This window comes from Arthrobacter sp. MYb23 (assembly GCF_002979775.1).
Taxonomy (GTDB): domain Bacteria; phylum Actinomycetota; class Actinomycetes; order Actinomycetales; family Micrococcaceae; genus Arthrobacter.
Genome location: NZ_PCPR01000028.1, coordinates 1 through 56644 on the forward strand (window position 1 = coordinate 1; position 56644 = coordinate 56644).

The window sequence follows — 56644 nt, forward strand, 5'->3', positions numbered from 1 at the left end:
CCCGCCCGCACCCACCACACCCCCAGCTGTCGCCTCGGCGCCAGTGGTGCCACCCGTGCAGGCGCCGACCGCCCAGACCTACACCTTCCCGGACGGGCATTTGTCCTTCACCTATCCGGTCGGCTGGAGTATCCGGGCGGACCAAGGACCATTCGATCCTCCCGGGACTGCGGAAGCCTCGCGCATTGTGACTGTCTTCGACGCCGCTGGGGCAGAGGTAGCCCGTGTGTTCAATGGAAACTATGCGGATGGTACGGGCGGCATTGTGGACCGAACCATTCTGGACCGTGCCGTGGTTCCTGGGGTGAGAGATACAGCAGGAAACCAGGTGGAATTCGGTTTCTCCGTGAATTACGCCATGAATTACGACTACAACTCCGAAAACGGGGGCATGCCCACGGCTAGTGGGCGTTCCGACTCGCCTCCGTTTTACGTCATGGATGTCCGGCTCCCTTCGGAGCTCCAGGCTGGAGTCAGTTCTTCCGGGATCAACCAGGTTCGTGTTCCTAACGGCATCATGAGTGCTTACGCGGTTTTCGATCCCGCCAAGCAGCCCGCCTTCGCCACCCCTGAAGCAGCCAAGGCCTGGATGGGCAGCACGCAGTACGCCCAGCTGAAGTCCATGCTCCTGAGCCTGAGCTACAAGTAACCCCATCTGAGTCGCAGTTGATGCCGTTCTGAGCGCTCAGAACGGCATCAACTGCGACCTACTTGGGTCAGCGGGGGATGCCCACTGTGCTTTTGCATGGACACATCCACAAACGCTATGCATTTGTCCATAACGATCGTCGCGTGACTTTCATAAGGTTGAGGAGATCTGCTTCACATAACGCCCCGATCTACCCAAGGATGAGTTTCAACGATGAAGAGCATCGCCCTCCTGCGCGAACGAGCCACCCGCGTCATGCCTACCGGTTCCCACTGCCCGGCGTCGGGCCTGTGGAGCCCGGACACCGATCCTGATGCCGTCCAGGTTTTCGCTGAAGGACATGTCCTGCCGGCCCACGAGGGCGTGCCCACCGTCTGGCGCCGCCGCACTGCCGCTGAAGTGTCGGCATGACCAGCACCATCCTGAACAGGCCCGCCGATTACCGCCACGTTCCGGCAGCGGAGTGGACGGAGCTCAACTCAGGTGATCCGGTGTGGATCTACGACGTCGCATGGGGCGCCGGCACTGGCCGCGTTGATGACGTTTCCAAGCACCAGGAACTGCTCTGGGTGGTCCTTGAACCCACAGGCCGCCGACTGATCTGCGGAACGGACGACGTCGAGGTCTGGACCGCCTGAAAAGACTCGCCGAGGTGGCATTTAATACCAATGTCTGAGCGGATCATACGTATTAAATGCCATCTCGGCGGTAGTTAAAGGGCGGGAACCAGCATGCTGGGGGATCCCGTCTCCACCCTGCTCACAGGACCGTCCGGGAGCCCGGTGGCTGGGTCCAATTTGAAGCTCACGACGTCGTCCGAGCCTTCGTTGGCGACGTACAGCCAGCCTTCGCGGACCAAGTGGTGGCGCGGCCAATCGCCGCCGCACGGCACCTCCGCGACGGGCTCCAGCTCAGCCCCGCCGTTGGATACCTTCAGCACACATATGCGGTTGGATCCCCGCACGCCCACATACGCGAAACCCCCGTCCGGGGACAACGCAATCTCGGCGCCGGAGTCGCCGTCTTTGGCCCCTGTGGCACTCGCCGGAACCACGGAAGTCAGCACATAAGCACCGTCCGGTTCCATCCGGAGCGAAGCTACTTCCACCGAGTATTCGGTGTTCACCAAGACTGTCCCGCTGTGATGCCGGGCCATGTGCCGTGGGCCGGAGCCCTTGGGGAGGATCACCTGGTGATCCGGCTTCAGTCCCTCACCCGGCGCGTACTGCCACACCCGGACAAGATCATGCCCCAGGTCCGTGGTCATGACTCGGCCGTCCGGCAACATAAGGCTTGAGTGCGCGCGGCTTGGCCGCTGCTCGTCCGGGGACGTCGCAGTGTGGGGGTCGACGGCGGCTGCCGCACTGGTGCGCGAGGTGATGGCGCCGTCGTCGTCCAGTTCATACAAAATCACTTGGCCGTCGCCCCAACACGTGGCCACCAGGAAGCGTCCGTGCGGATCGGCGGCCACGTGGCAGGTCGCGTCGCCCGCCGGCCAAGGATCGCCGAAGGCGTCCAGTTCAGTGTCGCCCGTCCGGCGATACGCCCGCACGGTCTTCCCTTCTTCTGCAACGGCGTAGACCACCGGGAGTGTCGGATGCAGTGCAAGGAATGATGGCGAGTTGGCGGTGGTCGCCAGGCCCAGGTTCGTCAGCTGGCCGTCGTTATCAGCAGAAAGTGCGACGATGCCCTCGCCGTGGCCGTTCCTGTCTGCAGTGTAGGAACCAACCCAGATCAATGTTGCTTGGTCACCCACGGTCAGTGCCCCTGAACGTCTGAGTCCACGCCGGCGTCCGGTCCGGCGTCGAGGGTTTGCAGTTTGGTGAGGTCGTCGGGGTCCAGTTCGAAGTCGAAGACGTCCAGGTTCTCCTTCATGCGCTGCGGATTGGAGGTCTTGGGGATGGCCACCAAACCCTGCTGGACGTGCCAGCGGAGCACCACTTGGCCCGGCGTCTTCCCGTACTTGCCGCCGATGCCGGCCAGCACGGGAGCATTCAAAAGATCGCTGCTGGCACCCAGCGGGCTGTAGGACTCGGTAATGATGCCGTTTCTTTCGTTGAAAGCCCGGGCAGCAGGCCGCGGAATGGAGGGGCTGATCTGGATCTGGTTGACGGCAGGCACAACATTCGTTTCACGGAACAGTTGGTCCAGGTGGGCGGGCTTGAAGTTGGAGACCCCGATTGAGCGCGCTTTGCCCGACGCCTGCAGTTCCTCGAAGGTTTTCCATGTCGAGACGAACTCGCCGCGGCGCGGGAGCGGCCAGTGGATCAGCAACAGGTCAACGTAGTCCAGCCCCAAGCGTTCCAAGGATCCGTCCAGCCCGGCAATGGCCTTGCCTGAACCCTGGAATTCCCCGTCCAGCTTGGTGGTGATGAAGAGCTCTTCGCGATTCACCCCGCAGGCACGGATGCCGTTGCCCACACCCGTCTCATTGCCGTATTTCTTTGCAGTGTCCACGTGCCGGTAACCATGCGACACAGCCTCCACCATGGCATCGGCAACCTGGGCATCATTCAACGGCCACGTACCAAGTCCCAGTTGCGGGATCTTATGGCCGTCGTTGAGTTCAATGAGCGGGGCAAATGTCATGGGCATGATCTCCTTCTTGGTCTGTTGCTGTTCTACGCTTGCCACTTGCTGCTTGGCAACAGCTACCGCCGCGACCAGTCATAGAGCCGATCGCTCAACTCCATATAATCCTCGCTCACTATCTGCAGCTCAGGATGGGTGTCATGCCACGCCACGATCTCCCTGGCACCGTCCGCGAACGGAATCGTGGCCCTGTAATCAGGAACGAGCGCTTTGATTTTGGAGTTGTCGAACACCACGGAGTGCGAGCGATCGCCCAGCAGATTGGGGCCGAGCTCAGAGCTGTGGGCGGCGATGGTCTCCGAGGAGACGTGGAACAATTCCGGCTCGTCCACCCCGGCCGCCCGGGCAAACAGGCGGTAGATCTGGTTCCAGGGAAGGAACTCGTCCGAGGTGATGGTGTAGCTCTCACCCACAGCCTGCGGCCTGCCCAGGAGTCCCACAAAGGCCTTGGCGAAATCGCGGCTATGCGTCAGCGTCCACAGCGAGGTGCCATCGCCATGCACCATGATGGGCATCCCCGCGCGCATCCGGTGAATGTCGGTCCATCCGCCCACCATCGCGATCTTGGTGCGGTCATACGTGTGGGACGGCCGGATTACCGTCAGCGGGAAGTCCTGGTCACGATAGGCCTCGAACAGCAGCTCCTCGCAGGCAATCTTGTCCCTCGAGTACTGCCAGAACGGGTTCTTTAGCGGCGTCGACTCCCGGATAGGAAGTGTGGTGGGCGGCTTCTGGTACGCCGAAGCGGAACTGATGAAGACGTACTGACCTGTCCGCCCACGGAACATGTCCAAGCCGGCCCGCGCCTGATCCGGGGTGTAGGAGATAAAGTCCGCAACGGCGTCGAACTCTCTTCCTTGAAGTACCTCCCGCACGGCAGCGGCGTCACGGATGTCCGCATGCAAGACCTCGGCGCCATCCGGGACGGGCCGCCCGGCTGACCGTCCCCTGTTGAGGATGGTCAGCCGGTGGCCCAGTGCGACGGCGCGTTCAGCCGCCGCCGAGCTGATGACCCCGGTCCCGCCGATGAACAGGATGCTCCGTGGCGAGACGGTGTCCGCCTGCGGTAAGAGGTTGCTCACCAGGCGTAGTCTTCGGGGGCAGGGCGGTGGCCTGGGAAGATGTCGTCGAGCCGCTTGAGGGCGTCCTCATTAAGGGAAACGTCCAATGCGCGGATGGCTGCGTCCAACTGCTCCTGGGTGCGCGGCCCAACAATCGGAGCCGTCACTGCAGGCTGGTGGAGCAACCAAGCAAGCGCCACATCGCCGGGCTTGTGGCCAAGTTCGTCCGCGAAATCCTCATACTGACGGATCTGGTCCTCATGCTTGCGGAGCGTCTCCAAGGCGCGGCCCTCAGCGCGCCGGACTCCCTGTTCTTCCTTCTTCAGGACGCCACCCAACAGCCCGCCCTGAAGCGGAGACCAAGGAATCAGGCCCAGGCCGTAGTTCTGCGCAGCCGGGATAACCTCCAGCTCCACTTCACGCCGGAACAGGTTGTAGATGGACTGCTCGCTGACCAGCCCGGTGTAGTTGCGCTTGCGGGCAGCTTCCTGCGCTTGGGCGATGTGCCAGCCGGCAAAGTTGCTGCTGCCCGAGTAGAGGATCTTCCCCTGCTGGACGCCCACCTCGATTGCCTGCCAAATCTCATCCCACGGCGTATCGCGGTCGATGTGGTGGAACTGGTAGACGTCAATGTAGTCCGTCTGCAGCCGCTTCAGGCTGGCATCGAGCGCCCGGCGGATATTGAGTGCCGACAACTTGGACTCGTTGGGACGGTCTGTCATGGTCCCGTACAACTTGGTGGCAAGGACCGTACGCTCGCGGCGCTCGCCGCCCTTCGCGAACCAGCGGCCGATGATTTCCTCGGTCCAGCCGCGGTGCTCGGTGCCGCCATAAACGTTGGCGGTGTCAAAGAAATTGATGCCGGATTCCAATGCGGAATCCATGATGGAGTGTGCCGTTGCCTCGTCGGTTTGTGGGCCGAAGTTCATGGTGCCCAGGCACAGACGGGAAACTTTCAGGCCTGAACGGCCCAGGTGGGTGTACTGCATGCGGTTGAGTCCTTTGCTGTTTTCGTGGGGCTTTAGAGCTGGGTAAAAGCTGCGACGGCGGGATCGGAGCCGATGCGGGCACCCGCCTCGAGTGCCGTAATGGCCGCCAGCTCGGATTCGGTGAGGGTGAGATCAGCTGCGCCGAAGTTCTCGCGCATCCTCTTGGAGTCCGCGGACTTGGGGATCACGATGGTCCCCTGGGCGAGGTGCCAGGCCAGGATCACCTGTGCAGGAGTACTGCCGTGGGCGGCGGCCACAAGGGCCACTTGCTCCGCGTTCAGGTCCTTACCCTGCCCCAACGGGCTGTACGCCTCCACGGCGATGCCGAGGTCACGGCATTTGTTGGCCAGCTCGCCCTGTTGGAAGGTGGGGTGGACTTCGATCTGGTTGACGGCCGGTACCACCTCTGCTTCTTTGAGCAGTGTGTCCACGTGGTCAGAGAGGAAGTTGGAGATGCCAATGGCCCGGATTTGCTGGTCCTGGTGCAGTTTCTCCATCTCCTTCCACGCCTGTGTGAAGAGGCCCTGCGAAGGGACAGGCCAGTGGATCAGGTACAGATCAATGACCTCAAGGTCCAAGGCGTCGCGGCTGCGTTGGAAGGCGTCGTACGCTTCGCCCTGCTCGCCGTTGCGGAGCTTGGTGGTGATGAACAGTTGTTCCCGCGGAATGCCTGAGGCCGCGATCGCAGCGCCGACTCCGGCCTCGTTGCGGTAAGCAGCCGCGGTGTCGATGTGGCGGTAGCCAGCTTCCAGAGCGTCTTCCACTACCTTCTGCGTTTCCTCGGCAGGTACTTGGAAGACACCGAACCCAAGCTGGGGGATGGTGACGCCGTTGTTCAATGTCAGCTCTGGCATGACGGTCTCCTTCGACGGGTGGTTATGGCGGTGACGCTCCGTCTTCCCGTTTCCAGAAAGCGTTTTCGGAGGCTCTGTACCGAGCCTATTCACTTTTGGCGGCAGAGTCAGCAATCCAGCGTGATCCTGTTTTTCCTAGGTCTGGCAGTCCTACCCACAATGGTGGCCTTTCACACGCAGCGAGCGGCAGAATGGACAGATGGGTCAAAGCGCCGAATTCGGTAAATTCCTCAAAATCATGCGTGCCCGCCTCTCACCCGAGGACGCCGGATCGCAGGAGTACAGCGGTGCCCGCAGGGTGCCCGGACTTCGCCGTGAAGAGGTTGCCCGACTCTCCGGAGTGAGCACCGACTACTACACGCGCCTGGAACAAGGCCGCAACATCCACCCGTCCAAAGCGGTCCTCGACTCTGTGGCACGGGCACTGCGCCTGGACGCGGGGGAGCAGGCACACATGATGGACCTGCTGGAGCACTGCGCCAGTTCCGCAGGCTTGGCACAAAACCCGGTTCAAAAGGTGAGGCCGGCACTCCGGCAGTTGCTGGACGCCGTGGGTGATGTTCCAGCCATGGTGTTGGGGCGGCGTGCGGATGTGCTGGCCGGAAACCGGATGGCTCACTTGCTCTTCACCGATTTCGCATCCCTCCCAGCCCCGGAGCGCAACCTGACGCGATGGATCATCCTGGACCCCTCGGCCGGGGCGCTGTTCAGGGATTGGAAGACCGTGGCCGCTGAAGCTGTGGGTGCCCTGCGCATGGACGTGGGCCGGCACCCCAACGATCCTCAGACCAACCAACTGGTGGGTGAACTCGCCGTACACAGCGAGCACTTTCGGCAATGGTGGGCCGGGCACAGGGTAGCCACCCGATCCGCGGGCACCGTCCGGTTGCACCACCCGGTGGTGGGGGACCTCGAACTGAACTTTGAAACGCTGAGTCTCCCGGACGACCCTGACCAGCTGCTGAGGGTGTATTCCGCGAAGGCCGGCTCGCCGTCGTCGGACGCTTTGACGCTGTTGAACTTTGGCGACGTGGGCGCCCCAGCCCAGGTCACCGCACCCGAACCCTCACGCCGAGATGGCACTTAGTGACAATCCGGAGTTCCGGAACTGTCACTAAGTGCCATCTCGTGGGGTGAATAGGGGGTAAGCGCGAGGAGTTAGCGCTCCAGGCGGAAACCGAGTTTGATGGTGACCTGCCAGTCGGCAACTGCGCCGTCCTCGAGGTGGCCGCGGATTTCCTTGACCTCAAACCAGTCCAGGTTCCGCAGGGTCTCGGAGGCCGTTGCGATGCCGTTCTTGATCGCGTCGTCAACGCCTTCGGTGGAAGTTCCTACAATTTCGGAAACGCTATATGTGTGGCCGGCCATGGTGCTCCTCATCAACGTCATACGAATCTCTGGAAAAGAAAATCAGGCCCGCCAGGCAGGCCGTCCATGCAGACTAGCCCACGGATCACCGTGCGGCCAGAGGCTGCGGGAGCTTAGCTTTCGCGCCAGTCATTGCTGGTGATGTGCGAGCCGGCCTGCGGCCCCATCTGCAGCATTCCGCCATCCACGGGCCACGAAGCGCCGTTCACATAGCTGGAAGCCGGTGACGCAAGGAAGGCGATGACGGCGGCGATTTCCCGGGCATCTCCGGGGCGACCCAGCGGAACACCGGGCCGTTCCTGCTGCCTGGGATCCTCGTCTTCCTGCCCCGTCATGGGGGTGGCGATCTCACCCGGAGCCACGTTGTTGGCAGTGATGCCGTGTTCAGCAAGTTCCAAGGCCATGGTTTTGATGAGGCCACCCAGACCATGCTTGGACGCGTCATATGCCGAGGCGCCCACCCTTGGTTGGAACTCATGGACGCTGGTGACCGCGATGATGCGACCGCCGCGGCCGGCTTTCACCATGCGCTTGGCTGCCGTCTGCATTGCCACAAAGGCGCCGTTGAGGTTGGTATTCAAGGTGGACATCCACGTGTCGTAGTCCAACTCCAGGAATTTGGTGCCGTCGCCGGTTCCGGAGTTGTTGACGAAGACGTCCACACCGCCAAGTTCCTCAGCCAGGTTGTCGATGGCCGCAACCGTGCCCCGGACATCCGTGGTGTCCAGTTGGTGGACCACCGCTTTCCGCCCCAGACTGCGGACCTCCTCCGCTGTTTCCTCAGCGCCCTGCTGGTCCGAGTGCCAGGTGATCCCCACGTCCATGCCGGCCTTGGCCAAGGCCACCGCGGTGGCCTTTCCAATACCTGAATCCGATCCCGTGACGATGGCGGTCTGCGGTGAAAATGGTGCGTCGCTCATTGTCTTGCCTTTCGGTGGTGTGATGGTTCCGATGATTATCCCTACCCCCTGATTTCCGGCCGTAAACACTCCCGGCCCAAATGGGTCATCCCGGCGCAGGGTGATGGAGTGTAGATTTCTTGCAGCAGCACCCAGTGAATCCCCACAACCAGGAGTACTCATGTCAGAAGTTATTGTGGTCGGCGTTGACAGCAGCGAGACCGCCAAGCGCGCAGCAGTGGCAGCAGCGAAGCTCGCCACCGCACTCGGCGCGGAACTGCACGTGATCAGCGGCTTCTCCGATGACCGCATCGAAGAATTCGGCAGCGGCAGCGACCGCATCACCGTCTCCTCGGCGGACTCCGCTGAATATGTGGCCCGCAAGGTTTCCGAAGAGCTGGACGTCCCCGCCGGCAACATCAAATACTTCGCAGCCCGCGGCACCCCGGCAAACGCCCTCATCAACTACGCCGAGACCAACAACGCCTCGCTGATTGTGGTGGGCAACAAGCGCATGAAGGGCCTGGGCCGCGTCCTGGGCAGCATCGCCAACAGTGTTGCCCACGGCGCTCCCTGCGATGTCTACATCGTGAACACCGACGTCGACGCGTAACCAACCCATGTAGGTAGCAGCAGATGCCGTTCTGAGAGCTCAAAACGGCATCTGCTGCTACTCAGTTGGGTGAGCCCGACGTGCCGTTCAGCACCACCACGTTGGAACGGCTCACTCCGCCGCCCGTGACCAGCAGGACATGCCCTGGCTGAGGGGTGTCGGACGTGACGGTGAGGTCCCGCAGGGTGGAACCGTCCGCAGCCACCAGCAAGGTAACGCCTTCGCTATTGCTCAGGACCACATCCCCCGCATTTCCCGTTGCCCCGGCCAGGGTGATGTTCCGGCGGTCACCCCAGATAACCGAGGGCTCGTGGTAAATGCCCGGTTGAAGCAGCACTGTGACAGCTCGTGGGTTATTCGCTGGGATTGCGCCGACGGCCGCCCGGATACTGGCAAAATCGCCCGTTCCGTCCAATGCCACGGTGATGACGTCCCGAAGCGCCGGCTCGGTCCCGCCCAAAGGTCCTCCGAAAGCACGTACCAGCGCCGGAACTGCCTTGGTGGGGGTCAGCTCATAGGAGTAGGGGACGTCGAACGCCATGCCCTGATCCTGGCCGGTGTTCCCGGTGCACTCCTCGAATACGTTGTTGCGGGCCACCAGCGCACCGCCGGGCCCCTGGTGGTGAAGGGGGTTCCGGACATCCCGGAAGTAATTTCCTTCCACCAGCAGCAAGGCAGCGTTCCGCCCGAGCATGCCGTAGCTGGAGATGTCCTCCAGGTAATTGTTGTAGACATGCGAGGCCGCCGTATTGTCCAGGCTGGCGTTGCGCTGGTGCGTGTTCCGGATCCAATTGTGATGCAGCGTCACCCGGGTGACCACGTTCTGCGTCCAGCCCTCTCCGAGGGCCTTGTTATGGTCTGAAAAGACGTTCCAGGACAGCGTGACGTTGTCGCAGTCCTTGCGGATATCCACCAGGCCATCGCCCAGCCGGGTGAAATGCATATGGTCCACCCAGACGTGTGTGGAGGTGTCCACCTGGATCCCGTCCCTGTCATTGTCAGGCCGTTTCCCCACAAAGTCCCCGGGGATGTAGGAGTCCCGGACCGTGAAGTTTCGGAACACGACGTTGGCGACATTGACCAGTTTGAATCCCGCATTGACTACTGCGGCCGCTTCACCTGCGCCGAGGAAGGACTTGTTGGAGGTCACCGTTAGTTTCTCGTACTCCGCGAACACCAGTTCGCCGTGCAGGATCACCACCAGCGGCTCGGCACTTTTCGCGAAAACGCGGAGTTGTTCCGGCGTTCTGGCGTGGACCAGTGTGCCGCCCGCACCACCAGTAGTGCCGTCGTGGCCGTGGGATGCGACGCCGGCGAAACCCTCGGGTGCCGACGTCCAGGAACCGCCGTTCCCGCGGTTTACCGGCAACTTGGCTTCGCCCCAACCGTGGGGATCGACGCCGGTTGGGCCACCATCAGTGGCTGGCGCCGCCATTGCCGGGCTTAAGAGGCCGGTGGAGGCCAGGGTGCCAGCTGCGAGTCCAGCGGATAGGAGGGTCCGGCGTCGAATGATTGGTTGTTGTGCGTCCGCCATCTCAAGCACCTGCCGCTGAGGTCCAGTCACCGAGGAACGTGTCCTTAGTGAATTTCAGGGCCTCTTCCGGAGTGAGTTGGGGGTGGAACTCGTTGGTGTATGCGCCGGGCCCGGTGTTGTTGTACTCAGCGAAGCGCCCTTCGGTCCAAGCATGCCCACTCATGTCTGACCAGCCCTGCTCAGCGATGTGACTGCCCAGGTTCGAGTCCCGGATGACGGCCATGGGGTGCGCGTTGGGGTCGCTGCTGGCAAACCAAGGGCGTCCCAAGCTGACGGTCCCGGGTGCAGCGTCAGAGGTCAGGGTGCTGTCCACGATCAGGAAGCCGTAAGGGTTGGAGTCCTTGGTGCTGGGTGCCACGATGTAACCGTTGTTCGTGTCGCTGCCGCGGTCCAGCGAATGGATGGTGCAGCCGTCAAACACCGCCGTGCCCCGGCCGTAGAGGAAGTCCACGTCACCTTCGATGTAGCAGTTTTTCAGGTAGGTGCGGGCAGTCGCATCCCGGCCGGTGGTGTCTGCAAGGTAGGTGTCCTGGTTGCCGAGGAACCTGGTGGTGTCGAAGGTGATTTTGTCTGCCACCGTCCGCACCGCGAGGGCCTGGCTACCGCCGAGAACGGCCTCGTCATAAGCGTTTTCCACTGTGAGGTTCCGGACCGTGGTGTTTTCCGCCAGAACGTTGAGCGTGGCACTGCCCGCAGCGCCCCAGGTTCCACCGAAGAACTTTGCCCCGTTTGCAGGGGTGTCGTAGGAAATGACGACGTCGGCCGGGTTGGCTGTTGCTCCCTGCAACGTCACGTTGGGCCGGTCGGCCCAGACATTCACCGATTCCCGGTAGAAGCCGGGCTTGATGGTGATGGTCCGGGGTTGTGTGTTCCCCACAGGAATCAAGCCAATGGCCGCCTGTACGCTGCCGAAATCGCCGGTGCCGTCCAGCGCGACCGTGACCTCCGTCGTCGTGCTTGGTGCTTTGTTTTCGCGAGGTCCGGCGCTGGTGGAGACCAAACCAGGTACCGTGGCGGCATTGTCCTTGGAATAGGCGTAGAACTGTGTGGGGTCGAAGGCGCTGCCGACGTTATCCTTGCGGCCGCGGGTGGACTCGAAAATGTTGTCACGGTTGACGATTTCCGTGGCAGGGTCCTTTGCCACCACGGGATCGGCAACCGCGGTGAAGTAGTTGCCCTCCAGGACCACCTTGGCGGCGTTGCGGCCCATCATTCCGTAGTGTCCGATGTCCTGCAGGTAGTTGTTGTAGACGTGCGCAGCCGCTGTGTTGTCCAGGCTGAAGTTCCGCTGGACAGTGTTGCGGATCCAGTTGTGATGGATGGTCATCTTGGTGACTGCGTTGCTGGTCCAGCCAACGCCCAGGGCTTTGTTGTTGTCCGCGAACACGTTCCACGAGTAGGTCAGGTAGTCCGAGTCCTTGCGGGTATCGATCATGCCGTCGCCCATGCGCTCGAACTTCATGTGGTCCACCCAGACATGGTGCGAAGTATCCAGTTGGATCCCGTCACGATCGTTGTCCGGGCGTTTGCCGTCCCAGTCGCCGGGAATGTAGGAATCACGGACTGTGAAGTTCCGGAAGATCACGTTGGACACGTTGATGAGCTTGAAGCCGGCGTTCACCAGCTCCACACCCGCGCCGGTACCGATGAAGCTCTTGTTCGATGCGACGGGAATCTTGACGTAGTCCCGGGCAGTGATGCTGCCCTTGAGGAAGATCACCAGCGGCTCCTCGGTCGCGGCGTAGGCTTTGAGCTCCTCCAGCGAGGACACGCTCACGTGCCTCCCCGCCTGGCCTCCGGTGGTCCCCTCAAGCCCGTTGCCGGGAAGGGCCGCGAAACCATCGGGACGTTGCTTCCACAGGGCCGCCGCTTCCGGCGGTGATTCGGTGCCGCTGTGGATGGGCTCCGCCCTGGCAGGCACAGCAGTAAGGCTTCCAAGAATGACGACGGCGGTGGCCGCGCCGAGTAGGCGTCGCAGGCGCATGCAAAACTCCTTTGTCTTGTCTGGATTGGTGTGGCTCTGGGGTGAGGGGGCTACTTAAGGCCGGTGGTGGCAATTCCGTTGATCAGGTACTTCTGCCCTGCAATGAAGAAGCCGATGATGGGGGCGATGGACACCACTGACATGGCGAACATGGGGCCCCACATGCTTTGTCCTTCCGAGTCCATAAAGGCGCGAAGGGCCAAGGGAACGGTGTAGAGGTCCTGGTTCTGGATGTAGAGCAGCGGACCAAAGAACTCGTTCCATGTGGAGATGAACGTGAAAATAGCCGTGGTGGCCATGGCCGGCACGCAGAGGGGCAGAATGACCCGGATGAAAGTACGGAACGGGCCGCACCCGTCAATCTGGGCGGCGTCGTCCAATTCCTTGGGCAGCGACTTCATGAACTGCACCATGAGGAAGATAAAGAAGGCATTGGTGGCCATGAAGTTGGGAACGATCAGCGGCAGGTAGGTGTCCAGCCAGCCGAGCTGGGAGAAGATGATGTACTGCGGAACCAGGAGAACGTGGCCCGGCAGCATGAGTGTTCCCAGCATGAGGGCGAAGAACAGCTTCCGCCCGGTGAATTCCATCCGCGCGAAGGCGTACGCGGCCAAGGCGCAGGAGAAAATGTTGCCGATGATGGAGAAAATCACCACGATCATGGAGTTGATCAGGTAAACGTGGAACGGCTGGTCCAGCGCGGTCCAGCCTTGGGCGTAGTTGGAGAAGTCCCAGTTTTCGGGCCAGAGCCCCAGCTGCCTAAAAATATCGTTGCTGGGCTTCATCGAGCTGGAGATCAGCCACATCAACGGGTAGAGCATCACCAGCCCCACCAGGCAGAGAATCAGATGCCGTGAGAAGCGGGAAACCGGGGTTCCCGTCAGGGCGTCTTCAGGTTGATCCTGCTTGGCCAGCTTGCGCTTGAGAGGTAAATCAAGGAGTGCCATGGGGTTGCCTTAATTGTCGTAGAAGACCCAGAACTTGGATGCGATGAAATTGATGGCCGTGAAAATCGCGATGATCATCAACAGCAGCCAGGCCATGGCCGAGGCATACCCCATCTCGAACTCGGTGAAGCCCTTCTGGTACAGGTACAGGTTGTAAAACAGCGTGGAATCCGCCGGGCCCCCGGTACCTCCGCTCATCACATAGCCCTGGGTGAACGTCTGGAACGAGCCGATGAGCTGCATGATCAGGTTGAAGAAAATGATGGGGCTGATCAGGGGCAGTGTGATGCTGCGGAACTGCCGCCACTTGGAGGCCCCGTCAATTGAGGCAGCTTCGTAGTACATCCCGGGGACCTGCCGTAGTCCGGCAAGGAAGATCACCATGGGGGAGCCGAACGTCCAGACGTTCAGCACAATGAGGGTGCTGAGGGAGAACTGGGGGTCAGTGACCCATGCGGGGCCCTGGATTCCGAAGATGCCCAGGAACCCGTTGACGATTCCGTCGTTGCCGAAGATGTAGCGCCACAGCATCACGATTGCCACGCTGCCACCCAGCAGGGAGGGCAGGTAATAAACAGAGCGGTAGATCGATAGGCCCTGAAGCCCTCGGTTCAGCACCAGGGCAACCAGCAGGGCAACAGCCAGGGAGATAGGCACCGACACGAAGGTGTAAATGAAGGTGACCTTCAGAGACTGAATGAGCCGTGGGTCCTCGAACATGGCCTGGAAGTTGGCCAGCCCCACAAAGTTGGGCTCAGTAAAGAGGTTGTAGTCCGTAAAAGCCAGGTACAGCGAGGCAAAGAACGGAATGACGGTGAACAACATCCCCAGGAACCACGGGAGAAGGAAAAGATATCCAGATCGCTGCTTCCTGCGCCGGGACGGGCGGATGCGCGGTGTGCCGCCTGCCGCGGCTGACGTCGGAGCTCCGGGCGGCTGCTTGGTCAAAACTGTCATGGCGCCAAGACCCCCTTGGAAGTAGCTGCAGGCTTACTTGTTGATTGCTGCATTGCTCTTCTCCATGAAGGTCTTAGCCGCATCCGCGGGGCTGATCCGGCCGAACTCCACTTCAGTGGTGAGCTGCTTGAGGGTATCGGCTACAACACTGGCGCCTTTCGGATATACGTAGGCGGGCGGCAAGTCCTCTTCCTGGATGGCGGCCATCAGGTCCACGAACGTCTTGTCATCCGCGCTCAGCTTGGGGGTGATGGAATCGGCCACCTCCGGGTTGATGGGGACACCGCGCTGGGTGAGGACCTCGGCGGCACCTTCAGCATCGTTCGTCAGGAAGTCCACCAGTTTGGCTGCTTCCTTGGGGTGCTTGGACTTGGCCGCGATTGACCACAGCATGGTGGGGTCGGCGGAGTAGCCGCGGCGCTCGCCGCTGGTTTCGCCTGGAATGCGCAGCAGGACAACCTCACCCTCAACGGCCTCGTTGTAACCACGGAAGTTGTTGATGGGGATGATCTGCGAAGCGACCGTGCCCTTCGCGAGGTAGGACTGCGCCGGCGAGCCGCCAATTTGCTCGAAGAATCCTGCGGGCGGATATCCGCCGGCTTTACGGAGGTCCACGCTGTACTGGAACCAGTCCTCGATGGTCTTCTCGCTGACGCCGAGCTTGTTGTCCTTGGTGTAGAAATCCTCACCGCGTTGGCGCGCGAGCATGATAGGTCCTGTTTCCGTGGCGACGTCGTAGCCAGCTCCGTAGACTTTTCCGCCGGTTTTCTGCGTGACTTCGGTGGCGAACTTGGCGTAGTCCTCCCAGCTCCAGGTCTTGTCGTCCGGGATGGTGACGCCAGCCTGGTCCGTGATGGTCTTGTTGACCACCATGCCGATGGTGGTCACGCCGGTAGCGAGGCCATAGAGCTTGCCGTCAACCTCGCCACGGCTGAGGGTGGTTTCCGGAACCTTGTCCAAGTTCAGCTCCGGGAATGACTTGAGGTCCGCGAGGGTGCCACGCTGTGCGTACTCCAGGAGGCTGCGGTTGGCCATGGCCAGGACGTCCGGCGGGTTGCCGCCGGCAAAGCGGGTAGCGAGCTTATCGGCGTAGGGTGCGCTGTCCTGGTACTCGGTTTTGACGGTGATGCCCGGGTTCTTCTTCTCAAAGATCCGCAGAGCAGCTTCGGTCATTTTGGCCCGGTTGGCGTCGCCCCAGAAGACGAAGTTCAGTTCCACGTTGCCGCCGCTGCCGCTGCCGGAGGACGTTGCGCCTCCTCCTCCACAGGCGCTGATCGTCAGTCCTGCCGCCACCATCGCGGCTCCCAGGACAAGCCTGCGCGAGATGGGAGTGTTTGCTGTCTTCTTCATTGAATGACGCCTTTCTGGTGCCCGATCTAGGGACGTAAGTACGGAGTTTCCGAGCTTTCCCGGCAGAAACTTTCTGAGGGTATGCGGATTTGCAGCGAGACAAGGGTCCTCACTGAGACCAAAATGAGGAGCAAAAATACTGAGTAAACGATTTCTAGCAACAATCCACTGTGACTGTCAACACATCATCGCCGTTATACGGAAACTTCTTGAAAGAAACTTTCGTCAAGAGTTGCCGAGTTCTTTCTGTTCTGTTTATGCTGAACCCACGCAACCGCGCTGCCATCACCAGAGCACTCACCGCAAGGAGGTCCAATGGGCAGTTTCCAGCTCCACGGCGCAACCGTGGCGCGGGTGAACAACGGAGTTGACCTGGCAACGGTGCTGGCCCCCAGGCCTTACCTGCACCCCCTCCGCACTTTGGCCGGCGCGCCCCTCACGGAAGCCGGTCCAGACGACCACCCGCACCACCTGGGCCTCTCGCTCGCGTTCTCGGATGTGAACGGAAGCAACTTCTGGGGCGGATCCACCTACACCGGGCACGGCCCTGCTCTTCTGGCCAATCACGGCCGTCAGGTCACCTCTAGGTGGAGTTACCAACCCGGAAAGGCGGGCGGGACTGTCACGTGGATGGACATGAAAGGGCAGGAACTAGCCAGGGAACAGCGGAGCTACACCTGCCAGGACCACCCGGACCCCAACTCCTGGAGCCTTGCGTTTGAATCCTTGATCCAGCCCGCAGGTGACGTGGAGCAATTGTGGGTGTCGTCGTCGGCGGTTAAGGGGCGCGAAGGCGCCGGTTACGGCGGAATCTTCTGGCGCTTCCTCGCGGGTGACGGCCCGGCGGGCGTGCTGTGTTCGCAGGGCGCCGGAACGGAAACGGCGCACGGCTCGCTCTCCCCGTGGCTCGTGGTGACAACCCGGCAGCACGGCCGCGAAGTTAGCGTCGTCCTCGCGCAAAACCCCGCCGAACTCCGTCCTTGGTTTGTCCGCACAGAGGGATACGTCGGTGCCGGACCCGCGGTTGCGTGGAGCGAGGCTGCCCGGGTGGACCGCAACAGGCCACTCAACCTCAGCCTCCACGCCGTCATCCACGACGGCCACATATCCAGCCGCCACCACGTGGAAGAACTCCTTCTCCAGCACTTCAGCAGCTCTCCGGACAGGACACCATGACAAATATGGGAAATCGACACCGCATCCCCGTCTACAACAACCCCATCCTCAACGGCGACTGGCCGGACCCGGATGCAGTCCAGGTTGAGGGCATCTACTACCTCATCGCCTCCAGCTTCAACCGGGTGCCCGGGCTGCCTGTGCTTCGCTCCAAGAACCTGGTGGATTGGGAGCACGCCGGCCACGCACTCCCGGAACTGCCTCAGACGAACCACTATTCGCTGGTGAGGCACGGAAGTGGCGTGTGGGCTCCGGCGCTGCGTCACCACGACGGCAAGTTCTGGATTTTCTATCCGGATCCGGACCACGGCATTTTCGTGCTCTGCGCAGAGAAGGCGGAAGGACCGTGGAGCGCACCCCATCTCCTCTATCCCGGCCGCGGACTCATCGACCCCTGCCCCCTGTGGGATGACGACGGCACCGCATACTTGGTCCACGGGTGGGCCAAGAGCCGGATCGGGGTCAAGAACCGGCTCACGTTACATCGGATGAGCCCGGACGCCTCCCGGCTTCTGGACCACGGCACCCACGTCATCAACGGCGAGGAGCTTCCGGGGTTCACCACCCTGGAGGGGCCCAAGTTCTACAAGCGCGACGGCTGGTACTGGATCTTTGCTCCGGCAGGCGGTGTTGCCACCGGATGGCAGTCGGTCTTCCGCTCGCGTTCGCCCTTTGGACCCTATGAGGAACGCCGCGTCCTGGAGCAGGGTGATTCGCCGGTGAACGGCCCGCATCAAGGTGCATGGGTAACTACTCCCCAAGGCGAAGACTGGTTCCTGCACTTCCAGGACCGGGGGGCTTACGGCCGCGTAGTCCACCTCCAGCCCATGGGTTGGGGCACGGACGGCTGGCCTTGGATGGGCACACCAGCGGACGACGACGGACCGGGAACCCCCGTCTTGAGCCACCCTTACCCGGTGGGCACCTCGCCCGAAGACACCGCGCCTCCGTCCAGCGACGGTTTCACGTCCCCTGGCCTGGGCCCGCAGTGGCATTGGCAGGCCAACCCCCGGGACGAATGGCTTTCCACCTGCGGAGGAGGGCACCTGATTCTGCGTCCGCAGGCCAACGATCCCATCAACCTCCGGGAACTTCCCAACGTCCTGGCCCAAATCCTCCCCGGCGAACCGTCCACCTTCACCACCACCCTGGAACTGGACGATGTGCCCGTGGGTACCCGGGCCGGCGTCGTGGTTTTGGGACAGCGATACGCCTGGTTGGGGATGGTGCGCACCCAAACCGGCTACGTCCTGGGGAGCGGCACTGGTAGCGAAGGTCCGCACGAGCAACCGATCGGACGCGCAGTCACACTTCCGGGCCCGCGCATTGAGCTTCAAATTCGAATCGATGAGACTCCTCAGGCCACGTTCGCCTGGCGTGTAGGCCCCACGGATCCGTGGCAGATTCCCATCTGGGATTTTGACGTGGTGGAGGGTCGGTGGATTGGTGCCGAACTGGGCATTTTCGCTGCCTCACCCCTGGGCTCGCGTGAACACGGCAGTGTTAGGGTTGGACCCGTGCGGGTGGACACTGCGCCGGTCCGCCGGGCAACCACCCAGCGCATTGCCGCTCCCGTATCCCCATGAGTTCAAGGACCGCCCCGTTGACCGCCACACCGCGCCCCAAGATCGCAGATGTGGCCGCAGCTGCGGGCGTTTCCGTGCCTACCGTTTCCAAGGTGCTGAACGGGCGTTCGCACGTTTCGGAAGCAACGCGCGCCCGCGTCCAGCAGGCCTTGGAGGAGCTCGACTACACCAAGCGGAACTCGCCCAGCGAACCCGGGCTGCTTCAACTGGTAGTGAACAACTTTGATTCTCCGTGGGTCCTGGAAACCATGGAGGGCGTGGAAGCTGCGGCCACACGCCTTGGCTACACCGTGGCCTACACGCGAGCCGTGAACGCCACCGCGGAGAACTGGCAGAAACTGCGGGAGCCCTCCGGCAACCGCCTCGACGGCGTGATGCTGTTGGCTCCGCGGCAGGGATCACCCTTGGTAGAGCTGGCGCGGACGCTGAACATCCCCGCCGTCGCCATCGACCCCGAAGGCTCCCAAGGCCTGCAGATACCCAGCGTCAGCCCGGCGTCGTTCTCGGGAGCACTGCGTGCGGTGTCCCATCTCCTGGAACTGGGGCACGAGCGCATTGGCATCATTACCGGCCGCGTCCACAGCCCGGGTCATGGGCGTGCCCGTTATGCCGCCTACGCGGCAGCCCTTCACGAAGCCGGGCTCCCGGTACTTCCCGAGTTTGTGCGCGACGGCGATTTCAGTATCGAGTCCGGGCTTCGCTTGGGCGGGGAGCTTCTGGACCTGCCGGACCGGCCTACAGCGATTTTCACGGGCAGCGACCTGCAGGCTCTCGGGGTGATGAACGCTGCGGGGCAGCGGTCCTTGAAAATCCCTGGCGACCTTAGCATTGTGGGATTCGACGACATCGCCCAGGCAGCTCTCACGTCACCGCCGCTCACCACGGTCCGGCAGCCACTCGCGCAGTTGGCGTCCATGGCCGTGGGCATGCTCACAGAGAAGATCGAACAGGGGAAGGGTTCCACGGCTGCGCTCGAAGTCGCCACCGAGCTTGTTATCCGCGGAAGCACCGCTCCGCCCAAGTAGCCACCGCACCCAAGTAACCGCCGCACCCATGTAAGTAGCAGCAGAGCGCGTTCTGAGAGCTCAAAACGGCATCTGCTGCTACTCAGTTGGGAGAGCCCGGCAGTTAGTGGCCTTGGAATGCTTCGGCGAGCCACCACGAGCCGCCGTCTGAGGCGATCTTCGCGTCGATGACGAGGGGACGGTCCTGCGTTCCGGCTTCGTAAGCCGCGATCCACGGGCGCACAGCATCGAGGTCGGCTACGGACCGGACGGTCACACCCTCAGCCCCGAATCCGCGGGCGATCGCGGCGATGTCGGTGTCCGGGAACACCACGCTGGCGAGCTCGGCTTCTGTGTGTTCGGAGGCGAAGTGGTGCACCTCGGCCCCGTAGGCGGCGTCGTTGTAGACGATGCACACCAAGGGCAGTTTCAGCCTGGCAGCGGTCTCCAGTTCGCTGATGCCCATCAGGAATCCGCCGTCTCCGGCACCCAGGACGGGCAGCCGGTGAGGCTGGGCGAGAGCGGCCCCGATAGCCGTGTAGAGCCCGAGCCCAATTGCTTGGAAGGCCTGGGTGAAACAGAAACCGAACTCGTCCGGTACGGCAAGGTACTGGCTGGGGTAGCCCATGAAGTTCCCCGAATCCACGGCCACGATCCGTTCCGCAGGGAGCAGGGTATCCAGTTCGCGGGTGAGTGTCCGTGGATCGATGGAGGTCGCCGTGGACAGGTCTTCGGTCTCCACGTCCCGCCACCGCGAGCCCTGCTTGATGGCCAAGGCGTTGGCTTCCGTGCGGTACCTCTCCGCAGGCTCCGGCTGTACAACGGCCAGCGCGGCCAGCGCATCCTTAGCTGTCAGGGCTGAATCTCCCAGTACACCCATCGTGATGGGCCGGTTGGCTCCCAGCGCGGAATCTTCGACGTCGATTTGCACCACCTTGGCCTCGGCGGAGATCAGGCGTCCGTGCCGCATGGTCCACATGTTCAGCGCACAGCCCCAGCCCACTATCAGGTCCGCGTCGCTGATGAGCTCCGCGGTGGTGGGTGATGAGAAACCCCCGGAGATGCCGAGGTTGTGGGAGTCGCCGTTGAACAGCCCGCTCGCTACTGCCGAGGTCGCCACGAGCGCACCGGCGTGCCGTGCCAGCTCCAGGATCTGGTCACGGGCCCCGCGTCCTCCGCGTCCGGCGACGAAGACGGGCCGTTCAGCGGCGGAAATCAGGGCCACCAGCTGCTCAACGGCGGCAGCGTCGGGGCGGATCTTCAACGGCTTAGGCACGACGACGGCACTCACCTCGTCCGCGGCGGCTCCACTTTGGATGTCCAACGGCAGGCTCAGGACCACGGTGCGGCGCTCGTTAACCGCAGTCCGGAACGCCCGTACGGTGTCGGCAATGGCTGTGGAGGGGGAGTGAATCCGCTCGGCCACAGCGCCCACGCTGCGGGCCAAACCGTCCTGGTCAATCTTGAAGTTGGACCTGATCGCTGCAGCCTGGGTGTCGGCGGTCAGCACGATCATCGGCGTGCGGCTTTTTGCTGCTTCACCGATACCGGTGATGGCGTTGCTCAGCCCGCAGCCCTGATGAGTGGTGACCACTCCCACCTTGCCGGACATCCGCGAATACGCGTCAGCCATGGTGGCAGCGCCGCCCTCATGCCGGGCCGCGGTGAACGGCACACCCTCGGCCATGAGCGTGCCGGTGACATCGAAGTTGCCGCTGCCCACCACACCGAAAACGTGCCCGACGCCGAGCGTCGCCAGCGTCCGGCCCACCAGCGTGGAAACCCGAACATGCTCGCTCATGCTGTTTCCACCGCGAGCTTGTCCACCGCATCCTTTTCCACCAGTGCGTACACGCGGCTGGGGCTACCCGTGCCGCCGACGATCGGCAGCGGCGCGACCACCAACGTGGCGCCCGTGACGGGGAGCCGGTCCACGTTGCGCAGTGAGGTCACACCGTACTTGTCTGCGCCGAGCAGGAACGAATGGACGGGAAACATCGGATCCAGGGCGCCGGCCTGACCGGCATCGATGCCCACCGTTTCAACACCGAAACCGGAGATCGAGGCGTTTCCGGCGAGCCACTTGGCACCTGCCGCAGAGACCCCGGGAGTGTGGGGTCCGGCGTCGTCCGCGTTGACGAATGCCGCAGCGTCAGCGCCGCGGGCCGCCCATCCGGTCCGGAAGATCACCCAGCAGTTGTCCGGGAGCAATCCATGCTCAGACTGCCACTGCTCAAAATGCTCGGGCTCCAACAGGAAATCCGGATCCGCGGCAGCTTCAGCCGTCTTGTCGATCACCACCAGCGGCCCCACCAGCCGGTGCGGTTCAATCTGGTCCACGGACTTGCCGTCCTTGCCAGTGATCCAGTGAACCGGAGCATCCAGGTGCGTCCCGGCGTGTTCGCCCACCGTGACGTCGTTCCACGCCCAGGCCGGTCCGGCGTCGTCGAAATTACTCACCGGCGAAACGGACAAACCCACCGTGTTCGCGAACGGCTGCGGCAGATTCAGGATGGGGGTCTCGGAACTGAGGGGCGTGGTGAGATCGATGATTTCCACTGAACCACTCGAAAGGGCTGCAGTGAGCCCGGCCAGAACAGACATTGTTCTCCTATCGCTTGCTTGGTTTAAGTGCTGCTTGAAGACGGGAAAGTGGTGAGGGTGGTGCGGTCAGTTTCTGGGCCACCAAGTGTCCGGAACCGCCGGAAAGTCCGGGGCCGGGGTGAGTTGATGCACCGATATGCCAGAGGCCCTCGACGGCGGTTTGGTGTCCTGCCGCCACAGGGAAAGGCCGCCAGAGCAGGTTTTGGAAGAGCTCCGCGGAGCCGCCGTAGGGGTCGCCGTTGACGGCATTGGGGTTCGCGGACAACAGGTCCGTGGGGGCAAGGATGTCTGAAGCAAGAACCGTAGCCCTGGTTCCCGGGGCGAACTGTTCCAGCCGGGCAAGGACCCGTTCCAGGTACCTGTGCTTCAGCTCGTCAGTCCAGCCGCCGGTAACGGACAGCTCGCCCGCAGCGTCGCCCACGGGGGCGAACGGCACTTCCTGTAACTGCAACCACAGCGTTGCCTTGCCCTCCGGAGCCCGCGACGGGTCCAGGACGCATTGTTGGCCCACCACCACCGTGGGTTCGTTGGGTAAGAGTCCGGCTTCGGCCTGGGCGCAGGCAATCCCGGTGCTGTCCGAGCCGTTGCTGATGTGCACCAACGGGACGCTGTTCAGCCTGGGATCGAGCCATTCCACCGGCTTGTCCAAGGCGAGGTGGATCTGCATGGCCCCGCGGCCGTTCTGGTACCGTTCGGCGGCGTCGGCAGTACCGGCCGGTGGCTGGCGTAGAAGCTGGGTGTAGAGGGCCTGGGGCGAAACATTCGCGAGCACAGTTCCGGCGGAAACCACACCTTGCGATGTGCGGACGCCGGTGACGGAATTGCCCTCCACCAGGATCTCCTCGGCCTCTGCGCCCAGCATGATCTGTGCCCCGTTGTCGCGCAGCAGCGACTCAAACGCCTCCACGAACCTTGAGGCCCCGCCTTTCACTATCGGGAGCCCGAAGCTGTGCATGCTCAGGGCCATCACCGGGAGCATCACCCCGCCGGTGGCCTGGTCCGGGCCGAGACCTGCGTGCAGGAGCCACGGCGACCACAGCTGGTCCGCTTCCCAACCATCGAAGCGGCTGCGGACGTAGTTCCGGCCGCTCATCACGGAATCACGGACGAAGGCTTCCGTCCCTTGGAAGCGCCCGCGACGAAGAGCCCCAAAAGCAATCTTTGCCACCTCGGAGAAGGACCGAAGCTCGGCTCCGAAAGCCCCGAACACGGTGCCTGCATTCCGTCCAAGATCATCCAACATGGCCAGATAAGCGGCTTCATCCCGCGGCTCCTTGAAAGCGGCCGCTGTTTCGGCCGGGTCCCGCTCGGCGATGACCACGCGGTGGGTCCCGCTCACCGGATCCGCGGCAACACTGGCCGTCACTGGGCCGGAGGTATTGCAATACTCCAGGCCCCTCGCATGCAGCTCCCGGCCCAGCGCCCCGTAGGCACCACCGGACACGAACAACGGGTGCCAGGAGGAGAAAGAGTCGTGGATGAAGCCAGGCAAAGTCCGCTCGGCGGAATGGATAAAACCACCAAGCCGGTCCGAGCGCTCAATCAAGCACACGCGCTTCCCGGCCAAAGCCAACTCTGCGGCCGCCACCAAGGAATTGATACCGGAACCGATGATGGCGACGTCAACTGAACTGTCCAAATCCGCACCTTTCAAAAGGGAGTTCCTAGAAATCCGGATGGCTGGCGGTGGCGTGATACTTGCCGCCGTGGAACACCAGGGGAGCACCGCCGTCGTGCTTGTAGCTTTCCACCTCACCCACATAAATAACGTGGTCCCCGGCATCATGTCGCGAAACGGTTCGGCACTGGAAGGTTGCCACGGCGCCGTTCAGCAGTGGAACCCCTGCGATTCCTTCAGTTGTTTCCGCGCCGACGAACTTGTCCGTGGCCGGTGTTGCGAACTGGCGGGACAGGACGTGCTGGTCACTGGCCAGGATGTTGATGGCAAAGTGCGTTGCGTCCTCGAAATCACCCAGGCTGGGTGCCCGTTTGCTAGGGCACCAGAGCACCAGCGGCGGCTCCATGGACACCGAGGTGAACGAATTGGCGGTCATGCCCACTTTGCGGCCGTCCGCCGCCACGGTGGTTACCACGGTGACCCCGGTGGCGAACTGTCCCAAGGCGCTCCGGAAATCACGGACATCGAAAACCGACGTGTCCTCCTCTTTTCTGGCCTGCATGAAGTCCGCGGCAGCAGCGGAGTCAAACCACCACGGGTACGACGTCCGCGGATCATCAAAGCCACTGACGATGCTTGCTGCCAGTGCCGGATGCTCCGCGGCCTCGCTCAGCAGCGTCTTCTGGTGATCCCGCCTCGGCTTCAGGAGATCGTTGGTCCACTCCACCGCCCACTGGCCCCAGCCGCGCCAGAACTCATCGAAAGTTCGCTCCATCCATGGGCGGTCAAAGGGCCGCTGGCCGCGGCGAACGATCGCGTCCAGGTAGTACTTCGCTGCCAGGGTCGCATTGTTGGAACCCTGCCCGGTGAGGGGATCATTGAGGACCACGGCGTCGCCGAGCCCGAATACCAACTTCCCGTTGCCGAGCTCCCCAACGGCAGACCTCACTGTGGGTGTGATGCGACCCAGGAGCGTGGCGCCGTCGTCCGTCAGTTCCGCACCGGCGAAGTTCGCGGCCTCGTGCGGGAAGTGCTCGCGGAGGATTTCCAGCGAACGTTCGAGCTGCTCTTGCGGGGTCCCGACGTCGGTCCACCGGTCCATGGGACCGCCCACCACGCCTTCGAACACCATCATGCGGCAAGGGCCCGAAACCGTCAGGCCCGGGAAGGTAAAAAACTCGCCGACGCCGGGAACCATGGACATGCGGATGGCGTCGCCGCTGCTGGAGGTGCTGGAGGGCGCGCCGCCCGGTGCGGCTCCGTTCGCCTCGCCGGCGGTAGCGCCGCCGTCGGGCTTGACATAGTTCAGGGCCAGGACCCGCTGCGGACGGTCGAAAGGGGACTTCGCCTTGTCGCGAGGGAAGATCTGGCCAATCTCGCCCTTGCCGGTGCTCACGATGACCAGTTCGTAGTCATGGGCGAGTTCCTCGAGCATGCGCGGGGTAACCTTCTCAATGCGGAAGTCACCCCCGGCGGCCACAAACGTCTCGATCCACAGGGCGCTCTTGATGCGCTGATCGATGGATCGGGCGGGGCCGTCCAGGGGGGCTTCCCACTCAATGGGGGCTTCGGCATCCACGCGCATCCGGATGGAGGTGATGCCCGGGACGGATCCGGACTCGTAGAATCCGGTGAGCGCCGTCCCCATCTGGGCTTCGGCGTCCAGGGCTGTGGAGAACATGCACTGGCTGGACATGACTTTGCCCGTGCGGATCTGGGCTGCCGAGCGATCGGACAGGAGTGTCACCGCGAAGCCGTCCCGTTGGAGGCCGAGGGCCAGCTGGGCGCCGGATTCGCCGGCACCAATAATTGCTATCTTGCGCATATCGGAGTCCTTATTAGCAGGGCTGTGCTAGGAAACCTTGGCTGCGGAGAGGCCAGCCAAGTAGTCAGCAGCTTTGTCCGGGTACATGAACCAGTTCTGGAATTCCGGCGGGTGGTTGAAGCCGTTGGCGAACCGGTGCGCGATGTCCGGCTCAGTGTTCGCAGCCCCCAGGAGCTCAAGGACGTGGGGCGGCGGCGGAGCCAGGAGGGCATTTGTCCAGTGTGCAACGTGCTGCGCGTAATCCCAATAGCGCTCGAACGTGGCCTGCATGAACGGCGCATCGAAGGCCTGTCCGTCGTGGGCGATGATGCTGGCCAGATACGACGCCGCGCACTTGCTGGCGTTGTTGGAACCCTGCCCGGTGATGGGATCGTTCAAAACCACGACGTCGGCCAGGCCCAGTACCTGCCTGCCGCTGGGCAATGTGGCAATCGGGTGGCGGACGGTAGGTGCAAAGCGACCCTGAAGCACGCCGTTGGGATCGGTCAGTTCCACATCAGTGGCACGCTCGGCCTCCCACGGCAGGAAGGTGTTGAGGATGTTTTTGGAGTTCTCCAGGTGTTCCTCGGGGGACAGGCCCTTCCACGTATCCATGGGGCCGCCCGGAACTCCTTCGAAGACCATGATTTCGCAAGGGCCGGACGTGGTCAGTGCCGGGAAGACGAAGTATTCGCCAACGCCGGGGATGAGATTGAACGAGACCGCGGAGTACTCTTCCCGCGGCTTCAGGCCCTGCACATAGGTCAGGGCCAGTGCCCGCTGCGGTGCGTCGTAGGTGCTGCGTTCGGTGTCGCGGGTGAACAGTTGGGCGATCTCACCCTTGCCGGCGGCCACAATCACCAGATCCGAGTTCTGCGTGTATTTCTCCAGCTCAGCTACGCCTGCATCTTCGAACACCAGCTCGCCGCCCCGTGCGGTGAACTCTTCCATGAACTTGGGGAACTTCACCCGTTGATCGATGGACTTGGCGTGGTTGTCCAAGCGGGAAGCCCAGCTGATGGCCTTCTCGCCTGGCAGTTCGGGGTGCGGGATAGTGAAAGAGATCCCGTCCACGGTTGGCGCGTCCGGCCAGAAATCCAGCCCGAGGTCCCGCTCGTGTTCCAGGGCGTTATGGAAGATGCACTGGCTGGAGGCTACTTTGCCCTCAGCAATCTCTTCGGGTGTGCGGTTGGAGATCGTGGTCACTTGGTAGCCGGCGTCGAGCAGGCCGATGCCGAGCTGCAGTCCGGACTGGCCGGCGCCCACGATGGTGATGTGGCGTTGCGTCATGATGTTTCCCTTCTCTGTGGTGGAAGTTGCGGTGAAGCTTGTTGTCAGTTGGCGGCTAGCAGGGGGATGGTTTCTTCGGTGCGTTCCGGTCCCAGGGCGGAGTATCCACCGTCCACAGCCCAGTCGGCGCCTGTCACGAAGCTGGCTTGGTCACCGGCGAGGAACGCGACGACGTCACCCACCTCGTGCGGGCGGCCCACGCGTTTGAGTGCGTGGAACGGGGCCGCCACGGAGTCGGTCTTCTCGAGGCTCCCGTTGCTGAGCGAGTCCATGATGTTGCTCCACACCCAGCCAGGGCTCACGGAATTTACCCGGATACCGTCCGCTGCGAAGTCCACGGCCATGCTGCGGGTGACTTGGACCAGGGCCGCTTTGCTGGCCGGGTAGAGCCAGCGGCCGGTCTGGGCTACTGAGCTGGAAATCGAGGTGAAGTTGATGATGGCGCCGTGGCCGGACGCCTTGAGGTAGGGGCGGGCCGCATTGCTTGCCACCACGGCGCTGACCAGGTTGACGTTGAGTGCTTCGAGCCAGTCGGCTCGCCCGGAGGCTGCGCCGTCGTCCTTGTAGGTGCAGGCGAGGTTCACCAGGATGTCCACGCTGCCGTGCTGAGCAGCCGCCCCGCTGACCAGCAGGTTCACGGCGTCATCATCAGTGATGTCAGTGTGGGAGTACTGGATTCCTTCGCCCAGCCCGGCGGTGAGTGAGGCGCCGTCGGGGTCTATATCCGCCACTACTACCGTGGCCCCGGCGTCCCGCAATGCGGTGACCACGCCTTGGCCAACCTTGGTGGCTCCGCCGGTAACAATTGCTGTCCTGCCCTTGAGTGCTGACATGTGCCGAACCCTTTCCCGCGATGACGATGTTACGTAAATATGACGTGCGTCATATTTGCCCTGCAAGCGACTCTAGGCAGCCACTGCCGGAGGGAATATCCACTTGGCGCGGGAATTATCCGAATTACGCAGGGTCTTCCTCTTCCTCGTGCAACCAACCCACGCCGCGGAAGTGAGGTGGGTTTCCCTGGCCTGAAGCTCCGCCGCCCAGAGTTCGAAGTGGCTCCTGTCCCATTCGTCCCTGCGGTCATGTACTACTTTGATGTTCTTCACTGGTCCTCACCTCGCTTCGGCTGTTGGTATGGTTTTGTGAGCTGCGTCATACTTGTCTTAAAAGCGACTCTAGACAGACGCTGCACTCCGGAATATCCACTTGGCGCGGGGATCATCCGAAAGGCGAAAAGTTCCAAAACCGTGTGACGCAATTACCCGTGAAGTAGGTGGCGGATGGTCAGGATTCTTGCCCGTGATGTTTTGCGCGGGCAGCCAACTATGGCCACAAGCAATGTGGACGAGGCGCATGCCAAGATTGCGGAGTTGTTTTGCAGCCATGAGCTCGCCCCGCGGACGCGCGCATCCTTGATGGACATGAAGCTGCGTTCCTTGCACCGTGGCGACGTCGGGATCGAGTTCCTGGACTACGGAGCCGACGTCCGGATTGAACCCGAGGGCTTGCAGGATTTCCATCTGGTGCAGATTCCCCTGGCGGGACACGCTTCCATGCAGGTGGGTGCCAGCACTGTGGAATCCAGTCCCCGCATGGCTACGGTTCCGCCTATCGACCGCCCGTTTTCCATGAGCTGGGACGGCGGCAGTCCGCACCTGATTGTCTACGTGCGGCGCTCCGCGCTGGAGCGGGTGGCCGGGCAGCTTTACGGAGACAGCGCCGTGGATCTGGGCTATGGCATGGACCTTTCAGGTGCCGCCGGCCGCGCATTCTTGAGGTCCGTCGTCGAGCTTCATGACGACATGATCAGCCAGCCACTGGCTGCGGCTCCCGCGTTTGTGCAGGGATTGCTGGCTGACAGCATGGTGTCACGCTTGCTGATGGCGATGGAGCTGCCCAGCGGTGAGACCCGGGATGCCGAGTCCGAAAGCCGGTTGGTGCGGGAATGCCGCGAGCTGTTGGAGCGGCATGCTTTCGAGGAACTCACCGTGCCGGACATCGCCGAGTGCTTGGGTGTCTCAGTGCGAACGCTGCAAACGGCCCTTCGGGCGGAAACCGGAGCGACGCCGTCTGAGCTGTTGCGCAGTATCCGGCTGGACCGTGCCCGGGAGATGCTTCTCGAAGCGAACCCCCGCGAGCAGAGCGTCACGGCGGTGGCTGAGCTATGCGGCTTCACGCACCAAGGGCGCTTCTCTGCGCTCTACGTGAAGGCCTTCGGCGAGCTGCCCAGCGAGAGCCTGCGCCGCTAGGCAAGGGCATCTGCAGCCGCGGAGATCATTGTGAATCGCGCAGAATGCGGGGCAGGAATCCCAGTCGATCCAGCTCCCGAACCAGGAGGGGTGTTAGCTCACTCGGGGCGAGGCGAAGCCGGTAGGATTTCTTGCCTTCCGCCACCGGTTCAATGACTCCGCGGTCCAGGACGAGGCGAGGCCTCTTGCGATTGCGGGAACCAACAGACCTGTTTCCAACAATTAAGAGCATGGCCCGATTTTTCCCTGGAAATCAGTGATTTTGCTAGACCCGGCCTGTGCAGGATTTAAATTATCCGGGCCCAACAATTAAGGCGCCTGCGCCAGCTACGCCTCCAGCACGTACGTCTTCAGATCGTCCAGCGTCTGCTGCATGTGGGCGTCCATTGCCAGGCGTGCCTCGTTGGGATTGCGCGATTCCAAAGCGGCGGCGATCTTCCGGTGATGGCCGATCGCGTGTTCCTGGATCTCCGGGAAGGCTGAAGTCTCGGCGCGCCGGGCCTCCAGGACCCTGTGCAGGGGTTCGAAAAGGACGGCCACAAAGACATTGCCGGAAGCGTGCAGGATGACGTCGTGAAAGGCGAGGTCGGCTTCCACAAACCCTGCGAGGTCGTTGACTTCGTGGGAGGCTTGCATCTTATCCACGTGGTCCCGGAGTGCGGCGAGCTCAGCGTCGGTAATGCGTTCGGCGGCCAGTTCGCAAGCGCCGGTTTCGAGCATCCTGCGGAGCTCGATCAACTGGATCGCGGCCGCCGCGTCCTTGGTTCCTTCGGAGGCGGCACGCAGCACGGCTTCCAAGGATGCCCACTGATTGAGGGGGTTGACGAAGGTTCCGCGGCCGCGTTCGACGCTGAGAATCCGCTGCGCCTCGAGCGTTTTCATGGCCTCGCGCACGGTCATGCGGCTTACCTCGTGTTTGGCGCTGAGCTCCAGCTCGCCCGGTACAACCGTTCCGGGCGGAAACTCGCCCGCGATGATGCGGTCCAGCAGCTCATCAGCGACGACGCCCACCAGCGACTTACGTGCCATGTATCCCCATTTCCTGTACTTCTGACCGCCCGGCTCCCCTTGGATTTCCCTCGGGACGGATGGATGTCAGACATCTTACGCTGGCGGTGGCCAGCTTGTTTCCCAAAACTCAGTGAGTGCCTGTGCGCATTGTTCGGGCTGTTCCCAGTGGACGTTATGACCGGCGCCCGGGATGGCTTGCAGCTGGCGATCCGGGCTTTCGGCCACGAATGCGCGCATTTGTTCCATGGGGCGCACCTGATCTCCAGTCCCGGCGATCACCAGCAGTGGCGCCCGGACGCGCCCCGGCACTGAAGGTTCGACGCCGGACATGGCCGCCACAGCGCTGGCGGACAGAACCGGGAAGGGGGTATTGAAGCCGGCGCTGAGCCGCGCCATGTCTGCTGCCGGCAGCTCCCCGTACCAGGCGTTCATGAGCTTGGCTATGGTCCCGGAATCGAAGAATCCTTGGTCCAGCTGCGAGCTGAGCACTGTCTTGAACCCCTGGTTCTGCGGCACCGGCGCCATACCCACCAGCGTCAGTGAGGCCACCAGATCGGGACGGGCTGCCGCGAGTGTCAACGAAACGCTGCCGCCCATCGAATGTCCAACTAAATGCACCGCATCCCGGCCGGCGGGCGCTGGACTTCGGCCCGCGGGCGCGGCACTCCGCGCGTCAAGGGCTGCCGCCACCGAAGCCGCTGCCGAGTCCAAGGTCCATTCGAAGTCCGGTGGCAGTTCCTCGCCCGGGTGGTAGCCGGGGAGGTCCACAATCCAGACCTCACGGCCGGCGTCGAGCAGTTTCCTGGCGAGGGGTTCCCAGTACACGGAACCGGACGCCCAACCGTGGATCAGCACTGCGGGAACCGGCTGACCTGCGGGAATGGCAGGCGTGAGGATGTTCACGAACGGGAGCGGAACAACGCTGTCAGCCATCCACCCAGCCTAGTGATGCGCAGCACCTTGCGCGGTCAAGAGCCGTGTGTCACACTAATTCAAATGTTAGATGTCTGACATCTTACATTCACCAAACCGCAACAGAGATTTCCCACGATGGAGTGCATAGTGACCCTTGAAGCCGACGTTCTGGCCGCTTACCCGGCGGAAGTCCAGATTCCTGCTCAGTTGGTTGCCGACGCCGTTGCGGCGTCCTCGGCAACGTCTCCCCGTGTGCTGGTAGTCCTCGACGACGACCCCACGGGAACCCAGTCCGTTGCGGATCTCGCCGTGCTCACCCGTTGGGACGTCGCGGACTTCACCTGGGCTTTCACCCACATCCGTGAGAACCAGACCAAGCCCGCGGTCTACGTCCTCACCAACACCCGCAGCCTGGACCCGGCCGAAGCCGCAGCACGCAATGAGGAAATCGTCCGCAACGCCCTGGCCGCAGCCGCCGGCAACGGTGTTGGTCCCCGGCTGCGCCTGGGTTTTGTCAGCCGCAGCGACTCCACCCTCCGCGGCCACTACCCGCTGGAACCGGACGTCATCGCTGCCACCGTCGCTGCAGAAACCGGCGAACCCACGGACGGCGTGGTCATCGTCCCGGCATTCCCCGACGCCGGCCGCGTCACCATCGGCGGCGTCCACTACATGCGGGGAACAGCAGAAAACCTCGGCTCCCTGACCCCTGTTGCGGAGACGGAGTTCGCCAAGGACGCGAGCTTCGGCTTCAAGAACTCCGAGATGGCCAAGTATGTGGAGGAGAAGTCGCAGGGCCGGTTCCCGGCCAGCGACGTGATCGTCCTGGACCTGAACATCATCCGCGCCGGAGCGTCAGCGCAGGATCCCACCATCTCCGCCAAAGCAATCGCCGACGCCTTGGAATCCGCCACCAACTCCACACCCATCGTGGCCGACATCGTCACCGAAAACGACTTCCGCGCCCTGGCCCTGGGCCTCGAAGAAGCAGAACGCCGCGGCAAGAAACTCCTCTACCGCGTTGGTCCGCCCTTCGTAAGAGGCCGCATTGGGCAGGAAATCCGCACCGCGCTGACCTCCGAGGAGGCCTTCGCGGGCAACACCCCGTCCACAGCCGGCGGCTTGATTGTGGTCGGTTCCCACGTGGGCGTCACCACCCGGCAACTCAATGACCTCACAGCCGCGCACAGCTCGGCCCGGATTATCGAGATCGACGTTGAGAAGCTCATTGCCGGCACCAAAACCGAGGGCGAAGCAGAAGCCGACGCCTACATCGGAACCGTCGTGTCCGACGTCGTCGATGCCCTCCGCAAGGGCGACGTCATTGTCCACACCAGCCGCCTGCTCATCAAAACCGACGACGCCGCAGCGAGCCTGAAGATCGCCCGCACAGTTTCGGCCGCCGTCGTCGCCGTGGTGAACCGCACCCTGAAGACCTTCCCGCCACGATTCGTCATCGCCAAGGGCGGCATCACATCCTCGGACGTCGCCGCGCACGGTCTGGAAATCCGCCACGCGATTGTCCGCGGACCCATGCTCCCGGGCATCGTCTCGCTGTGGGAGCCGGTGGACGGCCCCGCAAAGGGCATCCCGTACATCGTCTTCGCCGGCAACGTGGGCGACGACGAATCCCTGACCCAGGTCACCCGCAAACTCAGCGCCACTTTCTAACAGTCAAAATTCACTGGAGAACACCATGACCAGCAGCAACTACACCGTCACCGTCCTGGGCCTCGGCGCCATGGGACTGCCCATGGCAACCCGCCTCGCCTCTGAGCTGACCGTCCACGGCTTCGACATCGCCGAGCCCCGCTTGGAGCTCGCAGCAGCGGCCGGCATCAAGACCTTCGACTCCGCACGCGAAGCTTCCCAGGGCGCCGATGCGCTGCTGTTGGCCGTCCGCAACGGTGAGCAGCTCAACGATGTCCTCTTCGGCGAACAGGGCGTGGCCTCGGTGTTGAAGCCGGGCGCCGTCGTGATCCTCGGCAGCACCGTGGGTACGGAAGCCATCCCCGCCACGGTGGCCAAGCTGGCTGAGTATGGCGTCGCGTTGGTTGACGCTCCGCTGTCCGGCGGCCCCAAGCGTGCCGGCGAAGGTGACCTGCTGATCGTTGTTGGCGCCGAGCCTGAGGCGCTCGAAAAGGCACGCCCCGCACTTGAACTGTTGGCTTCCACCCTGAGCATCGTGGGCGACAAGCCCGGCGACGGCCAGGCACTCAAGACCGTCAACCAGCTCCTGTGCGGTGTCCACATCGCCGCCGCCGCAGAGGCCATGGCCCTCGCCGACGCCCTCGGCCTCGACCAAGCCAAGACCCTCGCGGCACTGGAAGCCGGGGCTGCCGGTTCCTTCATGCTCTCTAACCGCGGCCCGCGCATCCTCGAGGCCTACTCCGAAGACGGCGCCGAGGTTCTCAGTCGTCTGGACATCTTCGTCAAGGACATGGGCATCGTGGGGAAGGCAACCCGGGCCGCCGGCCTCGCCGCACCCGTTGCTGCCGCCGCTGAACAGCTTTACCTCCTCGGCCAGGCCCAGGGCCTCGCCGCTGCCGACGACTCCGCCGTCATCAAGGTTGTTGCGCCCTCCAAGCGCACCGCCTAACCATTCCCGCCAAAGAACCCGCGACGACGGCGGTCCCCCCTTCGCCGTCGTCGCCACCTCCGCCGGTCTTCCCTAGACTGGTTTGTCAAAGGAGACACCCCCGATGAATCCCCTCGTTAACTCGCTGATGGTCCGGGCGGCCGATGCCCCCGCCATCAAGCCCGCAGTGGAGCTGGGAACACCACTTCTGCTGACCATCGCCGCGGCAGGGATAGCCCTGCTGCTGGTGCTGATCATCCGCTTCAAGATCCAGGCTTTCGTTGCTCTGCTGGCCGTCAGCATCCTGGTGGGCGTCGCAGCCCAGATCCCGCTCAAGGACATCTTCACCGTGGTGACCACCGGCGTCGGCAGCACCATGGGCAAGGTCGCGTTGCTGATCGCCCTCGGTGCCATCCTTGGCCGCATGATCGAGGTATCCGGCGGCGTGCAGTCGCTGGCAACCCACTTCACGGAGAAGCTTGGGGCCAAGCGCGTTGCTGTCGCTTTGACCGCCGTGGGCTTCCTGGTGGCCATCCCCGTGTTCTTCGAAGTTGGCGTGATCGTCCTGGTTCCGATCGTTTACGCCTTCGCCAAGATCGCGAACGTCCACCCCATTAAGTTCGGCCTGCCCATGGCCGGCATCATGCTGTCCATCCACGTTGCCGTCCCGCCGCACCCCGGAATCGTGGCCGGCGCCGGCGTCTTCGGCGCGGACATCGGACTCATCACCATGATTTCGCTCATCATCTGCATCCCCCTCGGATTCCTGTCCTACTGGGTTGCCAGCATCATGAACCGCAAGGACTACGAGCTCCTCCCCGGAGTGAAGCAGCAGGTGGAAGAATTCGGTTCCGAATCCCTGGTCCACGTTGGCCACGAGGGCCCAGGCGCCCGCGCAATCGCTCCTCCCCGTCCCGGCCTGATCATGTTCCTGATTGCCGCGCCCATCGCCCAGATCCTCCTCGGCACCGTGGGTACACTGACCATCGCCAAGGACAACTACTGGTACGGCGTGGCCGCTTTCATCGGTAACCCGTTCTTCGCACTCCTGGTTGCGGTAACCCTGTCCTTCTTCCTGCTGGCGGTCCGCCGTAACTGGTCCCTCAAAGAGACCGGCGAAATCTTCGAGGGGGCACTTCCTCCCATCGCCTCCATCCTCATGGTGGTTGCAGCCGGTGGCGTGTTCGGTGAAGTCCTCCGCACCTCGGGCATCGGCGCCGCGCTCTCGCACACGCTGGACAGCCTGGGCCTTCCGGTGATTGTGCTCGGATTCATCATCTCCCTGGCACTGCGCGCCGCACAGGGTTCGGCCACCGTCGCCATTGTGACCACCACCGGCCTGCTCACTTCCGCTGTGATGGAGGGCGGCTACACGCCAGCCCAGATCGCCGTGATCGTGATCGCCATCGGTTTCGGCTCGCTCGGCCTGTCCCACGTGACAGACGCGGGCTTCTGGACCGTGATCCGCTACTACGGCCTCACGGTTTCCGATGGCCTCAAGACCTGGACCGTCCTCACCACCATCCTGGGCCTGGCCGGCTTCGCGCTGACGTATGTCGCTTGGATCCTGGTAGGAGGTTTGGCCCACTGATGCGCACCACACTCGATCGGCTGGTCACCTCAGCGCTCGCATCCGGCTCCGCTGTTCCGGCCTTCACCTGCTACGACTTCACCACCGCACTGGCTGTTGTGTCGGCGGCGGAGGACGCCCGGCTCGGCGTGATCCTGCTGGTGGCTCCCAAAACTGCGTCCACACCCAACGGTCTGCGCCTTATCACAGCCCTTCGCGGCCTCGCCGACGACGCCGGCGTTCCGGTCTCCATCCAGTTGGATCACGCCTCAGACTTGCAGGTCATCCGTGATTCCGTGGCCGCAGGTGCGGACGCCGTCCTGGCCGATGGTTCGTCCTTGCCCTACGAGGACAACATCGCCTTGGTTCGCGAAGTCCGTGCCGCGCTGGACGCGCAAGGTGCCGCCGACGTCGTGATTGAGGCAGAGCTGGGCGGCCTGGCGGGGGACGAGGACAAGGCGTTCGGTACCGATGATTTAGCGCACGACGCCGACACTTCCGTTGCGGGGCTCACCAACCCTGCGCAGGTGGCTGACTTCGTGGAGCGAACGGGTGCGCAACTGCTGGCTATTGCCGTGGGAAACGTGCACGGCAAGTACAAGGGAGAGCCCAACATCCGCTGGGACGTGCTCCAGGACGTCGCAGCAACGACCAACGTTCCGCTGGTGCTCCATGGCGCATCCGGCATCCCCGCAGACCAGCTCGCGAAGGCGCCGTCCATGAACGTGGGCAAGGTGAACTTCAATACGGAGCTGCGCACCGGCATCCTTTCCACGCTGGAGGCTGAAACCGCTGCACACCGGGCCGACGGTGAGAATCTTCAGGGTCTGCTGGCCCGCTGGAACGGCTCGGCTGCGAGCTTCGCCGGCGCCACGCTGGAGTTGCTGAGCGCCTGAAGGCCAAGCTCAAGAACAAGGGGAGGCTAGGATCAAAACATGATCCTGGCCTCCCTGATTTTCGCGACGATTGCCGCCCTGCTCCACGTCTACATTTTCACCATGGAGTCCATTACCTGGACCAAGCCCAAGACCTGGAAAACGTTCAGCATCACCTCGCAGGCTGACGCGGAGACTACCAAGCCGCTCGCCTACAACCAGGGCTTCTACAACCTGTTCCTCGCCATTGGCGCCTTGATCGGCATCATCGCAGTTGCCATGGGTGCAACCCAAGTGGGCTGGACCCTCGTCTTCAGCAGCTGTGGTTCCATGCTCCTGGCCGCCCTGGTGCTGGCAGCCAGCGGCAAAAAGTACCTCCGCGCCGCAACGCTCCAAGGCACAACGCCGCTGCTCGCCGTCGTGCTTGGAGTGTTGGCGGTGACGCTGGGCTAGCCGAGGAGACTAGTGCTCCGGCGGACCTGCCTGGGCTGCGGCTTCGTCCATCCAGAGAACTTCCCAGTGGTGGCCATCCAGATCGCGGAATGCCCGGCTGTACATGAACCCGAGATCCTGGGCGTCGTAAGTCTCTGAGCCGCCTGCTTCGAGCGCCTTGGTGGCCAAGGCGTCCACGTCTTCACGGCTGTCGGCGGAAAGGGCGACGATGGCAGCCGTCGAGTTTTTCGTGTCCGCAATGGGCTGCTTGGTGAACTCGCTGAACTTGGCATGCGTCAGGAGCATTGCGTAAATGGTGTCACTGAAGACCACACAAGCGGCAGTCTCATCGGTGAAATTCGGGTTGATGGAGTAGCCAAGGGCCGTGTAGAAGGCCTTGGATGCCTCGAGGTCGCTGACGGGCAGGTTCACGAAAATCGACGTAGTCATGCGTCTGATCCTGCCGGTGTTTCCACCCCTCGTCCAGAGGCAATTTCGCGTTTGTGGATATCAGACGCTGAAGTCCTTGGATGTCGCGTCCCTCCACAGGGGAAGGGGCACCACTGACACACTGCGTCCGGACTCGTCGAGAATGTGGCCCAGCCGCTTGTAGGTCCTCACCACGGCCTGCCGTGAAATCACCGAACTGCCCGGTGCCCGCTCGGCCAGCTCCCGCTCGAACGCTTGGGCTTCCAAATAGTCCCGCACCCACAACGTGACCACCAGGTTTTGGGTACCCAATACCTGGGCGCTGAGGCGACAGTTGCTTTGCGCAGCAAAGTAGCCGCCGATCTCGTCAACGTAGTGCGCCGGGATGTTGAGCATGAGGGTGACCTCCCGCAGCCCCCTGTTTGCTGCAGTGGAGGCGTCGCACCTCAGCGTGATGTAGCCGGCAGCGAGGAAGCGCTCCACCCGGCGTCGGGCAGTCTGGGGTGAGACGTTGCAGGCGGCGCCAAGTTCCGCCCAACTGGCCCGGCCATCCTTAGCGAGTTCCTCCAGCAGCACGGCATCCAACCGATCAGGTGAATAGCCGGCAGGGGCTTCCTTCGTCTGCGTTGAAACCTGCCGCGCACGTCCGGGTTCCAGCGTGCCGCTGCGCCATTCCGAGGCCTGGCGGTAGAGCTTGGTCACAAAAACCACCTCGCGATGCGTGACGCCTGGAAGCTTGGGAAAGGAACCAGTGATGATGTCCATGAGTTCTTCATGGCTGGAGGCAAAGCAATCCATGAAGACATCGTGCGAGCCGGTCACCATGGACACTGTGCCGAAGGCGGGCTCCGCACAAAGCCGGCGAATGAGTTCCTCACTTTCGCCTGGCCGTGAGGAGAGCTGGATAAATGCAGACCAACCCGCGCTGAGGTAGCGCTGACCGGGAGATGGCGTGATCCATGCCAGCCGGCCCTCGGCCAACGTTTGCCATCGTCGCGCGATGGTGGGCCCTGACAGCCCGAGGGCATCCGCAACCCGGCTCCATTCCGCCCGCGGGTTGATCTGGAGTGCATTGACGATTTCAAGGTCAAGCTCTGAGATGGTGGCTGATTCGTTCAATATTTCCTGCTTTTAGTGGGTTTTGAACAATTCCACGGCCAGTGTAGACGACGGTCATAACGTTGTGACTCGCATCACCACTAAGTCATCCACAAAGGCTCAAGACCACAAGGAAGCACATGGCAAGCAACACAGCCCCTCCCACCACGTCAGCCATGACTCGCCGGAGCATTGCAGGAATGATCCTGGCAATGGCCCTCATCGAATCGCTCAGCGGCGTGACACAGGGGTACCTGAGTCCCATCCTGCCCGCGCTGGGACCGGTCTTCGAGATTGACGACCCCACCATCAATGGCATTTTCCTCATCTCCAACGTCAGTTTCGCCGTTCTCACGCCCATCATTTCGAGGCTCGGGGACAGCTACGGCTACCGGCTTGTGCTGCGGTGGTCCACGGGCGTGGTGACTATTGGTGTGCTGCAGATGGCATTGTGGCCGTCGTTGTGGACGGTAACGCTGGGCGTCGTCATGCTGACCTGCGTGGTGGGCTTCATCCCGCTCATGATGGGAATTCTCCGTGTCACCAGCCCGGCGCACACCCGCACTGGCGTCAGCGTCATGATCGGCATGCTCATGATCATGGTGGGAGCAGGCGGACTGCTGGCCGGAGTTGTTGGGGTCACTCACCCGACGCTCGGATTCTGGGTGGCGGTTCCCTTCGCCGTGGCCGCGTTGATTTGTTCGTTCTTACTGCCCGACGCCGGGGTCCCGACCCGTGAGGGCATCGCCCTGGCGCCGCTGTTGGCATGTTCGCTGGGCCTCATTGGCTTCGTTGTGGCGCTCTCCATGGCACCCGAATGGGGCTGGCTGGACGCCCGAACACTGACTGCCGGCGCAGTGGGCCTCGCCCTTTTGGCTTATTGGGCCAGGCGTGACTTCGGCGCCAATCAGGGCCGCCGGTTCATGGATCTGCGAATGCTGGCCAATCCCCGGATCCGCGCTATTTCTCTGGCCACGTTCTTCTTCGGCTTTGCTTCCATCAGCTACTTCGGAACCAACGGTATTTTCCTGCACTCAAACCCGGGCAAGACTGGCTACGGGTTCGGCCTCAGCCCACTCATGATCGCTGTGGTTCTGGCCTTGGCTTCAGTCCTGTCACTGGCTTCCTCACTCCTAACGGCGAGGGCGCTCCGCCAGTTCGGTGAACGCGCCACCCTGGTCTTCGCAGGCGTCCTGCTGGCCGGCGGCTTCGTCGTGATGTTGCTGGGCCACAACTCCTTTGCCGGATATTGCCTCGGCTTCGCGATGTTCAACCTCAGCCTGGGAATGTACCAAGCGGGCACCCGGGCGTTGTCCGTGGAAGGTGTTCCCGTGGAGGAAACGTCCACAGCGGCAGGCCTCAATGAGCTGGCTCTCTCCGTAGGTATCGCGGTGGGCGCCGCTGTGGTGAAGCTGATCTCTTCCGCATCCGTTGACTCCGGACGCATCACCGAAACCGGACTGTTCACCATCTGGGGAGCCTTGGCAGTCGCTGCGCTGATAGCTGCCGCCGCAAGTGCACGCTACCCGAAGCGTCAGGCTGCCGGGGTGACAGCATGATGGCTGGACTCAACAACGTGAGCCGTGACGCCGCCGTCGTGCTTGCCTCCCCGGAGGAAGTTCATTCCGCACTGGAAGACCACCTGGAGCGCTGGAGGCCTGAAATCCTCGATCTAAGCCACGCAATCCATGCCGATCCAGAACTGGGCGGCCAGGAGTTCAGGGCAGTCAAACGCGTTCAAAAAGTGCTCCTGAAGGCCGGGTTCACGTTTGACGAGCCACAGCCCGAGCAGCCCACGGCATTCAGTGCTCGATTCGGATCCGGCGGGCTTGTGGTGGCACTGTGCGTCGAGTACGACGCTTTGCCGGATATCGGGCATGCCTGTGGACACAACGTCAACGCAGCCAGCGCGGTGGGGGCAGCGTTGGCGCTGGCGGCGGTGGCCAATGAGCTGGACATCACCGTTAAGGTCCTGGGCACTCCAGCGGAAGAGACCACCGGGGGCAAAGTGGACCTGATGGAGGCAGGCTTCTTCGACGACGTCTCGCTGGCCATGATGGTCCACGCCGGTGCAGCGGATGTGGTGGGTGGCTCGTCCTTGGCCATGTCCATGTGGGAGGTGCTGTTCGAGGGGCATCCGGCGCATGCGGCGGCGGCGCCGTCGGAAGGCGTGAACGCCTTGGACGCACTTGTGGTGGCGCAGTTGGCCATAGCTCTGGCCAGGCAGCAACTGCCCGCGGGTTCGATCGTGTCCCTGATCGTCACCGAAGGCGGCAGCGCCGTCAACGTTATTCCGGAGCGTTCCAGGGCGAGCGTGGAAATGCGGGCACCCGGCATTGATCAATTGCGCGTCATCCAGGACAAAGTCCGGCGCTGCTTGGAGGCCGGTGCCCACGCGAGCGGCTGCATCCTGGACATGACGCCCAAGGGCAACGACTACGCGGAACTGCGCCAGGATTCTTACCTGTCCACGGCCTACCAGGAAGCGATGAAAGCCAGGGGCAGGGACGTTGCGTTCAACCCCGAGCCTGTGGCCTCGACGGACATGGGAAATGTTTCGCAACTGGTGCCGAGCATCCATCCGATGGTGGGTTACGACGTGAGTGGCGCCGCGCATCACACGGCGGAGTTCGCGGCCTTCGGAGCATCGGCAGGCGCAGATAAGGCGGTGCTGGATGGATCTTTCGGACTGGCAGCAGCGGCATGCGCCGCTGCTTTGGACCCGGCCCAACGGGAGCGCTTGCTTCGAAGGGCGCGCACCTAAAATCGCAGAGCCCCGCCTGCTGGTCCGGCCCCTCGCCCGGGCGGACAATGAAGTCAGCACGCACGTGCGTGCCACCGCAGGGGAGAGCCATGGAGATGGATGCGAATCCTCCCGTCGGCGCAGCAATCGCTGTGCCACGGGACTCGGCGCAACGGGAACCGGTGCCACGGGGCCCAGCGCAACGGGAACCGGTGATCGACCTTGTCCGTTTCACCTGCCTGCTCCTGGTGGTGGCGGCGCACTGCATGATGGTCAGTCCTGTCCTGCACAAGGACGGGACGGTCACTACCGGTAACGTGCTGATGGAGGCGGGCTGGTTCACCCCCGTGGCCTGGGGCCTCATGATCGTGCCTTTGTTCTTCGTCCTGGGCGGGGTGACTGGTCTGCAATCATGGCGTCGTCTGAAGGCGCACGGCGGAACTGGATTCGATTTCGCCCAATTACGGCTCCTGCGCCTGGTACGTCCGGCCATGGCTTTGCTGGCGGTCATGTGGGGAGGGCTGTGGATTGCACTGCTGCTGGGTGTCCACCCGCAGGTCATCCAGTTGATGACCGCCGGCGCCGCCATGCCACTCTGGTTCCTGGCGGCCTACCTCACGGCCCAACTCAGCATTCCCCTCATGGCCCGTTTTCACGAGCGTGCGCCATTTCTGACGTTCGCCGCCCTGGTGATCCTGATAATGACGGTCGATTCCTTGCGTGGGGCCCTTCCCGTCCTGGCGTTCGCGAACATGATCTTCGTATGGTGCGCCGTTCAGCAACTGGGGTTTTTCATGGCTGACGGCTTCTTCGAGCGCAGGAGCCGCACCTGGCTGGTGGGGGCCATCGTGTCCAGCAACCTGTTGCTGGGACTGGTGACCGGCGTGGCCGTGTACCCGGGGAACATGGTGGTGAACCTGAACCCGCCCAATCTTTGCCTGTTGCTCTTGGGCGTTTCCCAGGCCGCGACGCTTCAGATGCTGCGGAACGGCCTTCAGTGGATTGCTGCCGCCCGTTGGATCCGGGCAGTCATTGGCTTTGCCGGTCGGCGTTCCATGACCGTCTACTTGTGGCACCTTCCGCTCCTGGTGGGCATGTCCGGGTTGCTGCTGCTCAGCGATGTTCCCAAGCCGCTGGCCGGGACTGCGGAGTGGTGGTGGGCGCGGATACCCGTCTTCTTCGCGGTGGTTGCCCTGTTGGCCCCTGTGGTGTGGCTTTTTGGTCGTTTGGAGAATCGTCCGACGGCGGCCAGCCACGCCCGGGGTCCGTCGCGTGCCGCTGTGGTGACGGCCGCCGTCGTGGTTTTGGTCCCGGTGGCTGACGCCGCTTTTAACGGTTTAACGCTGGCACTGCTGGGCGGGGGAGCGGCATGCTTCGCTCTTGCCGTCCTTCTGCTGGGCAGGGTTCCGACGCCGTTGCTGCCGCCGCCGCTGCAGGACGGCGCGGAACTTCGCGCGGGGCGGTGGTGGACGTTGCCAGCGCCGGATTTACGTGCCAATCTCGAAACATGACCGAGTACACGGATTCACTGGCAGAGTCGTTCCGCCCCGGCGTCACCACGGTGCGCAATGACAAATTTCACCGCTATGAGCTGCATGTGGACGGAGAGTTGGCCGTGGTTTCGCAGTTCATGGACAAGCCCGGTCATATTGATTTCATTCACACGGAAACGAAGCCCGGGTTCAACGGCCAGGGCCTGGCAAAAGTTCTGGCGCATTTTGCGTTGGATGATGTGGTGGCGTCCGGAAAACGGATCATCCCGCATTGCCCGTACATTGCCGCGTACTTGAAGAAGCACGAGGGGTACGAACAGGACGTGGATTGGCCTGCTGAAAAGCCGGTGGGCCAACCGAACAACGAGTAGGGCGTCAGCTGTTTCTTCGTTGGCCGGGGTCGGTCTCAAATGGCCAGTCCCGTCGCATTCCGCTGAGCGAGACCAAGGCGTCGTGCTCATCGGCAATGAGCTGCCCACGGCACGTGGCGCGGACCCGCATTGCGCTGACGAGGCTTCCTCCGTGGAGATGATCGGAGTCCGTGACCAGGTAGGAAAAGCTCCGCATTACTGATTGGCCAGGAGCCAGGAGGCTGATTTCAAGGTCGCGCTGCGAAGGTTCGGCTGTGTAGTGAAGTATCTCCATGCCTTCGTTGGTGAAGGAACGCGGTATTAGTGCGACGTCCCGCAGGTAACTACCCGAGTCATTGGTGATCCACGCCGTGAAAATAACAGTATCGCCCGGAATGGCCCAAGGCCTGTCCGCTCCGTAAACCAAGGCGACATGCCCGGCGTTCTTCTTTCGGGTGAGCAGGCCGGACCGGCAGTGCGGCAATCCCCGGACGACGACCCTCTGAGGCCGGGGGGATCCTTTGTGGAGAGCGCGCGTCAATTTCAGGAGGGGACGGGGGCGCCGGACACCAACTTTTCCACGGCTCACCCCAGTGGTTGGGAAGGTCATGCCTCACTAGTGCACCAAAGTGGGTAATCGTGATGCCAATAATGCAAAAAGATGAGTTCTCTACAGGTATGAAGAGGCCGATTCAAGTCACACGGCATCTGCTGTCACACTACTGTTTATGGATCAAGTATTTTCGGTAAAGGGTGGTGGGGACTCCCCAGCCCTGGCATCAGCCGCTGAAAGCGATCCCCACATCATTTCCATGGTGCGTCAGGGGGTCACGGAAGCCTTCGATGTGCTTTATGAGCGGCATTTGAAGATCGCCCAATATGTGGCCCGCGCCCAGACGGATAACCCCAGTGACGCCGACGACGTCGTGGCTGAGGCATTCGCCACCGTCTTCCAGTTGCTGACCGAGGGCAAGGGCCCCAACGAGTTCTTCCGTTCCTATCTCCTGACCGTGGTGCGCCGCACCGCCCACGACCGGAACCGCAGGGCCCGCCGAATGCCGACGGCCGACGACGCCCTCCTGGATTCCGCCGTGCTGGACAATGACCCCGTCCTCAACCGCCTTGAGTCGAGCATCATGGCCAAGGCGTTCAAGTCCTTGCCTGAACGCTGGCAGGCCGTACTGTGGCACCTGGACATCGAAGGCCTGAAGCCGGCAGCGGCGGCTCCGCTGGTAGGGCTCACTCCCAACGGCGTTTCGTCGTTGGCCCTCCGGGCGAGGGAAGGACTGCGTCAGGCCTACCTTCAGCAGCACATCAGCCAGGCGGTGGGCGAGGGCTGCGAAGAGTACGCCAGTCAGTTGGGTAAGTACGCCCGGGGCGCCTTGAAACGTACCTCTGCGGAGCGAGTCAGGGTCCACCTGGATGGCTGTGCCAAGTGCACGGCCTTACTGATGGAACTCAATGACGTTCAGGGCGGTATGAGGGCCATTCTGTTCCCCATGGTCACGGGCATCGCTTTCAGCCCGGTCGCTATTGCTTCACTGGGATCGGCGGCGTCACTGGGATCGGCAGCCACGACCGGAGGGGCCGTCGTGGCGCGAGGCGTCAGCCAGGTGTGGAAATTGACGGCAGCCGTCGTGGTGGGAGCACTTGCTCTGGTGGGAGTCCTTGGATGGTTGCTTCAGTCGACTGCCGCCACCGAGTCTCCTGCGGCTGGAGACTCCGGCGAGAATGTTCCTCCCGTCCACGCAACGTCGGCTCCAACTGCAACGCCCTCGTCATCCGCGGCGCCCGCGCCGTTCACAACGCCTGGTCTCGAGGCTGCCGGGGCAGCACCGAATAGTGCGCAGATGCCCAGCGCGGAGGCGCCTGTGGCCTCTGCGTCGCAACCCGCCGCCGTCGGGATTCCACCGGAGCAAGGAAAACGCAGTGCCGTCGTGGTGGATTCCGGGACAGTATCGTCGACGACGACGCCAGCGGCTTCCGGTTCTGCCGCACCTGTAACTCAAACGGTTGATGCGACGTTCGCTTCAAGCGCCGGCCCCGCCACGTTGGAGCGGGATGTCAGCGTGGAGTTCTCGCTGGACGGCGAGGGGTCGCCCAGCACGGGTGAAGCGGTGTTTACCCTCCCGGACCAGGCGACTTTTGTGGCGGAAAGGACTGCTGCCCCGTCTGGTTGGACCTGTGCCAGCGCTGCTTCCGAGCTGCGGCAAGTCCGTTGCGTCACGTCTTCCATGGCCGCTCATGATCTTGCGTTCAGACTCGGCGTCGCCATGCCGGATGGCGCCGACGGCGGGATGTTCACCTACCAATTTGGTGGCCAAGGCATTGCCAACACCTCGTTCGCCAACGCCTATCACTAGGCCCTTAATATCCGCGGCGTGTCTCCCGTTGTGCCGGTAGATGAAGGATTCCAAAAAGTTTTTCCGATTTTCGCGTCATGATTCGACCTTTGCCTCCACATAAAATGCGGGACCCGTGTGTTTTCGGAGCCCTCGTTGGATTGATGGAACGTTCAACGACCAGGACTTTTGGTTGAGCGCACTGAGGATGACCCATGAAGGACGCACGTCCACGCAAGCTTCTTGGGGCCATGATCGCTACGGCGGTGATGACGCTTGGGCTGGGTGGAGCCTTGGAACAGGCTGCCCTGGCCACGGCGCCCGGAACACCTGAAGTAGCCCAGGCAGGCACCACCATCTACGTAGAGAACTTTTCCAACGAGGACGCCACTGCCGGGGCCATCAGCATCCTGGGCTACCAAGGTGGGCCCGCAGCAGCCAATGAAACATACACAGCTGACACGCCCTATACACCGGCCGGCGGAGAATGCGACGGGTGGATCCTGAACTCCTCCACACCGTTGCCCACATCCGATTCCGGCTGCCTCCGGAACCAGCCTGCCGGGTGGGAGCAAGTCCAGCAGATGGCGGTTGCGCTCGGGGTGGCACAAGGTCAAAGCCCGGCTCAAGCAGCTGCAAATCAGGTGTTGTCCGAATACACCAACAGTGCCTTCGGAAGTCTCGCTGCCGGTGTGCAGTTCCGTACCGAGTCCAACTCCACTCCGGCGATAGCGGGCCATTACTACGCCGCATCCGCATACTTCGCCCAAGTGAACTGCCATGCAGCACACGCAAGCCAGACCTTCAGCCTCCTCATCAACGGGACGCGGCAAGTCCTCAGTGCCGGGCTCGATCCCTGCGGCAGCAGCACCCAAGCCAGCGTGCACGTCACCAAACTTCAATCTGTTCCGTACCAGCTCCCGGTTGGAACCATCAACCCCACCCTTGGCCTGGAACTCCGGAATGAGACCACCACCGGAGCGGGCAATGATGTGGCTTTCGACCTCCCGCAGATTGTGGACGTTACTCCGCAGCTGGACACAGCCTTTGCTCCGTCCCTTGTGGGTCCCGGGGGAACGTCCCGAATGACATTGACGGTGACCAACACGGATGAGCTGGAAGCGAAGAATGACTGGTTCTTGACTGACACCCTCCCTGCCGGACTGGTTGTGGCCTCTACCCCGCATATAGGTGGTACGTGTGAACAATCGCCGGGGACCAGCCCGATGGTTCGGACTGCGGTGGCCGGAAGCACCTCAATTTCCGTGACCGGCGGCGATATGGCGCCGGGCATGACGTCGTGCACCATCACCGTGGACGTCACCGCTTCGGTGGAAGGTACTTACGTCAACGGTCCCGGCACTATGGTCACCAATTTGGCCCCGCCAGCGGACGCCGTCCTGACCGTGCGCGCCCCGCGGCTCCAACTGAGCACTGCTCTGAATGCGACGCGGTTGCTGAATTCGGATCAGTTCACCACTGAAATCCGGACGGGCTCGGCCAATGGGCCCCTGGTGGGCAGCAGCGCGAACTCCGCCACCACGGGTACCGGTGCCACGGTTACTGCAGGTTCCGGCACCACCGGCGAGTACGTTGCCACAGCGGACGCAACGTACTACCTCACCCAATCGGGTACCAACCTGTCCGGCTATGACGCAACCATCACGTGTACCGACGCTTTCGGCCTTCAACCAGGCCTGCCCCACGCCGCAGCCTTCGCCGGTTCGCATGGCATAGTTCCCGTTGCCGGTGCCGACATCAGCTGTGTGGTGACCAACACGGCAAACTCATCGCCTGACATGGAATTCACTTTCTCGGCCGACGCCTCCGGGGTCCGCTCCCCGTCGGTTGCGGGGGATCGGATCAAGTATTCGTTCACGTCGAAGAACACCGGTAATGTCCCTCTGACCGGCGTCGTGATTGATGATCCAAAGGCTGGCCTTTCTGCTATCGCCTACACCTGGCCCGGCACTCCGGGTGAACTTCTTCCCGGCCAGACGGTGGTTGCGACCGCATGGTATGCCGTGACCCAAGCAGATATCGACGCCGGACACGTCGCCAACAGTGCCTCGACTACTGGGAACCCTCCCACGGGTCCGCCGGTGACTCCTCCTCCCGGCGATGCGGATACTCCCTTGGTCACGGCACCGGCCATGAAGTTCTCCGGGTCTTCGCCAGCACCAAATGCTGCGGTGTTGTCGAAGATCGGCGACATCATCACGTTCACCTTCACCTCCACCAATAGCGGCAATGTCACGCTCAAGGACGTGGGGATCGAGGCTCCGTTGGCGGGCCTTTCCGCCTTGACGTACACCTGGCCGGGCGCTCCGGGCGTGGTTCTCCCGGGCCAAACTGTGACGGCCACGGCAACATATGCGGTCACCCAGGCGGATATCGATGCCGGCCGCGCGGCCATCACTGCTACAGCCACGGGTACTCCTCCCCGGGGACCGGCCGTTACGCCTCCGCCGAGTACAACGGATGCTCAGCTGAATGTGGTCTCGTCTCTGGAATTCCAGATCACCGGGGACGCTTCCGCGCTGGGAGACCCTACGCGGGCGGGCGAGGTGATCGTCTACACGTTCACGCTGCACAACACCGGGAGCGCGCCCCTGACGGCTGTGGTGGTAGAGCACCAGATGCCGGGCCCAACGGATCCGGATTACTCCTGGCCCGGTGCCGAGGGAACACTGCTGCCCGGTGAAACTGTCACTGCTACCGCAAGCTATGTGGTCACCCAGGCTGACAGCGATGCCGGAAAGGTCAGCTATTCGGCCACGGCAACAGGCACGCCTTCCTTGGGGCTGCCCGTGACCACTCCACCTGCGCGGGTTGTTGTGACCTTTCCGCCGGCCGCCGCGGAGGGGACTGCGCCCCCCGCGGCGGGTGCGGATCCTGGTTCGGCTGCGGTTCCTGGAGCAGGTACGTCTGGAGTAGGTACAACCGGAGCGGGTGCGTTCGGGGCAGGGGATGACTCCGAGTCGGACACTTCACCCTCGGGACGTGCCGATGCCCCGAGGGCTTCGGATGTCGCTGGTCAGTCTGAAGGATTCCTGGCCAGCACGGGGGTAGTCCTCACGGTGCTACCCATCGGCCTGCTGGTTGCCGCGGTGGGTCTGTTGATGGTCCTCGGCGGACGCCGCAAGCGTTCCGGAACATAGGACGTAAAGTGCGCGGCGGCCAGGCCCCAACCCGCTTGCCGCGTGCTTTTCCAACCCAACTGAGTAGCAGTTCACGTCGTTTTGAGCCCTCAAAACGACCTCAACTGCGACTTAGTTGGGTTGCCGTTAGGCCTCGCTTGTTGGAGTAGGCCGCTTCTTTTGCCACTGCACTGCGTGCCAGAACAGCAGGCCAGCCGTCAGCAGCAGGCTGCCCAGAAGTACGTACGGGGTGTAGGACATCAACATATAGCTCAGCTGGGCAGAGGTATTGAACTGAGTCGGTCCTGCCATTCCAGCCGCAGCTTCGCTGAAGGCCCAAAACCCGAAAATCGTTAGGGCCGCGTCCAGCACCCACAACGCAATGATGAACGGGTTGACTGCAATACGCCTGCGCGCAGGGTCCGGCTGCTCGGGGACATGAGGGCTGACCGCAGGGACGGCGTTGCCGTGTTCGTCGATTTCGCGGAATCCGATGCGCTCGTGAACGTGGTCTTTCATGGGGTCCCCCAACCGCTGGCTGCCGATAGTCCTTGCACTCTACTCCCTGCCCTGGACGCGCCGTCGTGGCCCACGATGGCCTCTATGAACAATTCGGTGGCCGAAAAGAGTGTCATATTTTGCACGCTAAGCAGCCCGAAGAAAAGTCAATGACGCAGTACCGGACGGTAGATCGGCGAGAAAGCGCGTTCCAAGCGAAATAGGTCACAAAAGTTTGACGGAAAGGCTTACCTAAGTAAGGCTTGCCTTTGCTAACAAGCGCCCCCAACGCAATGGAAGGAAGCTGACGTGACGTCACCTAGTGTCGAAGAGCGGATCGCTCAGGAGCAGGATTTTGGCTCCAAAGTGGAACTGGCCCTCGCTGCCACAAACCAGCTGTTCAACGCACGAAATTCACCCAGTTACGTCGCTCAGGTCCTGCAGGGGGTCAACGCTGTCTCCACCAAGGTCCAGCGGACCTCCCAGCCGTTTACCGGCGTCGGGCATGCCGAACTGAAGGCCAAAGTTGGTGCCGTGGATCTTGAACGTCCGCTGCCGGACACGGCCGCAGCCCTGGAAGAGCTCGACGAGCTCTACCTCAAGGACGCCATCTACTTCCACGATTCCCGCTACGCCGCACACCTCAACTGCCCGGTGGTCATCCCTGCGCTGGTTGGCGAAGCTGTGCTTTCGGCGGTGAACTCTTCCATGGACACCTGGGACCAGAGCGCCGGCGCCACCATGATCGAGCGCCGCCTCATCGATTGGACCGCGGAGCGCATCGGCTTCGACGCGGACGCTGACGGCGTGTTCACCTCCGGCGGCAGCCAGTCCAACTTCCAGGCGTTGCTGATTGCACGCAACCACGCCGTTGCCAAGCTGCGGGCTGCGAACGGGGAAGTCCGCCTGCCGCACCTTCTGGACCGCCTCCGGATTTTCACCTCCGTGGACAGCCACTTCAGCATTCAGAAATCGGCTTCCATGCTGGGCCTGGGCTTCGACGCCGTCATCGCAGTGCCCACCACCGAAGACCACCGCATGGACCCCACCGCCCTCGCGGCTGCTCTGGCGGAAGCGCACGACGCCGGGCTGGTGCCGATGGCGGTTGTTGCCACTGCCGGGACCACGGACTTTGGTTCGGTGGACCCGCTCTCGGAAATGGCCGCGTTGGTTCGCGCCTATGATTCCTGGCTCCACGTGGACGGCGCCTACGGTGGAGGCCTCATCGTGTCCGGCCGACACCGGCACCTCCTGAACGGCATCCACCTGGCGGACTCCGTCACCGTGGACTTCCACAAGACCTTCTTCCAGCCGGTCAGCTCCAGCGCAGTCCTGGTCCGCAACGGCTCCATGATGGGCCATGTCACCTACTACGCGGACTATCTGAACCCTGAAAGCGCTGCGAAGGCGGAGATTCCCAACCAGGTGGACAAGAGCATCCAGACCACCCGCCGCTTCGATGCCCTGAAGCTGTGGCTGACTCTCCGCATCATGGGCGCCGACGCCATAGGTGCGCTCTTCGACGAAGCGATCGACCTCGCCGCCCGGGTAGGAACCTTGCTGGCGGAGGACGCCGAGTTCGAGCTCGTCGCCGCGCCGCAGCTGAGCACCTTGGTGTTCCGCTACCGCCCGATGGTTGACGGTGCAGCCCTCGACGACGACGCTGCAGACGTCCTTAACCCTGCCATCCGCGCCGCAATCTTCGCATCCGGCGAGGCCGTTGTTGCCGGCACCAAGGTGGCTGGCCGCCACTACCTCAAATTCACCCTCCTCAACGCCGAGGCGAGCCTGAGGGACATCCAGGAAATCATCGAACTTATCCGCCGGACGGGCAGCGAGCTGCTGGCGAACACCACGGAGGCTGCAGCATGAGCACCCAAGACAATGGCAAGATCTACGACGTCGCAGGCATCGGCGTCGGGCCTTTCAACCTTGGACTGGCCGCGTTGAGCGAGCCCGTGGAGAACCTGGACTGCGTGTTCCTGGATCGGTGCGAGTCCTTCGACTGGCACCCCGGCATGATGCTGGAGCCCGCGCACCTGCAGGTCCCCTTTATGGCGGACCTCGTGACGCTCGCCGATCCGACGTCGCCGTTTTCGTTCCTGAACTTCCTGAAGCAGACCGGCCGGCTGTACCGCTTCTATATCCGCGAGAATTTCTACCCGCTGCGCGCCGAGTACAACCAGTACTGCCAGTGGGTGGCCGGCCAGCTTGAGTCGGTCCGTTTTAGCACGGATGTGCTGGATGTGTCGTACGACGACGGCGTCTACCGCCTTTCGGTGCAGGGCCCTGACGGCGCTGAGGTGCTTCGCGCCCGCAAACTGGTCCTGGGCACGGGCACCTCCCCGTACGTCCCGGACTCCTGTGCAGGAATAGTAGAGGCCGGTGGACTTGTCCTCCACAACGCCGAATACCTGTCGAGGAAGAGTGAGCTGCAGTCCAAGCGCAGCATCACCATCGTGGGCAGCGGCCAGAGCGCTGCGGAGCTGTACTACGAGTTGCTTCAGGAAATTGATGTGTACGGCTACCAGCTCAACTGGGTCACGCGATCGGGCCGTTTCTTCCCGCTCGAGTACACCAAGCTCACCCTTGAGATGACCTCGCCGGAGTACGTTGACTACTTCCATTCGCTCCCGGGCGAGCAGCGCGACTCGTTGATCAAGAGCCAGAAGAACCTTTACAAGGGCATCAACTCGGACCTGATCGACGACATCTACGATCTCCTGTACACCAAGAGCCTCTCCGGCATGGTGGACACGCAGCTGCACACGCACTCGTCCCTCACTGCCGCTGAGTGGGACGCTGCCACGGGCACCCACACGCTCCAGCTCCACCACGAAGAACACGGGCGCGGCTACACCCTGGAGTCCGAAGCCGTGGTCCTCGCCACCGGCTACACCTACAAGGAGCCCGCCTTCCTGGCAGGCATCCAGGACCGGATCCGCCGCGACGCCAAGGGCCGTTTCGACGTCGGGCGCAACTACGGCACCGGTGTGGAACCCGGCGAAATCTTCGTCCAGAACGCCGAGCTGCACACCCATGGCTTCGTTACCCCGGACCTCGGCATGGCTGCCTACCGCAACTCCTGCATCCTCCGTGAAATCACCGGCCGCGAGGTATATCCGATCGAACGCAGCATCGCGTTCCAGCAGTTCGGCGCACCTGCACCGGCTACTTCTGCAGAGCCTGCTGGCGTCCCCCAACCCGTGGGAGCCACCGTATGAGCTTCACGTTCCGGCCCGTCGATCCCGTAGCGGACGCACCCGTCCTCCACAGCTGGGTCAGCCAGGAGTACGCACGTTTCTGGGGCATGGTTTCGGCCACCGAGCAGGACGTTGTGGAGGAGTACTCGAAGATTGCCGAATCGGGACATCACCAAGCGTTTTTGGGGCTCGAAGACGGCGCCCCCGCCTTCCTGATGGAGCGGTACCGGCCGGAGTCCTCGCCGTTGGCGGACGTCTACGAGGTCCAGGAAGGTGATGTTGGAATGCACCTTCTGGTGTCACCCCCCACCGGCGATCCCCAGCCCGGTTTTACCACCACGGTCATGCAGTCCGTGATGGCCGAGCTGTTCGCCGACCCGGCAACCCGGCGGGTGGTCGTCGAACCTGACGCCCGCAACCACAAGATCCATGTCCTGAACGAAAAAGTGGGCTTCCGGCCGCACGGCGTGGTGACCCTTCCCGCCGTCGACCCCGCCGAAGACCACAAGCAGGGGCTGCTGAGCTTCTGCACCCGCGAGGATTTCCTCGCCACCCTGACCCTGATTTTGACCGCTCCTGCCGCGGCCACCCTAGGAGAACCCCTGTGACCACCACCGCCGATTCCGTGACCACTGCGGCTGTTGATTCCGTGTCCCACCTGACCCCGGAACGCTGGGCCAACGCCAACCGGCACCTGGTCCGGAAGGCGATCGCCGAATTCTCGCACGAGCGCATCCTGGTCCCGGAGCTGATCCGGGAAGAGGGCGCCGGCGTCGGGCTTTACAAGGTAGTGAGCGATGACGACGCCACTGAGTACCGCTTCCGCGCCCGGCTGTTGCAGCTGGAACACTGGTCTGTATCCGCGGAATCAATCGTTCGGCTGCGGGATGGCCAAGAGCTTCAGGTGGACGCACTGGACTTCATCGCCGAATTCCATGAGGCACTGGCCATCCGCCAGGAAATGCTGCCCGTGTATCTCGAGGAGATCAGCAGCACGCTGGCGAGCCACGCGTATAAGCAGGGCAAGCCGTTCAGTTCGGCTGAATTGGCAGCGGGCATCACGGGCGGGACGGACCGGGCCGCTGACTTCCAAGCCATTGAGCACAGCATGACCGAAGGGCACCCCTGCTTCGTGGCCAACAACGGCCGGCTTGGATTCGGCATCGCGGACTACCACGCGTTCGCACCGGAAACCGGCGCAACCGTGAAGCTGCAGTGGATCGCCGTCCACCGCAGCAAGGCAGTGTTCACCTCCAGCGCAGGGCTGGATTACAGGACACACTTTGAGGCCGAACTCGGCCCGGCCACGCTCGCCTGGTTCAACGCGGAACTTTCCGCGTCCGGCCTGGATCCGGAGGACTACCTCCTCATGCCGGTCCATCCTTGGCAGTGGGACAACAAACTCACGGTGACGTTCGCGGCAGAAATCGCCCAGCGCCACATTGTGAACCTGGGCACCGGCGAAGATTCGTACCAGGCGCAGCAGTCCATCCGTACCTTCTTCAACACGGACCACCCGGAGAAGGCGTACGTGAAGACGGCCATGTCCGTGCTGAACATGGGCTTCATGCGTGGGCTGTCGCCGCAGTACATGAAGGCAACTCCGGCCATCAACGATTGGCTGCAGGAACTGATCGGCAATGACCAGGAGCTCCAGAACCGGGGCCTGGCCATGATCCGTGAAACCGCGGCCATCGGGTACCACAACCACTACTACGAGGCTGCTTCGGCCAAGGGCTCGCCCTACCGGAAGATGCTCTCGGCCCTGTGGAGGGAAAGCCCGCTGCCGTTGCTAAGGGACGGGCAGCAGTTGGCCACCATGGCATCGCTGCTGCACGTGGACTCCTCCGGGGAATCCGTGGTCACTTCCTTGATCGAACGGTCAGGTCTGGCACCCACCGAGTGGTTGCACCGCTACTTCGAGGCCTACCTTGTACCGCTGGTCCACTGCCTTTACGAGTACGAGCTCGCTTTCATGCCGCACGGCGAAAACGTGATCCTGATCCTTGAGGACGGCGTGCCCGTCCGCGCCATCATGAAGGACATCGCCGAGGAAATCGTGGTCATGGGGGACAGGTTGGAACTGCCGGAGGAGGTCTCCCGCATCAAGGCCGAGATTCCCGCCGAGGAAATGGTCCTGGCGATCTTCACTGACGTGTTCGACTGCATCTTCCGCTTCCTCGGAGCCATCCTTGTAGAGGACGGGACGTTGCGCGAGGACGAGTTCTGGGGAACCGCTGCTTCTGTGCTGCGTGAATACCAGCAGCGCCACCCGGAGCTTGCGGACCAGTTCGCCATGCATGATCTGTTTGCGCCGGACTTCGAGTTGTCCTGCCTCAACCGCCTCCAGCTCCGGAACAACCAGCAGATGCTGGACATCTCGGACCCCTCCGGCGGGCTCCAGATGGCAGGCCGCTTGGCCAACCCCTTGGCCAGGTTCGCCTAGGCGGCGCAGGAGAGTAGAACTGCAGGAACAGCATTAAAGGCAGGGATCGCCGGAGGCAGAGAGCCTTCCGCGGTCCCTGCCTTTTGCCACCCCCGCCGTTCCCTGATCCTATGCTTATTATCAAAGTGACGATAACTCTGTTATTGTCGTTATTGTCAGCTTGATAATAACGAACTGAGGATGATGACGATGGTACTGCTCGACTGGATGAATTCCCCGGCAATTCCCAACCTCTTCGGTAGCCCGGTGAGCTGGATCGAGGTCATTGGTTTCGTCACCGGCGCCGCCTGCGTTTACGGAGTGGCCAAGCAGAAGCTGTGGAACTGGCCCATCGGGATCCTGAACAACGTCGCCTTCATTATCCTGTTCCTCGGAGCCGGCCTGTACGGTGAAACCGTCTTGCAGGTCATTTTCGCCGCCGTCGCTGTCTACGGTTGGTACAACTGGATCCGCGGCAACGCCGGTACGGACAGCCGGAACGACCTCCCCATCCGCGATGCCAGCCGTAAAGAGATACTTGTCGGCATCGGTGCCACCGCAATCGGCACTGCAGCCGTGGCAATGGTCCTCACCCACGGAACCGACTCCCAGGTTCCCTGGCCGGACGCTTTCGTGCTGACCGCATCCCTGGTGGCCACTTACGGGCAGGCCAAGAAGATTTTCCAGCACTGGTACGTGTGGATCTTCATCGATGTGGTCTCCATCCCGCTCTACTTCAGCCGCGGACTGACGCTGACCGCCATCCTCTACCTCGGGTTCCTCGCTCTCTGCGTCTATGGACTCATCGACTGGAAGCGCACCCGAAGCGCTGCAACGCCGTCCACCCCCGAAGCGATCAAGGCAGGAGTCTGAGATGTACAAGCAAGCCATGGTCATCGGCAAGTTCTACCCGCCGCACGCAGGCCACGCACATTTGATATCCACCGCCGCGGCACAGTCCGGAAAAGTTGCCGTACTGGTGCTGGGCAGCCGTTTCGAGTCCATCACTGTTGACGAGCGGGTCGCATGGTTGGCCGCTGAATTCGATGGCGTTGACGGGGTGGACATCATGGGAATGCGCAACGACTGCCCTGAGGATTACCACTCAGACGAAATCTGGAAGGCCCAGAACGAGCTGATGCGGCTGGCCTTGAAGAGCAACGGTGTGACGTCAGTGGATGCTGTGTTCAGTTCTGAGGAATACGGTGTGCGGCTTGCCGCGGCGTTCGGGGCAGAGCACGTGCTGGTGGACCCCTCCCGGAGTGCCTACCCCGTCAGCGGCACCATGTGCAGGGAGGACCTCAGCGCCTCATGGCCGTGCATCATCGCTCCCGCCCGCCAGGAGCTGGCAACACGAATCATCGTGGTGGGCGCCGAATCAACCGGCACCACCACTCTGACCAAAGCGCTGACCGAACACTACCGGCCGAGGTTTCCCGGGATTGCCGACGTCCCCGAATACGGTCGCCAGTTCACCTACGAGAAGTTCCGCAGTCTTCGCTCCGAGACGCCCGACGCCGGGATACAGGACATGGTGTGGACTGCCGAAGACTTCAGTGTGATCGGCGCACGGCAGAACGAGATGGAGAACGCCGCCGCGGATGCCTGCCCTCTGGTGGTAGCAGACACCGATTCGCTGGCCACCACCCTGTGGGAGCGGTACTACCTCGGTGAGGGAAGCTTTGGCTCCTACCATGCAGCAGACGTTCTTCCCCGCAGGGATTTGTACCTGATCACCGATCACGAGGGCGTGGCTTTCGAGGACGATGGCTGGCGTGAAGGCGAGCACCGAAGGGCGGAAATGACCGAGTGGTTCAAGGAAACCCTGACCGAGGAGGGACATTCCTGGATTCTGGTTACCGGGGACCACGATCGGCGCATGAAGACTGCCCTTGAGGCGATTGACCTCATGATTGACCAGCGGAGCGGATTTACTTCACCTCCTTGGGCGAGCCGAACCGTTTTGCCCCGAACCAAGGTGGCCCAGACCGCATTGGAAGGCGCGGCGGCATGACGTCGTCGGATTCAACGTCGGCCAAGGAATTCCTCGAAAGCTATAACCCCGGGGATTACCCGTCCATAGCCCTCACAGCGGACCTGGTGGTGTTTGCAGTGTCCGCTGGCGTGCTGAATGTCGCGTTGGTGCGCCGGGGAGGGCATCCGTTCAAGGGTGGGTTGGCGCTGCCTGGTGGATTTGTTGGGCCCAAGGAGTCCGCCGAACAAGCAGCAGAACGGGAGCTCTCAGAAGAGACAGGGCTGGACCTTGGAAGTCTTCCGGTGCACATCGAGCAGTTGGCCACGTATACCAACCCGGAGAGGGACCCACGGATGCGGGTGGTTTCCGTCGCCCATCTGGCCTTGCTCGCAACTGACGGGACCGTCCTGCCGGGGATTGCGGCAGGGTCCGACGCCGC

General features: G+C 62.8%; 50 protein-coding genes and 1 pseudogene (1 of these 51 cut by a window edge). 27 read left to right on the top strand and 24 right to left on the bottom strand.

What is annotated here, in order from left to right; genetic code table 11:
• The 3 genes and pseudogenes from CQ020_RS20820 to CQ020_RS20830 all read left to right on the top strand — a co-directional run.
• Positions 1-649: pseudogene (locus tag CQ020_RS20820) on the top strand (hypothetical protein); the annotation flags it as partial.
• Between the two features lie 213 nt (positions 650-862).
• Positions 863-1060 carry a hypothetical protein gene (locus CQ020_RS20825; RefSeq protein WP_024819058.1) on the top strand — a complete coding sequence of 66 codons (198 nt, stop codon included), beginning with the start codon at positions 863-865 and terminating at the stop codon, positions 1058-1060.
• Positions 1057-1287: a hypothetical protein gene (locus CQ020_RS20830; protein WP_024819059.1), complete on the top strand. Its 231-nt coding sequence runs from the start codon at positions 1057-1059 to the stop codon at positions 1285-1287. The genes CQ020_RS20825 and CQ020_RS20830 overlap by 4 nt, the downstream gene beginning before the upstream one ends.
• Before the next feature lie 74 nt (positions 1288-1361).
• Here the strand turns inward: CQ020_RS20830 and CQ020_RS20835 are convergent, their stop codons facing one another.
• From CQ020_RS20835 to CQ020_RS20855, 5 genes are all read right to left on the bottom strand, one after another.
• On the bottom strand, positions 1362-2411 hold the full coding sequence (locus CQ020_RS20835) for a lactonase family protein (protein ID WP_374955208.1): 1050 nt from the start codon (positions 2409-2411) through the stop codon (positions 1362-1364).
• A complete protein-coding gene (locus CQ020_RS20840; RefSeq protein ID WP_105693845.1) occupies positions 2408-3238 on the bottom strand; it encodes an aldo/keto reductase in 831 nt (276 codons plus the stop codon). Before CQ020_RS20840 ends, CQ020_RS20835 begins: the two co-directional genes overlap by 4 nt.
• Positions 3239-3300: 62 nt before the next feature.
• Positions 3301-4323 (bottom strand): SDR family oxidoreductase, encoded by a 1023-nt coding sequence (locus CQ020_RS20845; RefSeq protein WP_374955207.1) that lies wholly within the window; start codon positions 4321-4323, stop codon positions 3301-3303.
• Complete coding sequence (locus CQ020_RS20850; protein ID WP_024819063.1) at positions 4320-5291, bottom strand: aldo/keto reductase; 972 nt, start codon at positions 5289-5291, stop codon at positions 4320-4322. Before CQ020_RS20850 ends, CQ020_RS20845 begins: the two co-directional genes overlap by 4 nt.
• 32 nt (positions 5292-5323) lie before the next feature.
• Positions 5324-6145 (bottom strand): aldo/keto reductase, encoded by an 822-nt coding sequence (locus CQ020_RS20855; RefSeq protein WP_105693785.1) that lies wholly within the window; start codon positions 6143-6145, stop codon positions 5324-5326.
• 199 nt (positions 6146-6344) lie between these two features.
• Here CQ020_RS20855 and CQ020_RS20860 point away from each other — a divergent pair, with 199 nt between their 5' ends.
• On the top strand, positions 6345-7232 hold the full coding sequence (locus CQ020_RS20860) for a helix-turn-helix transcriptional regulator (protein WP_105693788.1): 888 nt from the start codon (positions 6345-6347) through the stop codon (positions 7230-7232).
• Between the two features lie 71 nt (positions 7233-7303).
• Here the strand turns inward: CQ020_RS20860 and CQ020_RS20865 are convergent, their stop codons facing one another.
• Together CQ020_RS20865 and CQ020_RS20870 are read right to left on the bottom strand one after the other, a co-directional pair.
• Complete coding sequence (locus CQ020_RS20865) at positions 7304-7513, bottom strand: dodecin (protein ID WP_026541717.1); 210 nt, start codon at positions 7511-7513, stop codon at positions 7304-7306.
• A gap of 113 nt (positions 7514-7626) precedes the next feature.
• Complete coding sequence (locus tag CQ020_RS20870) at positions 7627-8433, bottom strand: SDR family oxidoreductase (protein WP_105693791.1); 807 nt, start codon at positions 8431-8433, stop codon at positions 7627-7629.
• Between the two features lie 160 nt (positions 8434-8593).
• On the opposite strand from CQ020_RS20870, the gene CQ020_RS20875 reads away from it, so the two are divergent.
• Complete coding sequence (locus CQ020_RS20875) at positions 8594-9025, top strand: universal stress protein (protein ID WP_054808808.1); 432 nt, start codon at positions 8594-8596, stop codon at positions 9023-9025.
• A 61-nt stretch (positions 9026-9086) separates the two neighbouring features.
• Here the strand turns inward: CQ020_RS20875 and CQ020_RS20880 are convergent, their stop codons facing one another.
• The 5 genes from CQ020_RS20880 to CQ020_RS20900 are packed head-to-tail and all read right to left on the bottom strand — an operon-like array spanning position 9087 to position 15797.
• On the bottom strand, positions 9087-10589 hold the full coding sequence (locus CQ020_RS20880; protein WP_258142139.1) for a right-handed parallel beta-helix repeat-containing protein: 1503 nt from the start codon (positions 10587-10589) through the stop codon (positions 9087-9089).
• Complete coding sequence (locus CQ020_RS20885; RefSeq protein ID WP_105693793.1) at positions 10561-12543, bottom strand: pectinesterase family protein; 1983 nt, start codon at positions 12541-12543, stop codon at positions 10561-10563. The genes CQ020_RS20880 and CQ020_RS20885 overlap by 29 nt, the downstream gene beginning before the upstream one ends.
• A gap of 50 nt (positions 12544-12593) precedes the next feature.
• On the bottom strand, positions 12594-13490 hold the full coding sequence (locus CQ020_RS20890; protein ID WP_011773007.1) for a carbohydrate ABC transporter permease: 897 nt from the start codon (positions 13488-13490) through the stop codon (positions 12594-12596).
• 9 nt (positions 13491-13499) lie between these two features.
• Positions 13500-14447 (bottom strand): carbohydrate ABC transporter permease, encoded by a 948-nt coding sequence (locus CQ020_RS20895; protein ID WP_105693796.1) that lies wholly within the window; start codon positions 14445-14447, stop codon positions 13500-13502.
• Positions 14448-14480: 33 nt separating this feature from the next.
• A complete protein-coding gene (locus CQ020_RS20900; protein WP_105693798.1) occupies positions 14481-15797 on the bottom strand; it encodes an ABC transporter substrate-binding protein in 1317 nt (438 codons plus the stop codon).
• A gap of 315 nt (positions 15798-16112) precedes the next feature.
• Between CQ020_RS20900 and CQ020_RS20905 the strand changes: the two genes are divergently transcribed.
• Genes CQ020_RS20905 through CQ020_RS20915 form a run of 3 tightly spaced genes read left to right on the top strand, consistent with a single transcriptional unit; the run spans position 16113 to position 19584 of the window.
• Positions 16113-16973 (top strand): PmoA family protein, encoded by an 861-nt coding sequence (locus tag CQ020_RS20905; protein ID WP_105693800.1) that lies wholly within the window; start codon positions 16113-16115, stop codon positions 16971-16973.
• Positions 16974-16978: 5 nt separating this feature from the next.
• On the top strand, positions 16979-18559 hold the full coding sequence (locus CQ020_RS20910) for a glycoside hydrolase 43 family protein (protein ID WP_105693802.1): 1581 nt from the start codon (positions 16979-16981) through the stop codon (positions 18557-18559).
• Complete coding sequence (locus CQ020_RS20915) at positions 18556-19584, top strand: LacI family DNA-binding transcriptional regulator (protein WP_105693804.1); 1029 nt, start codon at positions 18556-18558, stop codon at positions 19582-19584. Before CQ020_RS20910 ends, CQ020_RS20915 begins: the two co-directional genes overlap by 4 nt.
• A 103-nt stretch (positions 19585-19687) precedes the next feature.
• On the opposite strand, the gene CQ020_RS20920 is transcribed toward CQ020_RS20915, so the two are convergent.
• The 6 genes from CQ020_RS20920 to CQ020_RS20945 are packed head-to-tail and all read right to left on the bottom strand — an operon-like array spanning position 19688 to position 27712.
• Positions 19688-21364, bottom strand: coding sequence for a thiamine pyrophosphate-binding protein (locus CQ020_RS20920; RefSeq protein WP_105693806.1), 1677 nt, complete (start codon positions 21362-21364; stop codon positions 19688-19690).
• Positions 21361-22167 (bottom strand): cyclase family protein, encoded by an 807-nt coding sequence (locus CQ020_RS20925; protein ID WP_105693808.1) that lies wholly within the window; start codon positions 22165-22167, stop codon positions 21361-21363. Before CQ020_RS20925 ends, CQ020_RS20920 begins: the two co-directional genes overlap by 4 nt.
• Positions 22168-22174: 7 nt before the next feature.
• Entirely contained in the window at positions 22175-23806 is a 1632-nt protein-coding gene (locus CQ020_RS20930; RefSeq protein ID WP_105693847.1) for an NAD(P)/FAD-dependent oxidoreductase, read from the bottom strand.
• Between the two features lie 25 nt (positions 23807-23831).
• Positions 23832-25610: a flavin reductase gene (locus CQ020_RS20935; RefSeq protein WP_105693810.1), complete on the bottom strand. Its 1779-nt coding sequence runs from the start codon at positions 25608-25610 to the stop codon at positions 23832-23834.
• A 27-nt stretch (positions 25611-25637) separates the two neighbouring features.
• Positions 25638-26879: a styrene monooxygenase/indole monooxygenase family protein gene (locus tag CQ020_RS20940; protein WP_105693812.1), complete on the bottom strand. Its 1242-nt coding sequence runs from the start codon at positions 26877-26879 to the stop codon at positions 25638-25640.
• 44 nt (positions 26880-26923) lie between these two features.
• On the bottom strand, positions 26924-27712 hold the full coding sequence (locus CQ020_RS20945; protein WP_105693814.1) for an SDR family oxidoreductase: 789 nt from the start codon (positions 27710-27712) through the stop codon (positions 26924-26926).
• Between the two features lie 492 nt (positions 27713-28204).
• Here CQ020_RS20945 and CQ020_RS20950 point away from each other — a divergent pair, with 492 nt between their 5' ends.
• Positions 28205-29128 (top strand): AraC family transcriptional regulator, encoded by a 924-nt coding sequence (locus CQ020_RS20950; RefSeq protein WP_258142140.1) that lies wholly within the window; start codon positions 28205-28207, stop codon positions 29126-29128.
• A 327-nt stretch (positions 29129-29455) separates the two neighbouring features.
• Here CQ020_RS20950 and CQ020_RS20955 read toward each other — a convergent pair whose 3' ends face one another.
• Entirely contained in the window at positions 29456-30157 is a 702-nt protein-coding gene (locus tag CQ020_RS20955) for a FadR/GntR family transcriptional regulator (protein ID WP_105693817.1), read from the bottom strand.
• Between the two features lie 75 nt (positions 30158-30232).
• Entirely contained in the window at positions 30233-31072 is an 840-nt protein-coding gene (locus tag CQ020_RS20960) for an alpha/beta fold hydrolase (RefSeq protein ID WP_105693819.1), read from the bottom strand.
• Positions 31073-31201: 129 nt separating this feature from the next.
• Between CQ020_RS20960 and CQ020_RS20965 the strand changes: the two genes are divergently transcribed.
• From CQ020_RS20965 to CQ020_RS20985, 5 genes are all read left to right on the top strand, one after another.
• Positions 31202-32725 (top strand): four-carbon acid sugar kinase family protein, encoded by a 1524-nt coding sequence (locus tag CQ020_RS20965; RefSeq protein ID WP_105693821.1) that lies wholly within the window; start codon positions 31202-31204, stop codon positions 32723-32725.
• Positions 32726-32750: 25 nt separating this feature from the next.
• Entirely contained in the window at positions 32751-33653 is a 903-nt protein-coding gene (locus tag CQ020_RS20970; protein ID WP_105693823.1) for an NAD(P)-dependent oxidoreductase, read from the top strand.
• 103 nt (positions 33654-33756) lie between these two features.
• Complete coding sequence (locus tag CQ020_RS20975) at positions 33757-35223, top strand: GntP family transporter (RefSeq protein WP_024819080.1); 1467 nt, start codon at positions 33757-33759, stop codon at positions 35221-35223.
• Complete coding sequence (locus CQ020_RS20980) at positions 35223-36098, top strand: class II fructose-bisphosphate aldolase (protein WP_105693825.1); 876 nt, start codon at positions 35223-35225, stop codon at positions 36096-36098. Before CQ020_RS20975 ends, CQ020_RS20980 begins: the two co-directional genes overlap by 1 nt.
• A gap of 39 nt (positions 36099-36137) precedes the next feature.
• A complete protein-coding gene (locus CQ020_RS20985; RefSeq protein ID WP_105693827.1) occupies positions 36138-36530 on the top strand; it encodes a DUF1304 domain-containing protein in 393 nt (130 codons plus the stop codon).
• A 9-nt stretch (positions 36531-36539) separates the two neighbouring features.
• Here CQ020_RS20985 and CQ020_RS20990 read toward each other — a convergent pair whose 3' ends face one another.
• Together CQ020_RS20990 and CQ020_RS20995 are read right to left on the bottom strand one after the other, a co-directional pair.
• A complete protein-coding gene (locus tag CQ020_RS20990; RefSeq protein WP_105693829.1) occupies positions 36540-36959 on the bottom strand; it encodes a VOC family protein in 420 nt (139 codons plus the stop codon).
• A 60-nt stretch (positions 36960-37019) separates the two neighbouring features.
• On the bottom strand, positions 37020-38057 hold the full coding sequence (locus tag CQ020_RS20995; protein ID WP_105693830.1) for an Lrp/AsnC family transcriptional regulator: 1038 nt from the start codon (positions 38055-38057) through the stop codon (positions 37020-37022).
• Positions 38058-38176: 119 nt separating this feature from the next.
• Here CQ020_RS20995 and CQ020_RS21000 point away from each other — a divergent pair, with 119 nt between their 5' ends.
• The 4 genes from CQ020_RS21000 (at position 38177) to CQ020_RS21015 (ending at position 42643) form a co-directional block, all read left to right on the top strand.
• Positions 38177-39595, top strand: coding sequence for an MFS transporter (locus CQ020_RS21000; protein WP_105693831.1), 1419 nt, complete (start codon positions 38177-38179; stop codon positions 39593-39595).
• Positions 39592-40800 (top strand): amidohydrolase, encoded by a 1209-nt coding sequence (locus tag CQ020_RS21005; RefSeq protein ID WP_219844534.1) that lies wholly within the window; start codon positions 39592-39594, stop codon positions 40798-40800. Before CQ020_RS21000 ends, CQ020_RS21005 begins: the two co-directional genes overlap by 4 nt.
• Positions 40801-40889: 89 nt before the next feature.
• Entirely contained in the window at positions 40890-42290 is a 1401-nt protein-coding gene (locus tag CQ020_RS21010; RefSeq protein ID WP_258142141.1) for an acyltransferase, read from the top strand.
• Positions 42287-42643 carry a GNAT family N-acetyltransferase gene (locus CQ020_RS21015; RefSeq protein WP_024819088.1) on the top strand — a complete coding sequence of 119 codons (357 nt, stop codon included), beginning with the start codon at positions 42287-42289 and terminating at the stop codon, positions 42641-42643. The genes CQ020_RS21010 and CQ020_RS21015 overlap by 4 nt, the downstream gene beginning before the upstream one ends.
• A gap of 4 nt (positions 42644-42647) precedes the next feature.
• Here the strand turns inward: CQ020_RS21015 and CQ020_RS21020 are convergent, their stop codons facing one another.
• Positions 42648-43106 carry a hypothetical protein gene (locus tag CQ020_RS21020; protein WP_258142142.1) on the bottom strand — a complete coding sequence of 153 codons (459 nt, stop codon included), beginning with the start codon at positions 43104-43106 and terminating at the stop codon, positions 42648-42650.
• A 244-nt stretch (positions 43107-43350) separates the two neighbouring features.
• Here CQ020_RS21020 and CQ020_RS21025 point away from each other — a divergent pair, with 244 nt between their 5' ends.
• Positions 43351-44985: a sigma-70 family RNA polymerase sigma factor gene (locus CQ020_RS21025; RefSeq protein WP_105693833.1), complete on the top strand. Its 1635-nt coding sequence runs from the start codon at positions 43351-43353 to the stop codon at positions 44983-44985.
• Positions 44986-45179: 194 nt separating this feature from the next.
• Positions 45180-48125, top strand: coding sequence for a hypothetical protein (locus CQ020_RS21030; RefSeq protein ID WP_105693834.1), 2946 nt, complete (start codon positions 45180-45182; stop codon positions 48123-48125).
• A gap of 126 nt (positions 48126-48251) precedes the next feature.
• On the opposite strand, the gene CQ020_RS21035 is transcribed toward CQ020_RS21030, so the two are convergent.
• On the bottom strand, positions 48252-48623 hold the full coding sequence (locus CQ020_RS21035) for a hypothetical protein (RefSeq protein WP_105693835.1): 372 nt from the start codon (positions 48621-48623) through the stop codon (positions 48252-48254).
• Between the two features lie 288 nt (positions 48624-48911).
• Between CQ020_RS21035 and CQ020_RS21040 the strand changes: the two genes are divergently transcribed.
• The 7 genes from CQ020_RS21040 to CQ020_RS21070 all read left to right on the top strand — a co-directional run.
• Positions 48912-50474: an aspartate aminotransferase family protein gene (locus tag CQ020_RS21040; protein ID WP_105693836.1), complete on the top strand. Its 1563-nt coding sequence runs from the start codon at positions 48912-48914 to the stop codon at positions 50472-50474.
• Entirely contained in the window at positions 50471-51826 is a 1356-nt protein-coding gene (locus tag CQ020_RS21045; protein WP_105693837.1) for a lysine N(6)-hydroxylase/L-ornithine N(5)-oxygenase family protein, read from the top strand. Before CQ020_RS21040 ends, CQ020_RS21045 begins: the two co-directional genes overlap by 4 nt.
• Positions 51823-52413, top strand: a complete 591-nt coding sequence (locus CQ020_RS21050) for a GNAT family N-acetyltransferase (RefSeq protein ID WP_105693838.1) — start codon at positions 51823-51825, stop codon at positions 52411-52413. Before CQ020_RS21045 ends, CQ020_RS21050 begins: the two co-directional genes overlap by 4 nt.
• Complete coding sequence (locus CQ020_RS21055; RefSeq protein WP_105693839.1) at positions 52410-54251, top strand: IucA/IucC family siderophore biosynthesis protein; 1842 nt, start codon at positions 52410-52412, stop codon at positions 54249-54251. Before CQ020_RS21050 ends, CQ020_RS21055 begins: the two co-directional genes overlap by 4 nt.
• A 180-nt stretch (positions 54252-54431) precedes the next feature.
• On the top strand, positions 54432-55103 hold the full coding sequence (pnuC, locus tag CQ020_RS21060) for a nicotinamide riboside transporter PnuC (protein ID WP_258142143.1): 672 nt from the start codon (positions 54432-54434) through the stop codon (positions 55101-55103).
• 1 nt (position 55104) lies between these two features.
• The gene (locus CQ020_RS21065; protein WP_105693841.1) at positions 55105-56244 is read left to right on the top strand and encodes an AAA family ATPase; all 1140 of its coding nucleotides are present in this window, start codon (positions 55105-55107) and stop codon (positions 56242-56244) included.
• A protein-coding gene (locus tag CQ020_RS21070) for an NUDIX hydrolase (RefSeq protein WP_105693842.1) crosses the window boundary here: on the top strand, positions 56241-56644 show its 5' end (the start). The gene runs 421 nt beyond the window's last position; only the first 404 of its 825 coding nucleotides appear in the window; it begins with the start codon at positions 56241-56243; its stop codon lies off the right edge, out of view. The genes CQ020_RS21065 and CQ020_RS21070 overlap by 4 nt, the downstream gene beginning before the upstream one ends.

What these genes read in the sequence shown, in the direction of transcription:
- CQ020_RS21010 (WP_258142141.1), top strand. Translation starts at nt 40,890, where the DNA reads ATGGAGATGGATGCGAATCCTCCCGTCGGCGCAGCAATCGCTGTGCCA.
- CQ020_RS20935 (WP_105693810.1), bottom strand. Translation starts at nt 25,610, where the DNA reads ATGCGCAAGATAGCAATTATTGGTGCCGGCGAATCCGGCGCCCAGCTG.
- CQ020_RS20890 (WP_011773007.1), bottom strand. Translation starts at nt 13,490, where the DNA reads ATGGCACTCCTTGATTTACCTCTCAAGCGCAAGCTGGCCAAGCAGGAT.
- CQ020_RS21045 (WP_105693837.1), top strand. Translation starts at nt 50,471, where the DNA reads ATGAGCACCCAAGACAATGGCAAGATCTACGACGTCGCAGGCATCGGC.
- pnuC (WP_258142143.1), top strand. Translation starts at nt 54,432, where the DNA reads ATGATGACGATGGTACTGCTCGACTGGATGAATTCCCCGGCAATTCCC.
- CQ020_RS20825 (WP_024819058.1), top strand. Translation starts at nt 863, where the DNA reads ATGAAGAGCATCGCCCTCCTGCGCGAACGAGCCACCCGCGTCATGCCT.
- CQ020_RS21005 (WP_219844534.1), top strand. Translation starts at nt 39,592, where the DNA reads ATGATGGCTGGACTCAACAACGTGAGCCGTGACGCCGCCGTCGTGCTT.
- CQ020_RS21035 (WP_105693835.1), bottom strand. Translation starts at nt 48,623, where the DNA reads ATGAAAGACCACGTTCACGAGCGCATCGGATTCCGCGAAATCGACGAA.
- CQ020_RS20925 (WP_105693808.1), bottom strand. Translation starts at nt 22,167, where the DNA reads ATGTCTGTTCTGGCCGGGCTCACTGCAGCCCTTTCGAGTGGTTCAGTG.
- CQ020_RS20860 (WP_105693788.1), top strand. Translation starts at nt 6,345, where the DNA reads ATGGGTCAAAGCGCCGAATTCGGTAAATTCCTCAAAATCATGCGTGCC.
- CQ020_RS20985 (WP_105693827.1), top strand. Translation starts at nt 36,138, where the DNA reads ATGATCCTGGCCTCCCTGATTTTCGCGACGATTGCCGCCCTGCTCCAC.
- CQ020_RS20945 (WP_105693814.1), bottom strand. Translation starts at nt 27,712, where the DNA reads ATGTCAGCACTCAAGGGCAGGACAGCAATTGTTACCGGCGGAGCCACC.
- CQ020_RS20895 (WP_105693796.1), bottom strand. Translation starts at nt 14,447, where the DNA reads ATGACAGTTTTGACCAAGCAGCCGCCCGGAGCTCCGACGTCAGCCGCG.
- CQ020_RS20920 (WP_105693806.1), bottom strand. Translation starts at nt 21,364, where the DNA reads ATGAGCGAGCATGTTCGGGTTTCCACGCTGGTGGGCCGGACGCTGGCG.
- CQ020_RS20900 (WP_105693798.1), bottom strand. Translation starts at nt 15,797, where the DNA reads ATGAAGAAGACAGCAAACACTCCCATCTCGCGCAGGCTTGTCCTGGGA.
- CQ020_RS21015 (WP_024819088.1), top strand. Translation starts at nt 42,287, where the DNA reads ATGACCGAGTACACGGATTCACTGGCAGAGTCGTTCCGCCCCGGCGTC.
- CQ020_RS20975 (WP_024819080.1), top strand. Translation starts at nt 33,757, where the DNA reads ATGAATCCCCTCGTTAACTCGCTGATGGTCCGGGCGGCCGATGCCCCC.
- CQ020_RS20865 (WP_026541717.1), bottom strand. Translation starts at nt 7,513, where the DNA reads ATGGCCGGCCACACATATAGCGTTTCCGAAATTGTAGGAACTTCCACC.
- CQ020_RS21000 (WP_105693831.1), top strand. Translation starts at nt 38,177, where the DNA reads ATGGCAAGCAACACAGCCCCTCCCACCACGTCAGCCATGACTCGCCGG.
- CQ020_RS21030 (WP_105693834.1), top strand. Translation starts at nt 45,180, where the DNA reads ATGAAGGACGCACGTCCACGCAAGCTTCTTGGGGCCATGATCGCTACG.
- CQ020_RS20940 (WP_105693812.1), bottom strand. Translation starts at nt 26,879, where the DNA reads ATGACGCAACGCCACATCACCATCGTGGGCGCCGGCCAGTCCGGACTG.
- CQ020_RS20855 (WP_105693785.1), bottom strand. Translation starts at nt 6,145, where the DNA reads ATGCCAGAGCTGACATTGAACAACGGCGTCACCATCCCCCAGCTTGGG.
- CQ020_RS20990 (WP_105693829.1), bottom strand. Translation starts at nt 36,959, where the DNA reads ATGACTACGTCGATTTTCGTGAACCTGCCCGTCAGCGACCTCGAGGCA.
- CQ020_RS20850 (WP_024819063.1), bottom strand. Translation starts at nt 5,291, where the DNA reads ATGCAGTACACCCACCTGGGCCGTTCAGGCCTGAAAGTTTCCCGTCTG.
- CQ020_RS20870 (WP_105693791.1), bottom strand. Translation starts at nt 8,433, where the DNA reads ATGAGCGACGCACCATTTTCACCGCAGACCGCCATCGTCACGGGATCG.
- CQ020_RS20980 (WP_105693825.1), top strand. Translation starts at nt 35,223, where the DNA reads ATGCGCACCACACTCGATCGGCTGGTCACCTCAGCGCTCGCATCCGGC.
- CQ020_RS20905 (WP_105693800.1), top strand. Translation starts at nt 16,113, where the DNA reads ATGGGCAGTTTCCAGCTCCACGGCGCAACCGTGGCGCGGGTGAACAAC.
- CQ020_RS21050 (WP_105693838.1), top strand. Translation starts at nt 51,823, where the DNA reads ATGAGCTTCACGTTCCGGCCCGTCGATCCCGTAGCGGACGCACCCGTC.
- CQ020_RS20915 (WP_105693804.1), top strand. Translation starts at nt 18,556, where the DNA reads ATGAGTTCAAGGACCGCCCCGTTGACCGCCACACCGCGCCCCAAGATC.
- CQ020_RS20910 (WP_105693802.1), top strand. Translation starts at nt 16,979, where the DNA reads ATGGGAAATCGACACCGCATCCCCGTCTACAACAACCCCATCCTCAAC.
- CQ020_RS20970 (WP_105693823.1), top strand. Translation starts at nt 32,751, where the DNA reads ATGACCAGCAGCAACTACACCGTCACCGTCCTGGGCCTCGGCGCCATG.
- CQ020_RS20840 (WP_105693845.1), bottom strand. Translation starts at nt 3,238, where the DNA reads ATGACATTTGCCCCGCTCATTGAACTCAACGACGGCCATAAGATCCCG.
- CQ020_RS20885 (WP_105693793.1), bottom strand. Translation starts at nt 12,543, where the DNA reads ATGCGCCTGCGACGCCTACTCGGCGCGGCCACCGCCGTCGTCATTCTT.
- CQ020_RS20950 (WP_258142140.1), top strand. Translation starts at nt 28,205, where the DNA reads ATGGCCACAAGCAATGTGGACGAGGCGCATGCCAAGATTGCGGAGTTG.
- CQ020_RS20830 (WP_024819059.1), top strand. Translation starts at nt 1,057, where the DNA reads ATGACCAGCACCATCCTGAACAGGCCCGCCGATTACCGCCACGTTCCG.
- CQ020_RS20955 (WP_105693817.1), bottom strand. Translation starts at nt 30,157, where the DNA reads ATGGCACGTAAGTCGCTGGTGGGCGTCGTCGCTGATGAGCTGCTGGAC.
- CQ020_RS20875 (WP_054808808.1), top strand. Translation starts at nt 8,594, where the DNA reads ATGTCAGAAGTTATTGTGGTCGGCGTTGACAGCAGCGAGACCGCCAAG.
- CQ020_RS21065 (WP_105693841.1), top strand. Translation starts at nt 55,105, where the DNA reads ATGTACAAGCAAGCCATGGTCATCGGCAAGTTCTACCCGCCGCACGCA.
- CQ020_RS20960 (WP_105693819.1), bottom strand. Translation starts at nt 31,072, where the DNA reads ATGGCTGACAGCGTTGTTCCGCTCCCGTTCGTGAACATCCTCACGCCT.
- CQ020_RS21025 (WP_105693833.1), top strand. Translation starts at nt 43,351, where the DNA reads ATGGATCAAGTATTTTCGGTAAAGGGTGGTGGGGACTCCCCAGCCCTG.